Below are 45,433 nucleotides of genomic sequence, written 5' to 3' on the forward strand. Positions count from 1 at the left end.
GGTATCATTGAACAAAACAGCGTACTCGTCATAGTAATCGTAAGCACGGCCATTGTCTCTGCTTGCGGGCAAGGTAGCAATCAGCTTGAACTGGAACTCTTCGTTGATCGCATGGTCAGCGCTGGAATAAAAACCTGCTTCGTTGGTGCCATCCTGATTGTCATAAACTTCCTTCTCAACATAGGGCTTTACAACCTTATGATTAACTAAAACGACATAGGGTGCTTGGGGAACATTCAGCAGGAAGAAGGAATTGTAGGCATGATAGAAATCGCGAAGGTTAAAGTAGGTAGTATCAACGATCAGATAATAACCTGACTCTGGAATGTTGATGCCACCGGTGTGATCTGTAATGACGGGTTTCGGGTTTGCATTGGCATCCGGGTAGAGATAGTGGCATACAACGCGCGCAAAAGCGATGCTGTAATCATCGGAATTATGCCATTTGCTGATAACCGCAAGAACGTCCTGAGCAGTGAAATTAGTTTTAAACTCACCGCCGATGGTAGGATCTGCCGTCAACTGCGCCAGAAACTCGTCAGGCTTAGTGATGCTGCTGCCCCACCCAACGTTGGAAAGCGTCTCATTGTCCTTACTAATAACACCCTTGAAGATCTGGAAAGCGCTGTAACCGTGGAGTTGGTTGAGGTCCTCCTCAGTGTCGTATGCAAACGCCGGGATCGCCATGGCGCACACCATGGCAACTGCCAGCAGAGCAGCCATGAGTTTCTTCATTGCTTTTTTCATGGAAAAGCCCCTTTCTTTTTTTTGCCCCTTGCCTCCCCCTGCATTTTGTGCAGGGGGGAGGGATGTGGTTTATGTTCGGATCATCGCGTAAACTTTGCGCTGGGCGGGCGGGGGCTCAGCCCCGGCACGCCAGCAGAAAAGTGCAGTTTAGTCATCTGCTCTCCCTTCGCGTCTGCGCTTGCGGTGGATAAAACTATATGCCAGCGCAGACAGCATCATTGTGCCGCCCACGGCTGTATACGGGAGTGTACCGGTGCCGCCGGTAGAGGGGAGCTCGTAGCCGGAGCTTTCGGTCTCCTTGTTGGTCGGCGTGAACTGACTGCCAGAAACCGAAATACGATCTTCAAAATTAGTCGTCCACCGCTTCCAATCATTTTCGTTGTTGGAACGGGCACGGTTCTGGAACTCAGAATGACCGGCACCTGTAGCAGTGTTTTTGGTTATCTTAACGCGATAGGTCAGCCGATAACTTTCGCCGGAGTCTAATTTTTTCAGCTCTGTAATATGGAAGCTATCAGCGCTAAAAAAGTTGTTGTAGTCCGTTACCTCGCTCTCAGAGTTGCTTGCATCGATCTTTACCAGCTTAAAGCTGTCGGTTACATATTCGCCGGCGATCGTTTCAGTGTTTTGGAGCTCGTCCAGAATTTCAATGGGCTGAGACCAGCCATCCTTAGAGGAAACGATGACGGTGTAATCAATATAGGTAGTGCCGTCACTATCCACAACGGGGGTAGAGCCCTCCTTTTCAATAGCCAGATCGCGCGGCAGCGTGACGATAAGTTCCAGCCCGGTCGGGAAGCGGATCGTGTTGCTTTCCTGAGTGCCGACTGTGGAAGCTTCTGCCTCAAAATCAAAGTGTCCGGTAAAAAGCTTTGAAGTATCAAACTCTTCATTGAAAGTAAGTTGGACAACACCATTCGTATCAACTACACCGGTACCAACTTCCTGATTGGTGCTTTGGTCGACCAATGGGAACGACTTGTTTTCAGATAGCTCAATCCCAGCGGGAAGCTGATAGGTCAGGTTTTTTGTGGTAAGATCCTTAAGGGCATTTTCAGGGATATTAAAGGTGTAGTTCAGACTAAGCTTATCGCCATCCTTCAACTCGATCTGATCTTCCGGGTTAAGAACTTTTGTACCTTGCTTTACGGTGATATCGGTAATGCCGCCCTTATTCGTGCCCTCAGACGTTTCTACAAAGTAATCAAGATAGGTTCCCCCTGCCGCCGGTGCAGGCACACGGTTCGGGCGGCTGGGGGAGATGGTAGGCAGCTGGCTGGCGTACTGGGCGGCGGCAACATCCACCACGGCCAGAACCTCAGCATCGAAAAGCGTGACCTCAGCCACCTTGCCGTCCACGTCGCCGGAAATAACGGTCAGCGTGCCGGCGTCGCTGTCCACACTGCTCACGATGCCCACGGTCTCCACCGGTTCAGCATCGGTCACGGTGGTGGTCTGCGGCTCGGCAGCGGGGGACACCACGCTGGGGATAAGGGTGTCCGCGCCGGATGCAGAGGTGCCGGTGCTGTCCGCCGGCTTTGCGGCGGGCTGCTCCGGGTTGGCGGTGTCGGGGAGATCAGGGGTGATCACGCTGTCGGCAGCGGGGGCATCCTCAGCGGCGGGGGCTGCATCCAACGAAGCGGCGCCGGATTCCTCAAGCTCTGCGCCGTTCTCACCCTCAGCGTCCATGCTGAACTGGTCGTCCAGATCGTCCGCTGCACCATCGGCGCTGCTGTCCACAGCCACGGTGCGGGTGACATACTTATTATAAATAACGATGTCGCCCACATTGGCGGCGCTGCCGTCCTCGCCGTCCAGCAGCCAGTCCATGTCGCTCATGGAGCTGCGCAGGGAAAGCACGCTGGCCTCCTGCGGGATGGCGCTCTGGGGGATACCGGCGTACTTCAGGCAGTAGGAGAGGAACATCACGTCCCACTCGCCGTAGGGGTTGCCGTAAGACTGGCCGTAGCGGGAGTAGTAGTGCAGGGTCACGCCGTCTGCGGGGTCGATCTCAAAGTTTTTCTCGCTCTACTCGTAGCCCAGCTGGGTCTTTGCCACGCTGAGCAGGTCCTCGTCCCAGTTGCCGGTCATCACGGCCTCGGCGTTGGCGGCCTGCCACTCCTCGGGGGTCTCAACGTCGGCGGAGGTGTCGCTCAGGCAGGCTACGGTGTGGTGATGCTCCGGCAGGGGGCAGGTAAGCACTTCCTCGTAGCAGGCGTCAGTGTGGTGGTGGTAGATGGGCTCCACGGTGTCCACCGTCGGCTCCAGTGCCACAGGCTCGGCCACAGCCATAGCCGCCAGCTCGGCGCTCTGGGTGGGCTCCACCACCTGCTCCACAAGCTCGCCCTCTTCCAGTCCACAGGTCAGCTCGTACTCGGTGGTATAGCAGTTTTCATCGTGGGTATGCTCAAATTTGTCGCAGATCAGGCTGCCATCCTCAGGGTCGAAGCAGTCGTCACCGTGGACGTGCTCTTCTTCCATGCAGGTCAGGGTCTGCACCTCGGTGTAGCAGTCCTCGGTGTGCTCGTGGGGCACAAACTCGATCTGCGGCTCCAGTGCCAGCGGCGCGGGCTCAGCCTCAACGGTGGGCTGGCTGGTGGCAGCAGCGGCGGCCAGCTCGTCCGCATTTTCAAGCTCGCCTTCCTCGTAACCGCAGGTGAGCACCTTGGTGTAGCAATCCGCGGTGTGGGTGTGCTCCTCCTCGCCGCACTGGTACTGCGCGGTCATCGAGATGCCCACGCCATGCAGCTGCCAGTTGACGAACAGGGTGGTGATCATGGCAAGTGCCAGCACAAATGCGGTGTAGCGCCGCAGGGTGTGCCGGTTCTCACGGAACCGCTCCATGTACGTTTTAAGAATGTCGTTCATAACGAAATACCTCCTCCCGGGGTCAATGGATCAACGAGAAGCTGGACAAGGGCCATACCCTTAGAAAAACCCTGCCCACGATCTGGCTTTTTTCAACGCAGCCTATCACGCTGCTGCGGCTGTCGATGGAGGTGGCACGGTGGTCGCCCAGCACGAAGTAGCGGTTTTCCGGCACCTGATAGGGGAACCGGATGTCGCATTCGCCCACGGTCAGCGCGTCCACATAGGGTTCGTCCAGCGCCACGCCGTTTACCGAGACTACGCCATTCACGTCCATATCGATCACATCACCGGGCTGCCCGATGATGCGTTTGAGCAGCAGCTTGTTCTGCCAGTAAAACCCGCACAGCTCGCCGTTTTCAATGTGGTTGGATTTTACCAGCAGGATAATGTCTTTATCATTTAATGTAGGGTACATGCTGTCGCCGGAGACCTGAAGCACCGGCAGAAACAGCGTAGCCAGCAGCACAGCTACTGCGGCTACCACCACCAGAATATAGATCGTACTGCGCAGCACCCGCTGGTAGCGGTTCTGGTACGCAAGACGCTCACGTTCTGCGGCCACTTCCTCGGTGGAAGGGATGGAAGCAAACCGGATATCGCGTTTTTTCATGTTTCCTCCGAAGGCAGACCGTCGGTGCTGCGGTACTGGTCCAGCAGCTCATTGGCCTTGTGGTCAAATGCCTGCCAGCGCTGCTGCACCTCCTGCTCGGCGCGCTCTACCATGGCCTTGCAGTCGGCCTCGGTCTGGGTGCGTTTTTGCGCGGCGGCGACGGTCATGGCGTCGCATTCCTGCTGCGCCTGCGCTTTCAGGCTGTCGGCGTCTGCCTGTGCCTGCTCCAGAATGCGCTTGGCCTCGCTGCGCGCCTGCGAAAGGGTATTGGCGGCGGTGGCGTTGGTGTCCGCAAGACTGGCCTGCACTGAGTGCAGATAGTCATCGGCGGCGGCCTGCGCGGCGGCGAACACGTTGTTCAGCTCCAGCGCGGCCTGCGCGATGGAACCGGCGCTTTCCAGCCGGAGCTGCCGGTCCTGCAGCTGCGCGGTAAGCGCGGCGTTCTGCGCCTTGAGCTGGTCCTCGCTCTGCTTCAGCGCATAGATGATCTCTATCAGTTCAGCGCGGTGCATCCGCCGCAGTTCACGATCTGCCATTTGTGTACAAACTCCCGAATGTAAAGATAACGAAAATTTTTTCGAAAATACCGAAACAACTTAAAGGAAATGCCTGATAATTCACTTGTTGCCACGCAATTTGCGCAGCGGGAGAGACCTTTTATAAACTATCTTAGTTTAGCACATTCCATGTAACAACAATATAACAAATCAGACACAAAATCAAGAGATAAAGCCGAAAAAATATCGCATTTTTTTGCTTTTTATATAGAAAAAGCCCAAAAAACGGCCACTGACCCCCCAAAAGCTTAAAAAGTTTGTTCACAATTCTGGAACGTGAAGTACTGCGCAGTAATGCACTGAATTACAGCGTGTACGAAAAACGGGAGCCGCACTTTTCGAAAAAAGCGCGGCTCCCGGATCTGAACTTTGGGGTGATGCTTTTACTTGCCGAAGCTGCCCAGCAGGCTGTTCAGCGATACAAAGGACTGGTAGATGACGTTAACGTTGTTGATGATGGAGCTTGCACCGGAGAAGATGCGGGCAATGTAGTTGAACACCTTGCCGATGTCCAGGAAGGACTGATAAGCGTTGCTGGCGCCGCCGTCCAGATAGGTCATCTCCTCGGCTTCGATAGCGGAATAGCTGGCGGGCATTTTCATGGTAGAAGTAGTCATGGTAAGATCCCTTTCTTCAATGGTGTCATTGTGTTTACAGCAGTGTTCAGAACATGGTGGCGACCAGCAGGGTAGTAAGCAGGGCACCGGCCACAAGTGCAGGCCCTACATACTTTTGCCACTGGGTGGCGGCAGGCTGGGTGGTGGGCTGCGGCACGGTAGAAGTACCGACCTTGGCAGTCCAGTGGGCGTAGATGGTGGCGTCGGAGGTGAACACGGTGGAGGTGGTCACCTTGCTGCCGCCCACCGGCTCAGTGTACCAGCCGTCAAAGGTGTAGCCCGTCATGGTAGGCTGCTCGGGCGTGCTCTCCAGTTTGCCGGACAGGTTCGTGTAGGTTACCACGGTGGAGCAGATGCCGCCCTGGGCATCCATACCAATGGCGTACACGTTCTCTTCCTTTTTGCTCCCTGAAGTTTTGTCGGCGGCAAATGCAGCCGGCAGTGCGCAGCACAGCAGCGTGAACAGGCAAAGCCCGACCACCAGCGTTTTCAGGAATTTTTTCATGAGATCCCTCGCTTTCCTTCACAAAGATGGAGACACTGCCCCGCCCGGGGACAGCCCGGACATCGGCGTAGTTTCTTCAACTTATTTTTATCACATCCAGTGTACCAGAACCGCAACAAAAAATACAGTCTTTTGAGAAAATAATAAGAAAAATCAGGAAAAAATAAATTTCACCTTTGCAATATGAATCTTGTGCCCCCTGCGGACTGTGTTTTTTGAAAAACGCATCCCGCAAAACTTGCCTTTCGTAAAAACATGGAAGGATATGGAAAACGCAGGACCCCGGCCGCAAAGCCCAAAAACCGACCCAAACCGCCGCAAGTGCGGCAGACAGCGCACAGAAAAAGCTGCAAAAATGCGGCGCACCTCTTGTGGAACAGCGGAAAATATGCTATACTATTTTGCATGATGCGCCATCGCCAAGCGGTAAGGCAGGGGACTTTGACTCCCCCATCGTAGGTTCGACTCCTGCTGGCGCAACCAGAAGAAGGCCGCTGCACAGTTTCCTGTGCAGCGGCCTTCTTTATTTTTTGTTCTCCGGCAGCTTGAAGTAGCCGCGGTATTCGTCGGAGTAGATCTTGCTGCCCATACGGCTCACACCGCCGTACAGGTGGGTGCGCATCAGCGGCTCGATGGCGTCCAGATCCTTCTCACGCAGGATGCGCAGCATCTCGGCGTGCTCGCTGACGACGCTGGACACGTTGCGTGCACCCACGATGTCCAGACGGATAAAGCGGGAGTAGTCTGCCTGCGGACGGGTCATCTGCTCCCAGAGGTACTCCTTGCTGGTCTTGTGGAACCAGTACTCGTGCATGGCAAGGTCGCAGCTGAGGAAGTGGTTGAAATCAAAGTTCTCCGGGTCGCTGCGCCCTGCAGCGGCTTCCAGCAGCATATTATAAAGGTGTTCTACCGCAAGGATCTCCATGGGCGAGCAGCTCTGCACAAAATCCCGGAACACCATGCCCTCCACCGCAACACGCTGGAAGATGAGCTGGTCCACCACGCCGGTGTCGATGGCGGTAACAATGGTGCCCTTGCAGGGAATGATCTGCACAAAGCGGTTCTGCTCCAGCCGCTGCAAAACGCTGCGGATAGGAGTGCGCGAAACGCCGAACCGCTTGCACAGCTGGTTTTCGCTCAGTGCTTCCCCGGGCAGGATCTTCAACGCGCAGATCTCGTCCTCGAGAATATGATAGAGCTCATCAGTGTGCTGTAATGTAGCCATAGTTGTTCTCCATTTATCCGGTAAATGTAATCTTAGTATCATTGTACCGTTACAGCAACTGAATGTCAATGCTGGAATGGAACTTAATTTGAATACTTGTATACAAGAATGCGCACTCGCGCACGGAACTGTTCCTGAAACTGAAAAACTGATATACCACTTTGCAATGCGGGAAAAGTGCTGATAAAATGCTGCAATCAAGTGACTGTTGTACCAAATGCACAAAGAAAACAGGAAACAACTGTCAAATTGCTATAATTGCAAGGCGCTGTGCTTGTTTCGCGGTAACGCTGCGAGATGATATGCTGTATACAGGATTTTACTAAAAAAGCTGCAAGGGCACACACCCCGCAGATACCGGCTCGTCTCCGGCAAATACAACAGGGTGTTTGCCTTTTTTGCGTGCGTGCTTGCTTTGCCGCACAAAAGGCGGTAAACTGGGTACAGACAAAATGCCCGAAAAGGAGAAACGACATGGCATACACAAAGGCTGACCTCAAGCACGACCTTGCCGCGATGGGGCTGACAGGCAACGAGACCATCCTGATCCATTCCTCCATGAAGTCCATTGGCGCGGTGGAGGGCGGCGCAGACACGGTTCTGGACGCATGGATGGAGTTTTTTGCGGAGGGCTTGCTGCTGCTGCCCACCCACACATGGCGGTTCATCAACGAGGAAAACCGAGTGTTCGATGTGCGCCGCAGCCCGTGTTGTGTGGGCATTCTGCCGGAGCTGTTCCGGCAGCGCCCTGGCGTGGTGCGCTCGCTGCACCCCACCCACAGCATGGCAGCTTACGGCAAGGGCGCAGCTGCGTATCTGGAAGGGGAGTTGGACGCCAACACCCCCTGCACTCCCGGCGGCTGCTACGATCGGCTGCGGGCAGCCCACGGCAAGGTGTTGCTGCTGGGGGTCACCCACGCCCGCAACACCTTTATCCATAGTGTGGAGGAGGTGCTGAACGTGCCGAACCGCCTGACCGACAAGCCCATGCAGATGACCGTGGTGGACGAAGCCGGGGCGCAGCACACCGTCTATATGCGCCGTCACTACAACGCACAGCAGCCGCACATCTCGGAGGATTTCGTCAAGCTGGAACAGGCGTATCTGGACTGCGGCGCAGCCCGGAACACGAAATTTGGCGATGCAAGCTGCATTTTGTGCGACGCCGGGGGGCTTTTCCGGGTCACCCGCCATGTTCTTGCCCCGAACCCCGAGGCCTTTGTCACCGAGCCGGTCATCCCGCCGGAGCGCTGGCAAGGGGAAATTTTATAATGCAATGCCGGGCAGCTTGCAGCTGCCCGGCATTTTTTACTTTTTGCTCAGCAGAAGCGGATACGGTACTCCCGGGGGGTGCAGTGCTTGATCTCCCGGAAGGTCTTGATAAAGTAGCTGGCGTCCGAAAAGCCGCATTCCAGCCCCACCTCGCCGGTCTTGAGCCGGGTGGAGCGCAGCAGCTCGGCGGCTTTTTCCACCCGGAACTGCTTGACGTACTGGATGGGTGTGATGCCCAGAAACTGCCGGAAACTGCGCAGACAGGCGCTTTCGCTCAGGGCAACGCAGTCGGCCAGTTTTTCCACGGTCAGCTCCTCGGCGTAGTGCTCCTCTACATAGCGCAGCATCTGCTTCATCCGCTCCGAGGCAATCTGCTCCTGCTCCGATACCTTCACCTTGCCGCTGACGCATTGGGTAATGAGCAGCCGCAGGGCAGCGGTAAGGTGGTAGCGCACCCGGTTCTCGTAGTCAAAGGGCTCGTCCGCCACGCCCTTCCACGCCTCCCGCAGGCAGAGCAGCACCTGCCGCTGCCATGGCACGGCCTCGTCCAGCAAAAAGAAGGGCGGTGTGCCGGGCTGCAAGAGCGGGCGGATGAGTTTTTGCCAGAATACGGTGTCCATGCCGCCGATAAGCCGTGGCTGGAACACGCCGGAGTGCAGCAGCGCCCTGCCCTCGGCAGGCTCTACCGCGTGCAGCGCCCCGGAGTTGATGAACACCCCCTGCCCGGTCTGCAAAGTCAGCCGGGTCTTGTTCACATCTACATGGATGGGCCCCAACGCCGCCAGAATGAACTCAAATTCCTCGTGCCAGTGCCACGCCACCGAAAAACAGGAAAGATCCTCGGCATAGCAGGCGATAGGGAACAGCGGGCTGCCGTGCTGGGCCTGCTCCCGCCCGGCGGCATCGGCCACCACGGCAGTAGCGCTGGACAGCCCCACCCGGCCGCTGGTATAAGAGGCACAGCTTGTCTGATATGCCATATTCACCAAATCCTTTCCGCAATACTTTGAATGTTTTTTGTCAATGCCGGTTTTGTTGCATATACTATGCGGTTTTATTCTATTATTAGCGATTGTTTTGTGGTATTATCCTATCAGAGCTTCCAAGCTCAGTATAGCACCAAGGCAACCGGGACGCAAGCTGTGCAAGCGTTTCCACTGCCGGGCAAAACCGCTATTCTCCCGCCGCCAGTCCAAAGAGGGCCGGACGGCAAGTGTAACATAAACCATTTCATCAAGGAGGTATTCCTATGCTTCGTATCGAGTATTTTGATAAGGAACGTTTCATGCGCCAGCTTTCTGCCAGCCACGGCAGCGTGCTGCTGCATCTGGACAACGGCAAGACCTGCGACCTGAAAAAGGACACTACCGCACGCTCCATGCTGCAGATGATGGACACTGCCCCCAAAAAGGGCTTTGACCTCACCGTGACCGACCCTGCCGACGTGACCGGCTTCCTGCGCTATATGCTGGAGGCAGGCCGCACCGAGCGCGTGGCCGGCTGAGTAATGCCAATCTCTTATCCCAATAAGTGTCACAGCAAAAGCAAAACGCCTGCCCCGGTCATGCCGGGGCGGGCGTTTTGCTCATTTTACCGGAAGGCTTGCGCGGGCGGGCAGTCTGTGGTAAGCTGAAAGCAGAAAAAACAAGATGGAGGGAACGACTATGAACCTGAAGGAAGCATTCCGCTACCAGAACAAGCTCCAGTCTCTGCTGGACGAGGCGCAGGGCATTCTGGACTGCGATGCCAACGTGACCAAGGTGGCCAACACCTATCTGCGCCATAAGGTGATGCCCGAGGCCGAGGACGAGACCGTTATGGACGTGGCACAGACCGAATATGCAGAGCAGATCACCGACGTTGCCCGGTTCATGCTCTATCTGCTGGAGGAAAAAAGCCGCCTGTTTGCCGCCATCCGCAAGGCAAAGGATGCACTGGACATGGATATGGACAGCGAGGTCAGCCTGAATGCCGCGCGGCAGAGCATTGCCCGCACCTTCAAACGGATGAACGACCTGCGCAGTTCTGAGCAGTTGCTCTCCGGCGGGGGCACCGGCTACCGCTTCAACGCTGAGGGCAACCAGATCTCCTACTGCTGCGATGTGAAGCGGGTGACCACCATCAACTACGACCGCAAGGTCATCCATGCGGCGCTGAGCAAGCTGAACCGGCAGGCAGACGAAACCTCCAACCGGCTGGACATCTGCCTTGTGACCTCCAAGGTAGACTACACTGTCCCCTTTGATGTGAACGCCAGCTTTGCCGAGGCATTTGAGACCTATCTGGAAAATGTCCAAAACTAAATAAACGTTCCACCGGCTATTTTGGGTGCGGCAAGCGCCGGGTGCACAGCTGCCGGTTCAGGTGCAGATGAACTATAACGCTGCACATTTCCGCAAGGAAGTTTTGGTACGGCTCACCTTACGAGCCAGCTATTATGAAAAAATCTTGCGTTCGGCTTTTCCGCCACCGCCAGACGCTTTTTCGCCGAAACCGTCCCTTGCTTTTTCCCGCATTCCTGCTTTTGCGCTTACGTCTCCATGGGCAGGCAGGCAAGCCACCCTTCATGAATTTTGCCCGCAGATTTTGCGGGCGCACACCTTCTGCGTGCCGGGCGGGCGCTTTGCGCCCCTGTGCACACAAAAAATGGCAGCCGTCCCTGCGCTTGCCGTATCCAAAATAGCCGGTGGAAAACCAAAACCGGAGGTATGAGCTATGAAAAGGTGTAAGCTGTTTTATCTCATCGGGCTGCTGTTTTTTCTTGCTGCGGCGCTGAACTTTGTTACCGGAGGGGATCACGCTACGGCAGTGGTATGGCGCTGCCTTGGCGCTACCTTTTTGTTGCTAGGGTGTTCGCAGCAGAAAAAATAAAGCAGCAAGCCGGCCCCGGCGGGAAAAGAACTACCGGGGCTGCAATTCTTTGCGGGGCTCGTTCGTATTCCAGATAAAGGAACTGAATTTCGACAAAAGACGAGGTGCGAGTATGTCAACGAAACCAATCAGCCCCACTGCCGCGACCCGCTTTGACCTGAGCGCAGCGGCCCTTCATATCCTTGCCATGGCGCTGATGCTGATGGACCACCTGTGGGCCACTTTGCTGCCCGCGCAGGAATGGCTGACCTGTGCCGGGCGGGTGGCGTTTCCCATCTTTGCGTTTATGGCGGTGGAGGGCTACTTCCACACCCATGACCTGAAAAAATACACCCTGCGTCTGCTGCTGTTTGCCCTGCTTTCGGAAATCCCCTTCGATTTGATGTACGGCGGCACATGGTTCTACCCGGTGCACCAGAACGTCATCTGGACGCTGCTGCTGGGCATTCTGGGCATCCACTTGATGGAAACGGTGCGCAAAAAGCAGAAAACATGGTTGTACCTGCTGGTAGCGGCCCTTGTGGTGGCGGCAGGCGCGGTGCTGGGTACGCTGGGCATGGTGGACTACTACGGCGCCGGTGTGCTGACCGTGTTCATCTTCTACTTTTTTCACGGGCGCAGGTGGTGGTGCCTGCTGGGGCAGCTGGCAGCGCTGTACTGGGTCAACGTGGAACTGCTGGGCGGGCTGATGTACCCCATTCAGCTCTTCGGCATGGACTTTGAGCTTTGCCAGCAGGGGCTGGCGCTGCTGGCACTGGTGCCCATCTGGCTGTACCGCGGTCGGCAGGGCTACCACAGCAAGCCTTTCCAGTATGCCTGCTACGCCTTTTACCCCGTGCACATGCTGCTGCTGGTTCTGGTGCTGAATTTCGTGAATCGGTAAGGAGAATGGAGCACTCCAAAAACATTTTTACGCGTGGGGCGTAGAGAGGAATTTCCGCTGAAAATAGCCAAAGCGTATGCGGAGCCATTCGAAATCGTTCCGCCGGTATAAGGCCGCTGCACAAAGCGCTGTGCGGCGGCTTTTTTTGCGGGAAAACCGACACATGTTCACAAAAAGTTCAGCCTTTTGAGCAAAAAATACTATTTTTTTCGTGTAAAATAGACAACATGGATTGAATGCCGCCCGCGATTGGATTATAATAATAGTGTATGCAAAAACGCATTTGCTGTGTTTTTTATAACGCGTACTGTTTGAAAATGACGTAGATGCGCAATGCGGGAAGCTAAAAAGAAAAAACGCCGTTGCGTGTCTTTGCCGCATAACGGCTGTTTGCCATGGCAGCCGGGACGTTATGTTCCGGTTATTTGTCCTTAGGAGGGAAAACAAGGTGAGAGTAGGTCTTGACATCGGCAGTACCACCATCAAGTGCGTGGTGCTGGGCGAGCATGATGAACTGCTGTATTCTACATACGAACGACATTATAGTCATATTCTGGAAAAGGCGCAGGAGCTGCTGCGGCGCATTGATGCCGAGCATCTGCATGGCCGCAAGGCGCTGCTCAGCATCTCCGGCTCTGCCGGTATGGGCTTAGCCGACAGCTGCGGCGTGCCCTTTGTGCAGGAGGTGTTCTCCACCCGCGTGGCGGTCAAGCGCTTTATGCCAAAGACCGATTGCGTCATTGAGCTGGGCGGCGAGGATGCCAAGATCCTGTTTTTGACCAACGGCACCGAGGTGCGCATGAACGGCAGCTGTGCCGGCGGCACCGGTGCTTTCATCGACCAGATGGCCACTCTGCTGAAGATGAGCGCCGAGGAAATGAACAAGGCTGCCGAGCAGGCGCAGCGTACCTATACCATCGCCAGCCGCTGCGGCGTGTTCGCCAAAAGCGATGTGCAGCCGCTGATCAATCAGGGTGCCCGCACCGAGGATATCGCCGCCAGCATCTATAAGGCAGTGGTCAACCAGACCATTGCCGGTCTGGCACAGGGTCGCCCCATCAAGGGCAATATCCTCTATCTGGGCGGCCCGCTCACCTTCAGCACCGTGCTGCGCAAGAGCTTTGACGAAGCGCTGAACGTGACCGGTACCTGCCCGGAAAACAGTCTGCTGTATGTGGCGCTGGGTGCTGCTCTGTATGCCGACAAGGAGTTTGTGCTCACCGAGGTGGCCGCTGCGCTGGACAAGTACGCCGCCACCGCAACCTATGCCAGCGAGCCGCCGCTGTTCGCCAGCAAGGAGGAGTACGAGGCTTTCCACGCACGGCACATGTCCCACAGTGTGCCCCGCGTGGCTTTTAGTGCCCACTGCGGGCCGGTGCATATCGGCATCGACTCCGGTTCTACCACCGTCAAGCTGGTGGTGGTGGACGAAAAGAGCCAGATTTTGTACACCAACTATCAGCCCAACCTTGGCAACCCGCTGCCTCTGATTCGGGAGCAGCTGCTCAAGATTTACAAGGAGCATCCGGGGCTGCAGGTGGCCAGTGTTACCACCACCGGCTACGGCGAGGAATTGGTGAAAAACGCTTTCCGCTGTGATTACGGTCTGGTGGAAACGGTGGCACATTTTACCGCTGCCAAGTACTTTATGCCGGACGTGGACTTCATCATTGATATCGGCGGGCAGGACATGAAGTGCTTCAAGATCGAGGATGGTGCCATCAGCAACATCTTCTTGAACGAGGCCTGCTCCTCCGGCTGCGGCAGCTTTTTGCAGACCTTTGCGCAGGCGCTGGGCTACGACGTCAAGAAGTTTGCTGCACTGGGTCTGTTCGCAGACCGCCCGGTGGACTTGGGCAGCCGCTGCACTGTGTTCATGAACAGCTCGGTCAAGCAGGCGCAGAAGGACGGCGCCAGCATCGAGAATATTTCCGCAGGCCTGTCCATCAGCGTGGTCAAGAACGCGCTGTACAAGGTGATCCGCGCTTCCAGCCCGGAAGAGCTGGGCCGCAAGATCGTGGTGCAGGGCGGTACCTTTTATAATGAAGCCGTGCTCCGTGCCTTTGAAAAGGAGATGGGCGTGGAGGTCATCCGGCCGGACATTGCCGGTCTGATGGGTGCTTACGGTGCTGCCTTGTACGGCCTGCGCCAGAGCCATAAAAACAACCAGACCACCTCTGCCATGATGGACGAGCAGGAGCTGGAAAAGTTTGCACAGCAGGTGGTCAGCGTCAAGTGCGGCGGCTGCGGCAACCATTGCCAGCTGACCGTCAACACCTTTGCCGATGGCCGCAAGTTCATCTCTGGCAACCGCTGCGATAAGCCCGTTACCGGCAAAAGCGAGGACAACAGCCTGAACCTGTACGCCTACAAGCAGCAGCTGCTGGCCAGCTACAAGCCTGTGCCCGGCAAGCGCGGTTCTATCGGTATCCCGATGTGTCTGGGCTTCTACGAGCTGCTGCCCTTCTGGTACGCCTTCTGGACGAGCCTTGGCTTTGCGGTGCACACCAGCCCGGTGTCCACCCGCGGGCTGTATCTGGCCGGACAGGCTACCATCCCCAGCGATACCGCCTGCTTCCCGGCAAAGCTGAGCCACGGCCACATCAAGGCGCTGAGCCAGATGCAGCTGGACGCCATCTTCTACCCCTGCCTGACCTACAATGTGGACGAGGGCTTGGGAGACAACCATTATAACTGCCCGGTGGTGGCCTACTACCCGGAGGTTTTGGCAGGCAACTGCCCGGAGCTGGAAGGCAAAAAGTTCATCTATGATTATGTGGGCATCCACCGTCCCAAGGATTTTGTGCACAAGATGGCAAAGGAGGTGCTGCCCAAGTACTTTGGCGGCATCTCCGAGCGGGAGGTGCAGGCCGCAGCCGATGCTGCCTACGCGGAGTACGAAGCACACATGGCTAAGATCCGGGTAAAGGGCAGCGAGATCATCGACGAGGCGCGCCGTCAGGGTAAGCGCATCATCGTGCTGGCAGGCCGCCCCTATCATGTAGACCCGGAGGTCAACCACGGCATCGACCATCTGATCACCCGTCACGGGGCTGCGGTGGTTACCGAGGACAGCATCTCCAACCGGGTGCAGAAGTTCCCCACCAGTGTGCTGAACCAGTGGACCTACCACAGCCGCCTGTATGCTGCCGCCAAGTACTGCACCACCCAAAAGGATATGGATCTGGTGCAGCTGGTGTCCTTCGGCTGTGGCGTGGATGCCATTACCACCGACGAGACCCGCGAGATTTTGCAGCGGGGCAACAAGCTGTACACCCAGTTGAAGATCGACGAGATCACGAACCTCGGTGCCGTGAACATCCGTCTGCGCAGCCTGTTTGCCGCACTGGACGAGCGGGACGAGGCCGCCGCAGAAAAGTCAGAATAAAAGAAACCCTGAGATAGGCTGAAGGGCTTCCCCCCGGCGAGGGGAAGCTTTTGCGGGGACTATCTTGTTTAGAGCAACATAGGAGGAACCTATGGAATATCATTATCCCAAATTTACCCCGGAGATGAAAAAGACCCACACCATCCTCATCCCCAACATGGCCGTTACCCAGTTCCGGCTTATGGAGTACGCACTGCGCTGCGAGGGCTACAAGTGTGAGCTGCTGGGCAACTGCGGCAGTGCCGTGGCACAGCTGGGGCTGAAGTATGTCCACAACGATACCTGCTACCCGGCGCTGCTGGTCATCGGCCAGTTTCTGGATGCGCTGAACAGCGGCAAGTATGATCTGGAACATACCGCGCTGCTGATCACCCAGACCGGCGGCGGCTGCCGTGCCTCCAACTACATCCATCTGCTGCGCAAGGCGCTGGTCAAGGCTGGATATCCGCAGATCCCGGTGGCAAGCCTGAACTTTTCCGGCCTGGAAAAGGACAGCGGCTTCCAGATGACCCTCCCGCTGGCGCGCAAGTGTATCGCCTGCATCTTCTACGGCGATATGCTGTGTGCGCTGCGCAATCAGGTGGCCCCCTACGAGAACGAAAAGGGTGCTGCTGACCGCATGATGGACCGCTGGATCGCCCGTCTGGGCCGTGCCTTGCTGGCCGGAAAAGGCTTTACTTCCCGGGAAATGAAGCACACTTTCCCGCTCATCGCAAAGGAATTTGCCACTATCCCGGTCACCCGGGTGCCCAAGGTCAAGGTGGGTGTTGTGGGCGAGATCTACGTCAAGTACAGCCCGCTGGGCAACAACGAACTGCAGAAGTTTCTGGAAAGTCAGGACTGCGAGGTGAACTTCCCCGGTCTGATGGGCTTTGTGCAGTACTGCGCCTTCAACATGGGCGAGGATCATGTGCTGTACGGCGGCAAGCTGGCTGTAAAGGTGGGCACCGACCAGTTCCTCAACTGGTTGGACAGCGTGGAGCGTGTCATGCTCAAGGCAGAGACGGACGCCGGGTTCTATGCGCCGGGCTCCTTCAAGGAACTGGTGGAAAAGCCCAAGGGCGTTATCTCGCTGGGCGCAAAAATGGGTGAGGGCTGGCTGCTGACCGCCGAGATGATCGAGCTGGTGCAGGGCGGCTACGGCAACATCGTGTGTGCACAGCCCTTTGGCTGCCTGCCCAACCATATCGTGGGCAAGGGCATGGTGAACAAGATCCGTGCGCTGTACCCCAGCGCCAACATCACCCCCATCGACTACGACCCCAGCGCCACCCGGGTCAATCAGGAAAACCGCATCAAGCTGATGCTGGCTGTGGCCAAGGAGCGGCTGAACGCCCCCGCAGAAGCCCAGCCGCTTACGGCAGAGCAGCTTGCCGGGGGTGCCCCTCAGGTCGGCGCTACCGTGTAACAAAAGCAAATACGATAAAAACAGGGGAGCCGCTGCACGGCATTTTTACGCAGCAGCTCCCTTTTTGCAGGAAAGGAACCGCTATGGAAAAGCCCGCAGCTGCCTGTTATCATCTGCCCGGCCTGTTCGAGTTTTACGAGCTGTACCGCCGTTTTTTGCCGCTGTACCGGGAGCACCGGGAATATTTTTACGATTGGTGCACCATTGGCTCCATCTACGGCGCACCGGCGGGCTGTATCTGGGGCGGGGGACGCATCTCCTGCGGCGGGGCAGCTCCGCGTGAGGTGCTGGCGCTGCTGCGGGAATACGGCATCTCCGGGCGGCTGACCTTCAGCAATTCCCTGCTGCGGGCTGAGCACCTTGCCGACCCGCAGTGCAACGCCCTGTGTGAACAGTTTGCAAAAAGCGGCAGTGTGCCAAACGGTGTGATCGTCCATTCTGACCTGCTGGCGGACTATCTGCAACAGCGTTGGCCGGAGTTGTATCTGGTGTCCTCCACCACCAAAGTGCTCACCGAGTTTGCGCAGCTGCGGCAGGAATTGGAAAAGCCGCAGTTCCGGTATGTGGTGCCAGATTTCCGGCTGAACCCGGCACTGGAACAGCTGCGCACCCTGCCGCCGGAGCAAAAGGCCAAGGTGGAATTTTTGTGCAACGAGTGCTGCTGGTTCGGCTGCACCGAGCGCAAGCGCTGCTACGAGACGGTCAGCCGCCAGAATCTGGGCGAGGAATGCCCGGACCACCGCTGCACCGCCCCGGATGCCGTCGGGGGCTACCGCTTTTCCAAGGCGATGCGCAGCCCCGGGTTTATCGGGGTAGATGACATCCGGCAGCGGTATCTGCCCGCAGGCTTTTCCCAGTTCAAGATAGAGGGCAGAGGACTTGGCAGCGCATTGGTGCTGGAATTTCTGCTTTACTACATGACAAAGCCGGAATACCAGCTGCAGGTACGGGAGGAAATCTATCTGGACAATATGCTGGACCTTTTTTAAGAAAATTGCACCGGGCAGACCATTTTCTGTCCGGTGCTGTTTTTTGCCTGCGGGATTTGTACCGGAAAACTTTCTTTTCCCTCCAAAGCGTGTTACAATAAACAGGAAATTATTTTTAAAAGCTGTTTTTGGAAATGGTGCGCAGTACTTAGGAAAACGGCTTATAGGAGCAGTGCATGGAAACAACGCAAAAACAGATCGTACTGGGCATTCTGGCCCATGTGGACTCCGGCAAGACCACCCTCTCCGAGGCCATGCTCTACCGCGCCGGTGCTATCCGCAAGCTGGGGCGGGTAGACCACGGAGATGCCTTTCTGGACACCGACAGCTTGGAAAAAGCGCGCGGCATCACCATCTTTTCCAAGCAGGCGCTGCTTACGGCGGGCAATACCGCCATCACCCTGCTGGACACCCCCGGCCATGTGGATTTTTCCACCGAGACCGAGCGCACCTTGCAGGTGCTGGATTACGCCGTGCTGGTGGTCAGCGGAACGGACGGCGTGCAAAGCCACACCGAAACGCTGTGGCGGCTGCTGCGGCGCTACCATGTGCCCACCTTTGTATTCGTGAACAAGATGGACCTGCCCGGCATGACCCGGGAACAGTTACTCAGCCAGCTGAATCACCGCCTTGGCGAGGGTTTTGTGGATTTTGGCGCAGAGCCTGCCGCTCGCAACGAAGCACTGGCGCTGTGCGATGAGCAGCTGATGGAAAAAATGCTGGACGCGGGAACCCTGACCGATGCAGACATTATCCCCGCAGTTGCACGGCGGCACGTTTTTCCGTGCTGGTTCGGGGCGGCGCTGCGGCTGGACGGGGTGGATGCACTTCTGGAGGGGCTTGACCGCTACACCCGCCCCGCCCCGGCGCTGCACGCCTTTGGTGCAAGGGTGTTCAAGGTATCGCAGGACGAGCAGGGCACCCGCCTGACATGGCTGCGGGTCACCGGCGGGGAGCTGAAGGTAAAGGCTCTGCTCTCCGGCGAAACGGACGGCGAGCCGTGGGCAGAAAAGGCGAACCAGCTGCGGCTGTATTCCGGCGCAAAATATACCCTGACCGAGGCCATCGGCCCGGGACAGGTGTGCGCCGTGACCGGCCTGACCCATGCAAAGCCCGGCACCGGGCTTGGGGCAGAGCGGGACAGCGATGTGCCGGTGCTGGAACCGGTGCTCAGCTATCAGGTGCTGCTGCCGGAGGGTGCGGATGTGCACGCCGCGCTGGGTAAGCTGCACCGGCTGGAGGAGGAAGAACCGCAGCTCCATGTGGTGTGGAACGAAACGCTGGGCGAAATTCATGTGCAGCTGATGGGCGAGGTGCAGCTGGAAGTGCTGCGCAGTCTGCTGGCCGAGCGGTTCGGGCTGGAAGTATCCTTTGGTCCGGGCGGCATTTTGTATAAGGAGACCATCACTGAGCCGATGGAAGGTGTGGGACATTACGAGCCGCTGCGCCACTATGCCGAGGTGCATTTGCTGCTGGAGCCGCTGCCCCGGGGCAGCGGGATGCAGTTTGCCGCCGACTGCCGGGAAGAGGTTCTGGACAAAAACTGGCAGCGTCTGGTGCTGACCCATCTGGAAGAAAAGCAGCACCTTGGCGTTTTGATCGGCGCACCGTTGACCGATGTAAAAATTACTCTGCTCACCGGCAGAGCGCACCTCAAGCACACTGAGGGCGGCGATTTCCGGCAGGCTACCTACCGCGCCGTGCGGCAGGGGCTGATGCTGGCCAAAAGCCAGCTGTTAGAGCCGTGGTACGCCTTCCGACTGGAAGTGCCGGTGGAGAACATCGGCCGCGCCATGAGCGATATCCAGCGCATGGAGGGCAGCTTTGACCCGCCGGAAAGCGGCGCGGAGACCGCCACCCTGACCGGCTTTGCGCCGGTATCCACCATGCGCAGCTACCCCATGGAGGTGGTCAGCTACACTCGGGGCAGGGGACATCTGAGCCTGACGCTGGACGGCTACCGCCCCTGTCACAATGCACAGGAGGTCATTGCAGAAACCGGCTACCAGCCGGAGCATGATCTGGACAACCCCGCAGATTCCGTATTCTGCGCCCATGGTGCTGGCTTTGTGGTGCCGTGGAGCGAGGTGCGCAGCCATATGCACGTTGAAAGCGGCTGGGGCAAGGCAAAGTCCGCCCGCCCGGAGGTGCAGGCTGCGCCCCAGCGCCGCGCCATGGCCTACCGCGCCACGCTGGAGGAGGATGCCGAACTGCTCAAAATTTTTGAGCGCACCTACGGCCCCATCAAGCGGGATCCGCTGGCGGCCTTCCGCCCGGTGCAAAAGACCGAACGCCCGGATTTTGACGCAGAGCAGTGGGAAATTGCCCCGGAGTATCTGCTGGTGGACGGCTACAACATCATCTTTGCGTGGGACGAGCTGAACGCGCTGGCGAAGGAAAGCTTGGACGCCGCCCGCCGCAAGCTGATGGATATCCTGTGCAACTATCAGGGCTACCAGAAATGCGTGCTCATTCTGGTGTTCGATGCCTACCGCGTGCCCGGCAGCCCCGGCGCCATCGAGCAGTACCACAATATCCATGTGGTCTATACCAAGGAGGCTGAGACCGCCGATATGTTCATCGAGCGGGTCACCCATGAAATCGGCAAGAGCCGCCGTGTCCGCGTGGCGACCTCGGACGGTATGGAGCAGGTCATCATCCTTGGCCACGGCGCACTGCGCGTGTCCGCCCGGATGTTTCACGAGGAAGTGCAGAACGTGGAAAAGCAGATCCGCGCCCTTGTGCAGGGACAGGCGTAAAGGCTGACCCCAAAAATTTCCTCTCTTGTGAAAAAGTCGGTTTGGAAAATCCGCAGATTTTCCAAACCGACAATCTTAAAATATTTATTCCGCTAGAAATGCCCAGCAACGACGACGACCGCCGCCAGTGGCGGAAACAGGGAGGAGTTGTTGGGGCAGCGGCCAGCAAGACGCAAGTGCTATCCAAGGCACGATGCGGATGCTGGGTGCCGCAACCCGATAAGCGGAGGGCATTCAAATCGTTCTCTGGAGGTGCACCCATGGCTGTGGAAATTACCAAAGAATTTGTCTGGCAGAGCATCCCGCCCCGTGCCCGGGACAGCCATAAGGGTACCTTTGGCAGCGTGCTGGCGGTGGCGGGCAGTGCCTTTTACCGGGGTGCTGCCCTGCTGGCAGCCGAGGGCGCACTGCGCACCGGGGCGGGCATCGTTACCCTTGCCAGCGTGGAACCGGTGGTCAGCGCTGCCGTTACCCGTCTGCCGGAGTGCTGCCTGTGCCCCTGTAAGGAGGGCGCACAGGGCGGCATTGCGCCGGAAAATGTGCCGCTGCTCCGGCGGCAGAAGGCCACCGTGCTGCTGCTGGGCCCCGGCCTTGGCGGCACAGCGCAAAGCGCTGCCCGGGCCGCCGAGACCCGCACGCTGGTGCAGCAGCTTCTGCCCGGCTTTGCCGGGGCTGCGGTGCTGGACGCGGACGGTCTGAACGCCGCCGCGCAGCTGCTGGCAGAGGGCAAACCCTTCCCACACCCGGCGGGGGAGCTGGTAGTCACCCCGCACCCCGGCGAGATGGCGCGCCTGACCGGGCTTTCGGCAGCAGAGTTTGCCGCCGACCGGGAGGGCATCGCCCTGCACTATGCCAAGGCGTGGAACGCCGTGGTGGTGCTCAAAGGGGCACGCACTGTAGTGGCAAGCCCGGACGGGCGGGTGTGCGTGAACCCTACCGGCAACCCGGGGCTTGCCCGGGGCGGCAGCGGGGATGTGCTGGCGGGGATGCTGGCGGCGCTGCTGGCCTGCGGTCTGCCCGCTTACGAAGCCGCTACCTGTGCGGTATACCTGCACGGTGCCGCCGCCGACCGTGCCGCCGCAAAGCGCGGCGAGTACGGGATGCTGCCGCACGATATCCTGCCGGAGCTGGGCGCACTGTTTGCGGAAAGCCAGAGATAAACGAGAAAAGCGGCAGCTGCACAAAACACCGTGCAGCTGCCGCTTTTTGGGGGTGAAACGATTTGGAATGCCCTCCGCTTATCGGGTTGCGGCACCCAGCATCCGCATCGTGCCTTGGACGGCACTTGCGTCTTGCTGGCCGCTGCCCCAACAACTCCTCCCTGTTTCCGCCACTGGCGGCGGTCGTCGTCGTTGCACTTTGGGCATATTCAGCGGAATGATTATTATAAAAAGTGGTTCAGAAACGTCTGCGGACGTTTCTGAACCACTTTTTCACGCTAGGGGGCGTGATGGGAAACGGTTGCGCTGTAATAGAACCATGCAGATTCAACCCGGTGAAAATGGAATGCAGAATGTCCGCCGGATTTAGCGGAACTGGCTGAGATATTCCTCCACCGAGCGGGTCATCTCCTTGGAAAAATCGGAGTTATACTTGCGGTTGCAAAAGGCGGTGCACCACTGCTCAAAGGGCGCGTTGCCAGCCTTGTAGCCAAAGGCGTCCCGCAGCTCCGCGCCGTCCATGGTGCGGTAGCCGTTTTCGTGCACGATGTGCTCCATGGCGCAGCGCTGGGGCTTTACGCGGTCTTTCTGCTGCTGGGTGGGCCAGCCGAACACCAACATCACCGCCGGGAACACATAATCCGGCAGGTGCAGCAGACTGCGCTGGGTTTCGCAGTTCTCCATGATATCCCCGATGTAGCACGAGCCGATGCCAAAGCTTTCGGCGGCGACCACGGCGTTTTGTGCGGCAATGGCGGCGTCCGTGACTGCCAGCATCAGATCACCCACACCCGGGGTGCGGGGCGTGCAGCCAACTTCTAAGTAGGCGTCGTACCACTTTTTGCAGTCGGCGCAGAACACCAGCACCAGCGGTGCTTTGGCAATAAAGGGCTGATGGTCGCAGCTTTCAGCCAGCGCTTCTTTCAGCGCCGGGTCGGTGATGTCTAAAATGGTGTACAGCTGCTGACAGCCTGCAGAGGGTGCCTGTGCGGCAGCTTCTAAAATGGCCTGCTTCATCTCGGCAGAAATGGGCTTTTCTTCATACACCCGCACCGACTTGCGGTCGAACAGGCTTTGCAGGATAGGGTTGCGCTCGGTCATGGGAACACCTCCGTGTTGTGTTTATTCATAGTCGATGGGCAGGGTGGGCAGGCCGTTCAGTTCCAGCCCGGCGGTGTGCCCGGCAATGTACTGGTAGTAGCCCTGTGCCGCGATCATCGCGCCGTTGTCGCCGCAGAACTTCAGTTCCGGCAGGTAGACCTTTGCACCCAGCTTCTGGGCACCGTCATTCACCAGCTGACGCAGACGGCCGTTGGCAGCTACGCCGCCGGCAAGACACACCTGCTTTGCCCCGGTATCGGCAGCGGCAAGCAGCAGTTTTTCGGCCAGAATGCCCGCAATGCGCTCCTGAAAGCTGGCAGCAAGGTCGGGTACGTTCACTTCCTCGCCCTTCATCTGCGCCTTGTTCACCTCGTTGAGTACGGCGGTCTTTAAACCGGAAAAGCTCACGTTATATTTGCCCTCCACATGGGGCACCGGCAGACGGTAGGCCTTGGGGTCGCCGGTCTTGGCGGCAGCGGCTACGCTGGGGCCGCCGGGGTAGGGCAGACCCAGCGTGCGGGCTACCTTGTCAAAGGCTTCGCCCGCAGCATCGTCTACGGTATGACCCAGAATGTGGTAGTGGGTGTAGTCCTGCACTTCTACGATATGACTGTGCCCGCCGGAAGCCACCAGACACAAAAAGGGCGGCTTGAGCTCCGGGTGGGTCAGGTAGAGCGCAGCGATGTGTCCCCGCAGATGGTGCACCGGCACCAGCGGCTTGCCCGCCGAGTAGGCCAGCCCTTTGGCAAAATTTACGCCCACCAGCACCGCGCCGATAAGCCCCGGCGCAAAGGTGACGGCCACGGCGTCCACATCGTCTATGGTCTTGCCGGCGTCCAGCAGGGCTTTTTTGACCGTAGCACTGATAAATTCGCAGTGGCGGCGGCTGGCGATTTCCGGCACAACACCGCCGTACAGCGCCTGCTCCTTGACGCTGGTGGAGATGACGTTGCTCAGCAGATGCCGCCCGTCCTCCACCAGTGCAGCGGCAGTTTCGTCACAGGTAGACTCAATTCCGAGAATGATCATTTTAGTGTGCCTCCAGCCAGTTTTTGCCTGCGTGCACATCGGTGCTCAGGGGCACCGCGTACTGCACGCAGCCTTCCATTTCCTCCCGCAGGATGCGGGCGGCCTGCTCGGCCTCCGCCTCCGGGGCCTCCACGATCAGTTCATCGTGGACGGTCAGGATCAGGCGGCTGGCCATCTTTTCGTCCCGCAGGCGCTTCCACACCCGCACCATGGCCAGCTTGATCACGTCCGCAGCGGTGCCCTGAATGGGGGTGTTGCGGGCCATACGCTCGCCGCTGGCGCGCACATTGAAGTTGGTGCTGGCCAACTCCGGCAGGGTGCGGCGGCGGCCGAACAGGGTGGACACATAGCCGTTTGCCTTGGCATCCGCGATGGTCTTGTCCATATAGCCGCTCACGCTGGGGAAAGCCGCCAGATAGTTCTTGAGGAAGGCGTCTGCCTCCTTCACAGTCACGCCGATATCCTTGGAAAGGCTGTACGCGCCCTTGCCGTACATGATGCCAAAGTTGATGGCCTTGGCAGAGGAGCGCAGCCGGGGCGTTACCTCGCTCTGCGGGATGCCGTAGATCTTGGCGGCGGTGCTGCGGTGGATATCCTCACCGTTCAAAAAGGCCTGCTGCATATGCGCGTCCCCGGTGATATGCGCCAGAATGCGCAGTTCGATCTGGCTGTAATCCGCGTCCACCAGCACGCAGCCCGGCTTTGCAACAAAGTAGGCGCGCAGTTGGCTGCCCAGCTCGGTGCGGATGGGGATGTTCTGCAGGTTGGGGTTATCGGAGGAGAGCCGTCCGGTGCGGGCTTCGGTCTGGTTGAAGGTGGAGTGGATGCGCCCGTCCTCGCCAATGACCTTGAGCAGACCCTCCACATAGGTGGAGTTCAGCTTCTGGTAGGCGCGGTACTGCAAAACGTCCTCCACCAGCGGGTACTCGCGCAGGCTTTCCAGCGTTTCGGCGTCGGTGGACCAGCCGCGCTGGGTCTTTTTGCCGTGGGGCAGACCCATGGTGTCGAACAGCATCTCGCCCAGCTGCTTGGGGCTGTTGGGGTTGAAGGTGGCGCTGCCGGTCTCCATGTGGATGCGGGTCAGCACCTGCTCCAGCTCCTCCCGCAGCTTTACGCCGAACTGCTCGATGCCGTCCTTATCCACCAGCACGCCGGTGCGGGTCATATCGGCCAGCACCTGTGCCAGCGGGAACTCGATCTCGTTGTACAGCGCATCCTCGCCGCAGGCGGTGATCTCGGCCTTCATCCGGGCAAACAGGTCGGCCAGCCGCCCGGCGTCCGGGTAATCGGTGCAGGTAAAGGCGGCAGCGGCCTTGTAGGCGGGGATCAGCTCGCTGATCTGGTACTTGGAGGCAGACGCATCCAGCAGATAGGCGGCCAGCTTGCCGTCCCAGACGATGCTGCTGCCCCAGCCGCCGGCAGCCATGGCTTTGGCGTAGAGGGGCGCGGAGTTGAACACATCCAGCGTCACATCGGCGTTGTCCAGCAGCCGCAGCAGGTCGGCGTCCTCCAGCGGGTAGACGGTGGTGTCCTGCACGGCGTACCAGCTTTCCGGCTGCAATACCACGTTGCGGGTGCCCTGCTTGCCGGTAACGGCGGGGCGGGCAGCCACCAGATAATGTCCGGCGGGGGTCAGGGGCAGGGGAGCAAGTTCGGCTTCCGGCAGCTCCACGGCCTGCTCCTCGGCGGCGGCTTCCGGCGCTACGCCGTCCAGCCCGAACCGCGGGATCAGGGAGTGGATCTCCAATTCCTGCAAAAGCCGCACGGCGGCAGGCTTGTTGCCCTCGCCCACGGTGTAGGACCCCTCGGCGGTGTCGATGGGGGCATCGGTGCGGATGGTGCCCAGCGTGTGGCTCAGCTCGGCCATGGACTTGTCCTCTAACAAGTGCTCCCGCTGCTTGGGCTTGATGCGCTTGTCGTCAATGTTCTGGTATACGCCCTCCAGCGAGCCGAAAGTCTGCACCAGCGAGAGGGCGGTCTTTTCGCCGATGCCCTTCACGCCGGGGATGTTATCCGAGGTGTCGCCCATCAGGCTCTTCACCTCAATGAGTTGCTTGGGCGCAAGGCCGTATTTTTCCTGAATGGCGTCCTCGTCCATCACCACGGTCTTGCTGCGCCCCATTACGGTGGCAGCCAGCAGTACGGTGGTGCTCTCGCTCACCAGCTGCAGACTGTCGCGGTCTCCGGTGGCAAGGAAACAGTCGTCCTTCCGGGCGGCGCAGGCAGCAGCCAGTGTACCCAGAATATCGTCCGCCTCCCAGCCCTCGGCGGTAACGGTGCGGTAGCCAAGGTCTGCCAGCAGCTGTTTGAGCACCGGCATCTGCTGCGCCAGCTCCTCGGGCATGGCGTGGCGGGTGGCCTTGTAGCCATCGTACATTTTATGCCGGAAGGTGGGGACTTTCAGGTCAAAAGCCACGGCCACCTCATCCGGCTGGCACTCCTTGAGCAGGGAGAGCAGAATGTTCAAAAAGCCATAGATGGCGTTGGTATAACGTCCGTCCTTGGTGGTCAGCAGCTTGATGCCGTAAAAAGCGCGGTTGGCAATGCTGTTGCCGTCAATGACCAGTAAACGCATAATGCAGTTCCTCCGTTGCGTAATCTCACATCTTATAGTATAGCACAAAACTGCACCGCGCGGGAGCTTTTTGCGTAAAAAAGAGAAGTGGCTGCTTTTCGTGATGCCGTCTCTCGTAAAAATGCGATTGTCACGGCTCGTAAGCCGTGACAATCGCATCATTTATAATGTTCTTCCGCTGCCTATGCCCAGAGCAAAGCGGAGGGCATTTCAAATCGTCCTGCCGCAAAAAAAGCTGCCGCACAAGCTGTGCAGCAGCCTTACCGATGCCGGGCTTATTCCTCAATGCGGATGGCGCTTACCGGGCAGCTCTGGGCTGCGGTGACGGCCTGCGGCACCTCCTCCGGCGGGATGGGGCCGGGCTCTGCCACAGCCAGAACTCCCTCCATGCGGAACACTGCGGGGCACAGTCCGGCACACTGGGTACAGCCGATGCACAGTTCAGGGTCTACGAATGCGTTCATGCAAACACCTCCTTGCGGAAAGCATTGCCCGTTTTGCCGCAAATTATGCCTATGCAAGCGGTTTGCGGTGTGGTACAATAAGACCGCCGGAAACCGGCAGGAGGAGAGAAGATGAATATCCAGATCTTTGGCACGAGCAAGTGCTTTGATACCAAAAAGGCGCAGCGCTATTTCAAGGAGCGCGGCATAAAGTTCCAGATGATCGACCTGAAGGAAAAGGGTATGAGCCGGGGCGAGTTTGATAACGTGGCACGCGCCTTGGGCGGCTGGGAAGCGCTGGTAAATCCGGCAGCAAAGGACAAGCAGACCCTTGCGCTGCTGGATGCACTGGTGGACTGGCAGAAAGAGGATAAGCTGTTTGAAAATCAGCAGCTGTTCAAGACCCCCATCGTGCGCAACGGACGCAAGGCCACTGTGGGCTACCAGCCCGAAATATGGAAGGACTGGGAATAAAAAACCTGCTTTCACAAAAAAACCACCGGTACAGGTTTTGCACTCTGCGGCCGGATGTGGTATACTGTTGGGTAGACTAAAAACTTTGGGAGACTCAGACCAATGAAAAATACGATCACCCCGGAAGAACACGCCCGGATCAAGCGCCGCCGCTGGCGGCAGACCTTGGGTCTGCTGATCACGGTGCTGGTGCTCATCGGGTTTATCACGGTGCTGCGGGCCGGTGTAGGCCTTGTGGCAAACCTGTTTGACGATACCGCACAAAAGCAGGAATACGAGGACAAGCTGGAAGGCTTGGTATTGTTTGACCCCATGCCCTTTGACGGCATTGAGAACATCGATGACCTGACCCTGCGGGAGGCAGCTGTGTGGGGCTGTGTGTACAGCATTCAGGAGACGCAGGGCGGCTTTGAGAATTACAATACCGACCCCGAGACCGAGCAGCTGCTGCTGCCCTCGGTGGAGGTGGACGCCTATCTGGCAAAGCTGCTGGGCCCCGGCTTCAAGCTGACCCACCGCAGCTTTGATATGGAGGATATGACCGTCGAGTTTGACGAGACCACCCAGTGCTACAAGATCCCCATCACCGGTACGGTGGGCTACTACCGCGCCACTGTGGTCAAGCTGTTCAAGCGCAGCGGCAAGCTGCATGTTACCGTGGGCTATATCCCCACCGCCAGCGCGGATGACAGCATCATCAATCCCTCCTCGGACACCCCCACCAAATATATGGACTACCTGTTCGAGCGCCAGAGCGGCAGCTGGTATCTGACCGGCCTGACCGAGAGCGAGACGAAACCCGAAAGCGCCGCAAGCTCCGCTGCCGCGCAGTCGGAGCCCATGGCGGAAAGCGATGTGCAGGACGCCATTCTGGCCACTGCCGGAGACTCTGCTGCGGCAGATTCGGCTGCTGCCTCGGCTGTGCAGCCGGAAGCGCAGGCAGAAACGGGTGCCGACAGCGCCGTGGCAGAAGCCCCCGCTGCTGAGGATGCCGCCAGCACCGCAGCGTAAAATGTAAATGAAAACACCCGACTGTGCGTTTGCTTTCACAGTCGGGTGTTTTTTGTACGTTTTATTTTAAATCAAACCTGACCACCACCAGCCGATACCACAGGTATGGCACCATGTTCCAGATCATCCACAGTTCCATCAGGATGTAGTTGGGCAGGTCTTTCAGGCGGAAGGGGCGCTTGCCCAGTTTGCCCGCTTTGAGCAGGGCGAAGGCCTCGTGCATGCCCTTGTCCCAGGCCTCGCCAAAGCCCTGCTTGTGGAACTTGTAGCACTTGAGCAGATAGCCCAGCGCCAGCGGGATAAAGTTGAGCACCAGCATCAGCAGCGGCTCGTTTTTGAGCGGCAGCAGAATGCTGTTGCGGCCGCTCTGCTGGCTTTTAAAGGCGTTGTAGCGCACTGCGCCGGTGCTGGCACCGCAGATGTGGTAGCACTTGGCGGCGGGGCAGAGCACGTTTTTGTAACCGGCATTGTTGGCGCGCCAGCTCAGGTCTACGTCCTCAAAGTAGGCAAAAAAATTCTCGTCAAAACCGCCGATCTCGTCCAGAATGCTTTTGCGGTACAGCGCTGCGCCGCCGCAGGCCGAGAAGATACGCTTTTGCTTTGTGTAGCGGCTGGCGCGGCGGCCATCGCCGGTCTTGCAGGCAAAGCCCATCCATGTCACATAGTCCCCGGCGTCATCGGCCAGTTCCCGCTCAAAGTGTCGGATCATCAAACTCTGCACCGCAAAGATCTTGGGGTCCGCATCGGCGGTGCGCAAAAGCTCGGCCAGCCACTGCGGCTCGGCAAAGGCGTCGTTGTTGAACAGCACCACATATTTGCTCTGCGCCCGGGCAATGCCCTGATTCACTGCGTAGGAAAAGCCGGTGTTGCGCCCGTTTTCGATCAGGGTAAAGTTGGGGCGGGTGCAGTAGTTGCGGGCTTGTTCCAGACTTTCATCGGTGGAACCGTTGTCCACCACGATCAGGTCAAAATCCTGTTCGGTCTGGGCGTAGATGGACTCGATGGAGTCCTTCAGCCAGCCCTTGCCGTTGATATTTGGGATGACGATGGTTGCTTTGCTCATAGTTTTTCTCCTGCGGATGTATGGATCCAAGGGGTATTATAGCATAACCCGCCGCAAAAAGAAACCGCACCCTGTACAGAGTGCGGTTTCAAAAAGCTTTTTATGCGGCCAAAGCCTTTTCGATGTTGGCCAGAATAGTGTCGTGGTCCTCGGCGCAGACCAGAACCACCTCGCCGGTGGGAGCCACGGTGACGGTGGCAGCCTTAGCCACGAGGTACTGATCCTCCAGATAATGCTCCATGGACTGCTGTTCGCTGGCAACATAGGCCTCCAGTGCGGCCTTCACCTCATTGGTCTTGCCCTCGGCGGGTTTCACGATGGCAACGGCGTAGCTGCGTACCATCATGCTGGAAATGCTGGCAGCAAAGGCGGTGTACTGGCCGTCCTCCAGATTCAGCAGGGGCATCAGGATGTCCCGGATCTCTTCGTTCAGCTGGTCGGGCTCGTACTCGGCGCTGTAACCGTCAATGGCGGTAAACTTGCCGTCCTCGCCCTTGGTGAAGATCATATCGTACTCGTTGTCCTCGTCGCTGCGGGCGTCGTGGATGATCTGGGCGTAGTCCTTGGGGGTGGAGCTGTCGGCCTTGCTGCCGCCAGAGCAGCCCACCAAAGTAAACAGGGTCAGCCCTGCCAGCAGGGCGGCGATGAATTTTTTCATAGTATTGCATTTCCTTTCATAGTGCTGTGTGTGGAAGGCGCAGCCGGGCGCACACGTTACAGGTAGTGTGTGCCGGTTTTGGGCTGCTATTCTGGATACGAACCACCGCACCGCAAAATTGCAGGGAAAAAGTAACAGTTTTATGAACAGCGCCTGCTTACAGCATCAAGGCGTCCAGATCGCCATGGTTCACCGGGGTGGACAGGATGATCTGGGTGCTGGTGGTGCCCAGCTTCTGGAACTGTAAGATCAGATGCTCCAGCTGTGCCATGCTGCCGCAGCTGACCTTGACCAGAAAGGTATACGCACCGGTAACGTGGTAGCACTGCAGCACCTCGCGGCTGTTCTGCAGCAGTTCCAGAAAAGCATCCTGCTTGGAGGGGGCCACTGAAAGGCTGATGAGCGCATCCACATACATCCGGTCTGCCGGACGGTTCAGCGTGACAGTGTAGCCGCTGATGATGCCGTCCGTTTCCAGCTTATGGATACGGCTGGAGACTGCCGGGCTGGTCAGGGATACCTGTTCCGCAATTTCTTTGACGGGCATCCGTGCGTTTTTTGCCAGAAGAGTGAGGATTTTGCGGTCAAGATCGTCCATGAGAAGAGCCTCCTTCAAAAATATGTTGGATTGTATAAAATTTTCTGAAAGTAAAGTTTTTATGTTGTGCAAACCCACGGAAATGGAATAAAATTTCGTTTCTGAAATTCTATGTTAATTATATAAAGTTTTTGCAAAAAAGTAAAGTATTATTTTAAAGTAAAATCCGAAAATCCTGTTTGACAAGAAAAGAAAAACGGGTATAATACATCATGCAAGGCAGCGCAACACACAAAAACCTGCCAATGATATTGAGATTCACCACTTTATATACTTTCCCACCCCTCTATACACAAAAACCCGCTGCCAGGCGGGTTTTTGTGTTTGTTGGGGCTTTTTATTTATGAAAAAAGCAGTGGTAGACAACGTACTTGACCCATAGAGCAGCTGTTTCCGGTCACGACTCTACCCGTGAAAATGCAAGCCCAGAAAGTCCGCAGACTTTCCGGGTTTGCTCTATATCAAAATATTATTCCGCTGATGATAGCCAGAGCGCAGCGGAGGCTATTTAAATTGGATGCGCCTATCAGACCAGATAGCCCTCAAAGCAGTGCAGGTCCTCGGTTTTGACGATGCCTTCCAGATACAGCCCGTCCTCCCGGTATTCCTCCACCTGTACGCTGCCGCGCTCCCGCATGGGGGCGGCAAGCCCAAGCTTGTCGTAGGGCAGCAGCACCCGGATGGTGTGCACCCGGTCGCTGAGCACCTCGTCCAGCTTTTGCAGCAGCTTGTCCAGCCCGTAGCCGGTTTTGGCGCTGGTCAGCAGAATGTCGGGGTCAAAGCTCAGGGTGTTGGGTTTGTCGCACTTGTTGTACACGGTCAGGCGGGGAATGTCGGTACAGTCCAGCCCATCCAGAACCTCGTCAGTGACGGCAAGCTGCTCCTCGCGCTGCTCATCCCCGGCGTCTGCCACCCGGATGATCACATCAGACCATGCGGCTTCCTCCAAGGTGGACTTGAAGGCCTCCACCAGATTGTGGGGTAGGCGGGACACAAAGCCTACTGTGTCCACCAGCAGCACTGCCATGCCGCTGGGCAGCACCAGCTTGCGGCTGGTGGGGTCCAGTGTGGCAAACAACATATCGGCTTCGGCTACGCTGGGGCCGCACAGGGCGTTCATCAGGCTGGATTTGCCCACGTTGGTGTAGCCCACAAGGCTTACCACCGGCATCCCGGTCTTGGCGCGGGCCTTGCGGCTCTCGCCCCGGCGCTTTTCCATCTCGGCCAGCTTTTCGGCCAGTGCATCAATGCGGGCGTGCACATGGCGGCGGTCCAGTTCCAGCTTGGTCTCACCGGCACCGCGGCGGGCACCGCCGCCACCGCCGCCGCCGCCGCCCTGACGGCTCAACGCCTCGCCCATGCCCTGCAGGCGGGGCAGACGGTAGCGCAGCAGCGCCAGTTCGGTCTGCAATTTGCCCTCGTTGGTCACGGCGCGGCTGCGGAAAATCTCCAAGATCAGCATGGTACGGTCGATGACCTCCAAGCCGCCCAGCGCGTTGGAGATGTTGCGGATCTGGCTGCCAGTCAGCTCGCCGTCAAACACAGCGCATTCCGCGCCCAGCGTCTGGGCGGCAAGGGAAGCTTCTTCCAGCTTGCCGCTGCCCAGCACGATGCCGGTTTCCGGGGTCTGGCGCTTCTGGGTGATCTGCGCCACGGCCTCCATGTGGTTGGCCTCGCACAGGGCAGAAAGCTCTGCCAGACTGCGCTCACAGTCCCACAGCCCCTGATCCAGTGCCAGCAGCACCACCTTTGTGGGAGGGGTCTCGGTCAGAATATCATAAAGCTCGCTCAAAGTAAGTCCTTTCTGTTATCGTAGCGTTCTTTTGTCAGCAGATAGCACCGGCATTCCACCGGTGTGCCGTCAAATTTGTGGTAAACGTCGTTGTGATGGTACACAAAGCCGGCCTTTTCCATCACCCGGCCGCTGGCGGGGTTGTGCACCGCGTGGCAGCAGGTGAGAAAGGTGCCGCCCACCTGTCTGAACCAGAAATCCACCACAGCTTGCAGCGCTTCGGTGGTAAGGCCCTTGCCCCACCACTTCTGCCCGATGCAGTAGCCCGGCTCCCAGATGCCGCCGGAGAGTTCCAGCCCCGGCCACTTGGCCTTTTGCTGCGGCTCACCCAGCAGGGCGTTGTATACGGAGATGGAGCCAAACACCTGTCCGGTGGCCTTTTCTACCATGGCCCACTGGTAATAATCCGGGTTCGGATACAACTCTGCCCACGCCGAAAGCAGTTCCCGGGTCTCGGCGGGGCTTTTGTGCGGTTCCCAGCGCAAAAACCGGGTCACAGCCGGGTCATTTGCCCAGTTTTCGTACATCTGCGGGGCGTCCTGCGGCAGCAGACGGCGCAGCAGCAGACGGTCGGTCTCCAGTTCAGGTGTGCCGGTGTGGCGCATGATCCATCCTCTCCCTTTTCTCAAAAGTTATCCCTAAGATAGCACAAAAACGGCCACGCTGCAAGCGAAATCAAGAAAACCGCTTGACCGGATGGGTGAACTACGATAAACTGAAAGATGAAGTCTTTTTATAGGAAAGGGAAAGTATCGATGTTAGATGTGCGCAAACTGTTAGCCCAGCGGCCGCTGCTGTTCGATGGCGGTATGGGTACCTATTATAAAGCAAAGCCGGGGCAGGAGTGCGAGCAGGCAAACCTGACCGACCCCGAGGGCATTCTGGCGGTGCACCGGGCGTATCTTGCCGCCGGAGCGGACGCCATCAAGACCAATACCTTCAGCCTGCCGCGTCTGGCGGCGGCGCAGCAGCTCGGCTGGGAGCAGCTGGCAGATGCAGGCTGGCAGCAAAGGCCGCCGGGGAGACCGGCGCGGCAGTGTTTGCCGACCTTGGCCCCGCACCGGATACCGAAAATCTCCCGGCGGAGCAGGTGTATCTTGCTGTGGCAAAGCGCTTTGCGCTGCTGGGTGCACGGAATTTTCTGTTTGAGACCCTGAGCGCCGAGGACGGTGTGCTGGAAGCGATTCGTGCGCTGAAGCAGACCGTGCCGGAGGCCTTTGTACTGGTATCCTTTGCGGTGCTGCCGGACGGCTACACCCGCGAGGGCCGTTACTGCGCCGAACTTGTGCGCCGCGTGGCGCAGAGCGGCGTGGTGGATGCCGTGGGCCTGAACTGTGTATCTGCCCCGGGCGCGATGCGGGCACTGGTGCAGCAGCTGGGGGATGCGGGACTGCCCCTTTCGGTCATGCCCAATGCGGGCTACCCGGTGGTGGCGCGGGCACAGGTGCGCTATCAGGGCAAGCCGGAGTATTTTGCCCGGGAGCTGAGCCGCCTTGCCGCCGAGGGCGTGCGCATTCTGGGCGGCTGCTGCGGTACAACGCCGCAGCACATTGCTGCCCTGCGCACCGCGCTGGATGCTCTGCCGGAAGCGCTGCCCGCCGCCCCGGCGGCAAAGCCCGCTGCAGCGGCAAAGCCTGCAGTGGAAACGGACGATGCCTTTTTGCGCAAGCTGCGCACCGGGCAGCGGGTCATTGCGGTGGAGCTGGACTCCCCCAAGGACGCCGACCTGACCGCCTATCTCGAGGGGGCCCGCCGTTTGCAGACTGCCGGTGCCGACCTGCTGACCATTGCAGACTGCCCTATTGCCCGGGCACGGATGGATTCCTCGCTGGTGGCCTGCCGGGTGCACCGGGAGCTGGGCATGAACGTGCTGCCCCACATGACCTGCAGGGACCGCAACCTGAATGCCACCAAGGCGCTGCTGCTGGGACTGTACGCCGAGGGTGTGCGGGAGGTACTGGCTATTACCGGCGACCCCATTCCCACCGCCGAGCGGGACGAGGTGAAAAATGTGTACCAGTTCAACTCCCGCAAGCTGGCACAGTATATCGTGTCGCTGGCCGGAGAGGGACGGGAGATGCCCGCACCCATCACGGTTTTTGGTGCGCTGAACCTGAACGCCCGCAATTTTGAGGTGGAGCTGCGCCGCGCCGCTGAAAAGCTGGAAAACGGCATGAGCGGCTTCCTTACCCAGCCGGTGCTGTCGGCACAGGCGGTGGAAAACCTGAAAAAAGCCCGGGAGACGCTGGGCGAGCGGGCAAAAATTCTGGCCGGCATCCTGCCGGTGGTCAGCCAGCGCAACGCCATCTTTATGGAAAACGAGGTCAACGGCATCCATGTGGATGAAGTCATCATCCAAAGGTTTGAGGGTCTGGACCGCGCCGCAGGCGAGGAACTGGGCTTGGAAGTCTCGGTGCAGGCTGCCAAGGCGGCTGCGCCCTATGCGGACGGCTTTTACCTGATGACCCCCTTCAACCGGGTGGCGCTGATGGAACGGCTCATTGCCCGCCTGCGCACCGAGGTGACGGGCTGAAAAGATAAAACGGGAGGAACACGCTGTGCCCTGCGAAAAACCATTGCTCAGCATCATTGTGCCGGTGTACAAGGTGGAAAACTATCTGCAAAAATGCATCGATTCCATTCTGGCGCAGACCTTTACGGACTTTGAGCTGATCCTTGTGGAGGACGGTTCGCTGGACGGTTGCCCTGCGCTGTGTGATGCCGCTGCCGCGAAAGATGCCCGCATCCGGGTGCTTCACCAGAAAAACGGCGGGCTTTCTGCTGCCCGCAATGCCGGGCTGGATGTGGCAAGGGGCGAGTGGATCGGCTTTGTGGATTCCGACGACTATATTGCACCGGAAATGTACGAAACACTGTACAAGGCCGTGCAAAGCACCGGGGCAGACCTTGCCCTGTGCGATTACGCTGCGGTGGACGAGGCAGGCATACCCTGCCTGCCGCCGTACACCGGGCTTGCACAGCGGATCCTTACCGGGCGGGAACTGCTGAAAAAAGCCACGAATACGATGGCGCAGCCTGCGTGGAACAAGCTGTACCGCCGCGTTATCTTTGCGCAGCTGCGCTACCCGGAGGGCAAGCTGAACGAGGATATTTTTGTGCTCCCAGAAATCTGTCTGAACACCAAAAAGGCCGTGGTGGTGCCAAAGGAGCTGTATTATTATGTGCAGCGCGGCAGCAGCATTATGAACGGAAGCAAAACGCTGCGCCATTTCGATGCTGCCGAGGCCGCACAGCGGTATTGGAACTGCCTCGTGGAAAACGAGGTATACGATGCGCTGGCAAATGCGGCAAAGTTTACGATGGGCAGCGTGAGCCGGGTGTACCGGCAGCTGCCCCCGGCGCTGCGCAAGGCACCCCGCAGCCGGGAAATGCTGCGGATGCAGTTTGATGTGGTGGACCGGACGCGGCAGTATTGTACCGTTCCGGCGGGACTCTGGCTGCAAAGCCTGCTGTTGCGGCTATTTCCGCGGGAATATATGTGGCTGCGGAACATCAAAGGCAGGGGAGAATTAAAAATCGCATGAGAACACGTTATTCGATCATCAATATGCTGTTTAACATCGGCGGGCAGTTTTTGACGATGCTGCTGTCCTTCATCAACCGGATGGTGTTCATCCGCCGCCTTTCAGCGGAATATCTGGGGGTCAACGGCCTGTTTACCGATGTGCTCAGCATCCTTAATTTTGCGGAGCTGGGCATCGGTACGGCTATGGTGTTCAGCATGTATGAACCGGCAGCCCGGGATGACGAGCAGAAACTGGCGCGGCTGATGAACCTGTACAAGTGGATGTACCGGGCGGTGGCAGTCTCGGTGTTGCTGTTCGGGTTGGTGCTGCTGCCGTTTCTGCCCTACCTCATCAAGGGCGGCGAGGGCATTGAACATATCACCCTGATCTATATGATATATGTGCTCGGTTCAGCAAGTTCCTATCTGCTGAGTTATAAAAATTCCATCTATCAGGCCTACCAGAAAGGCTATATCTGCGCAGGATGGAGTATGGCGTGCGAGTGCATCAAGACTGTTTCGCAGATCACAGTGCTGCTGTTGACCCGGAACTTCATCTTGTATCTGGCGGTTCAGCAGGCGATACAGTTTTTACCCAACATTATGGTTTCCCGCATGGTGGACAAGGAGTTTCCATACCTGAAGGAATGCCATGAGCTGCCAGAAAGGGAGGAACGGAACGGCATCCTGAAAAACATCGGCGCAATGAGTATGCACAAGCTGGCCACCGTCATCGTGCGTAACACGGACAGCCTGCTGATGTCCTCCTTCATCGGTCTGGCAACGGTGGGGCTTTACTCCAATTACCGGTTGGTACTCAACGCGCTGAACAACCTGCTGAACAAGTTTGCCACGGCTTTTTCCGGCAGCGTGGGCAATTTTGCGGCGCTGGAAAACTCTGACCGGCTGTACCAAGTATATAAAGAGATGGACTTTCTCTTTTTTGTGCAGTCTGCCTATCTGACTAGCGGGCTGATGATGCTGTTCAACCCCTTGATCGAGCTGCTGTTTGGCAGGGAATACTGTTTCCCGATGACGACCGTGGCGATCATTGTGACAGAGTTCTATATCTCGCGGATGCGGCAGACGAACCTGTTGTTCCGGGAGGTCATGGGGCTGTTCTGGAACGACCGCTATAAGGCTGTGGCGGAGTCCATCATCAATCTGGTGGTCTCTCTGGCGCTGGTGCAGCGGTATGGCGTGGTCGGCATTATCGGGGGTACCATCATCAGCAGCCTGTGCACCTGTGTCTGGGTGGAGCCCTATATCTTTTTGAAGTATGGCGTTCAGGATGCATGGCAGAAGAAGCTCTGGGCTTATTTTGCAGAGTACCTGAAGCGTGCAATGATCGTGGCGGCGGTCTCGGCGGCAGCCATGCTCTGGGTAAAGCGCTTTCCGGTGGGCAATTTCGGCGTTTTTGTTTTGGACGGGCTGCTTTATACGGCGGTGTTTGCAGGAGTGATCGTATTGCTCTACCGGCGCAGCGTGGAGTACACGGAGCTGAAGCGGCGTGGGTTGGAAATTTTAAAAAGGAGAGCCGGATGAATACAGAAAAAAGCCCCCTGATCTCGGTGATCGTGCCAGTTTATAAGGTGGAAAAGTATCTGCCTGCATGTCTGGACAGCTTGTTGGCGCAGACGTATCAGAATTTTGAACTGCTCCTTGTGGATGACGGTTCGCCGGATAAATGCTGGGAAATTTTGCAGCAGTATGCGGCACAGGATGCCCGGGTGTGTATTTTCCGCAAGGAAAACGGCGGGGTGTCCTCGGCACGCAATTTTGGGCTGGAGCAGGCAAGGGGCGAGTATATCTGCTTTGTGGATTCCGACGACCTTGTGCTGCCGCAGTATCTGGAATGGCTGTACGATGCTTTGTGCAGCTGCGGTACCCGCATTGCCATGTGCCGCTACCGCAGCATACGGGAAAACGAGACTCTGTGGATGGTGACGGAGTGCCCGGCACCGCAGAAAATCACGACGGAAAACTACTCGTGGATGCAGGAATGGAGCGGCGGGCACTGCTGGCGGATGCTGACCCACCGGGAGGTGCTGCAGGATGTTCGCTTTGACCCGGCGCTGTTCTACGGGGAGGATGCCCTGTTCTTTGTAACGGAATTCCTCAAGGCAGGCAGTCTGGCATTTTTGAACTGCCCGCTGTATGCTTACCTTGAACGTCCAAGCTCTGCCGTGCGGCAGGAGCCGAGCCTGCGCTTTTACACGGCGGCACTGGCGTGGGAACAGATCTGGCAGCTGGTAAAGGGGCAGCCGGACCCCTTCCGCAGCACTACGGAACAGCGCTGCGTCATGTCCTGCGCCGAGGTATATTTCCGGCTGGTCAACCAGCCGGAGCGGGATTCCGAGAAGGAAAAAACGCTGCTGAAAACAGCAAAGCTGCACCGTCATGCTGCGTGGGAGATTCCGCCGGGAAATCAAAGCCAGAAGCTGCAGGCGCTGATGGTAAGCTACTGCCCGCATCTGGGCGCAAAGGCATGGAAGCTGGTGCGGTGGGTGAAAGGTTTGAAAAACTGATTGACAAATCCCACAAAAAACGTTATATTCTTTTTATAAATGCGTTGAAAAAGAGTGTGCATCGTCTGGGACCGCACAGAGAGCCGGGGGCAGCTGAAAACCCGGCGGGATACCGGCGGGGCACTGTCACTTTGGAGCAGGAGCGGTGAGCCTTGCCGGTAAGCCGCTTTCGGGTCTGCCCTACGTTACAGGGGCATCAAGGGGCGCGGAACCTTCCGCGCAATTTGGGTGGTACCGCGGTCATGTATTTACAGCCGTCCCATGGAACGCTCCGTGGGGCGGCTTTTTGCGTCCCACTTCATCAAATTTTTGGGAGGACACTATGAAAGAGCTTGCAAAGCAGTACGATCCCAGTCAGGTGGAAGATCGTATCTACCAGTTCTGGCTGGACGGCGGCTACTTCCACACGAAGGCCGATCCGGACAAGAAACCTTATACCATCGTGATGCCGCCACCGAACGTTACCGGTCAGCTGCACATGGGCCATGCGGTGGATAACACCATGCAGGATATCCTCATCCGCACCAAGCGGATGCAGGGCTATGCCGCCCTGTGGGTGCCCGGCACCGACCACGCCTCCATTGCTACCGAAGCCAAGGTGGTGGAAGCTATGCGCGCCGAGGGCTTGACCAAGGAGATGGTCGGCCGCGATGGTTTTCTGGAGCGCGCCTGGGCATGGAAGACCAAGTACGGCAACCGCATCGTCAGCCAGCTGAAGAAGCTGGGCAGCAGCTGCGACTGGGAGCGCGAGCGCTTTACCATGGACGAAGGCTGCTCTGAGGCTGTCAAGGAAGTGTTCGTGCGCCTGTACGACAAGGGACTGATCTACCGCGGCAACCGCATGGTCAACTGGTGCCCCCACTGCAACACCTCCATTTCCGACGCCGAGGTGGAGTACGAGGAGAAGGACGGCAGCTTCTGGCATCTGCTGTACCCGGTCAAGGAGACCGGTGAGATGCTGGAACTGGCCACCACCCGCCCCGAGACCATGCTGGGCGATACCGCCGTGGCCATCAACGGCGAGGATCCCCGCTACGCCCATCTGCACGGCTGCCATGTGGTGCTGCCCCTGCTGAACAAGGAAATCCCCATCGTCTGCGATGAGCACGCCGATATGACCAAGGGCACCGGTGTCGTGAAGATCACCCCCGCTCACGACCCCAACGACTTTGAAGTCGGTCTGCGCCACGACCTGCCCATCGTGCGCGTGTTCACTTACGACGGCCACATGACCGGCGCTGCCGACAAGGCTGCAGCCGATGCCCTGTTTGCCGCCGGTAAGAACACCGTCAACGAGCCCCATGTGCTGGACTGCGGCAAGTACGCCGGCATGACTACGCTGGAGGCACGCAAGGCCATTCTGGCCGACCTGAAGGAGGGCGGTTTCCTGAAGGAGATCGAGCCCCTGAAGCACGAGGTGGGCACCTGCTACCGCTGCCACTCCACCATCGAGCCCATGATCTCCAAGCAGTGGTTCGTCAAGATGGAGCCGCTGGCAAAGCCTGCCATCGAGAGCGTGGAGAAGGGCGAGATCAAGTTCGTGCCCGAGCGCTTTACCAAGAACTATATGAACTGGATGAAGAACACCCGCGACTGGTGCATCAGCCGTCAGCTGTGGTGGGGTCACCAGATCCCGGCTTGGTACTGCGACGACTGCGGCGAGACCGTAGTGGCAAAGTCCGCTCCCTGCACCTGCCCCAAGTGCGGCAGCGCAAAGCTGACGCGGGACCCCGATACGCTGGATACCTGGTTCTCCTCTGCCCTGTGGCCCTTCAGCACGCTGGGCTGGCCCAACGAGGACAGCGCCGACCTCAAGTATTTCTACCCCACCAATACGCTGGTCACCGGCTACGACATCATCGGCTTCTGGGTCAGCCGTATGATCTTCTCCGGTCTGGCTTACACCGGCAAGGCTCCGTTTGACACCGTCTGCATCCACGGCATCGTCCGCGACAGTCAGGGCCGCAAGATGTCCAAGAGCCTTGGCAACGGCATCGATCCGCTGGAGGTCATTGCCCAGTACGGCGCGGATGCCCTGCGCTTTATGCTGGTGGACGGCTCTACTCCGGGCAACGATATGCGCTATATCGAAAAGAAGGTGGAGGCTGCCCGCAACTTTGCCAATAAGCTGTGGAACGCCACCCGCTTTGTGCTGATGAACCTGCCCGAGGACTTTGAACCGGGTCTGCCCTGTGAAGAGCTGCTGGACATGAGCGACAAGTGGGTGCTGACCAAGCTGAATCAGGTGGCCGGTGCCATGACCGACAATCTGGAGCACTATGAGATGGGTCTGGCTGCTGCCAAGATCAACAGCTTTATCTGGGATGTCTACTGCGACTGGTTCATCGAGATCGCAAAGCCCCGCCTGAACTCCGGCGACGCACAGCAGGCCGATACCGCCCGCCGCGTGCTGGTGTATGTGCTGGATAAGGCGCTCAAGCTGCTGCATCCCTTCATGCCCTTCATCACCGAGGAACTGTATCAGGCTCTGCCCGGCTCTGCCGAGACCATCATGACGCAGGCTTGGCCCACCTTTGACGCCGCTCACAACTGGGCCGCTGAAGAGGAAGCCTTTGAAAAGGTGATGGATTATATCAAGGCTGTGCGTACCATGCGCACCGAGATGAACGTGCACCCCGCTAAAAAGACCAGCATGATCATTGAAACTGCCGATGCAGCCCCCTTCCAGAACGCACAGGTCTATCTGGCCAAGTTCGCCTTTGCCACCGATGTGACCTTTACCGAAAAGTACGAGGGCAGCACCGATGGCATGGTGCAGGTGTCCACCCACGCTGCCCGCGGCTTCATCCCCATGATGGAGCTCATCGACCGCGAGAAAGAATTGGCTCGCCTGAACAAGGAAAAGGCCAAGGCCGAAAAGGAAATGGCCATGTTCGGCAACCAGCTGAACAATCCCAAGTTCGTGGAACGTGCCCCGGCGGCTCTGGTGGAGGAGATCCGCGCAAAGTTCGCCAAGAGTCAGGACAAGCTGGCCAACATTGAGCAGAGCATCAAGGCTCTGGGTTGAGACTGTGGAACGCTATAACGATACGGAACGCACCTCGCTGTGGGTCATTGCGGGACGTGTGGTCTTTACCGTTGCACTCATCGCCTGTATCTGGTTCATCTTTTCCAACTCCATGGCGGTGGCAACGGTCTCCACCGACTCCAGCGGCCGGGTGCTGGCGTGGATGCGCATCATCCTGCGCCGCTTGGGACAGCCGGGGCTGGCAGAGCATCTGACCATGCATATCGTGCGCAAGCTGGCACACTTTTGCGAGTATACGCTGGAGGGCTTTCTGCTCATGCTCTGTATGCGGGTGTACAGCCGTCACCCGCTGCGGCATATCACCGTGCCCATGCTGGGCGGTGTGCTGACGGCGCTGACCGATGAGACCATTCAGCTCTTCTCGGAGGGACGCAGCAGTCAGGTCACCGATGTGTGGCTGGACTCTGCCGGTGTTCTGGCCGGCATCCTTGTTGCCATCGTACTGCTGTTGGCCTGCGAGGGACTGTATTATCACATAAAAAGGAGACACGAATGACCATCCAACAGGCAAATCAGTATTTTGCAGCTCTGCCGGACGGCTTTGCCGACCCGGCGCAGCTGGGTGCGCTGTTGCCCGCCTCGGTGCAGCAGGTGCAGTTCGTGGGCGTAGCAGGCACTGCCGGTAAAACGGCGGTGGCGCGTCTGCTGACGGCCATCCTGCACGCGCAGGGGATCCGTGCCGGTGTCTACCATGCCGGGTGCGAGCCGCTTGCTGCCCGCATCCGTGTGGATGGCAAGCCGGTGGACGAAGCACTGCTGTGCCGCGCCGCCGATGCCCTTGCTGCCCATGAGGAGCTGCCTTTGCAGGCGGCAGAGCTTGTTGCCGCTGCGTACTGCTTTGGCGAAGCCGGCTGCACGCTGGCGGTAGTAGAGCTGCCGGACGCAGGCCTGGCTGCGGTGCTGCCCAAAATGCCGGTGTGCGCCGTCACAGCGGTGGGACCGGATGGCGTGAGCCGCTCGGTGGAGCGTCTGGCTGCGCTGGCGGGCGGCGTGATGCGCAAGGACAGCATCTGCGTCACCGCGCCGGAGCAGCCCAAGGCGGTGCTCAGTGAGCTGATCGTGGCTGCGGGCAAGTGCGGCTGTGAGCTGGTAGTGCCCGACCCGGAGGATATCACCTTTCTGGAAGCAGAACAGTTTGCCAGCCGGGTGGACTACGGCGGCTACACAGTGCCGCTGGCCTTTCTGGGGCGTCACGCTGCGGGCAACGCCGCCATGGCGGTGGAGTTGGCGCTGGCGCTCTGCCGCAAAGAGGTGGACATCTCCGATGAAGCCATTCTGGATGGCATTGCCGCCGTGGACAACCGTTGCAGCATCCGGGTGCTTTCCCAGCGCCCGCTGGTCATTCTGGATGCCTGCCGCACTCCGCAGCAGGCTGCCGCGCTGCTGCGCGTGTTGAACATGGCCAAGGTGCGCCATATGAGCGCTATCATCGGCCTGACCGAGGAGGAGGGCGCCGAAGCCTTCTTCTCCGCGCTGGAGACCGGCCTGAGCCCTGAGGAACAGAAAAAGGATAAATCCACCATGCCCGGCATGAGCGAGAGCCCCTTTGATAAGGTGTATCTCGTCACGCCCGCCGGTGTGGAGGAGCAGCTGACCCGGCGTCTGACCGAGAAGGCAAAGTATCACTTTGACGCCCAGCTCTGCACCAGTCTGGACGAGGCGGTGCAGCTGGCGCACGCCAACACCCGCCGTGGGCTGCTGGTCTGCGGCAGCGAGGCGGCAGCGCTGGAAGCTGCCGAGCTGCTGGCAAAGGCGTAAGCTGCCGACAGCTTTTTCTAAAAAATAACCCGAAGATCCCGTACACTGAAGTTATGTGTACGGGATCTTTTATTTTGCAAAAAAGGAGATGGACAAGCAATGGCAACGGTGACTTTCAGCGCGGCAGGGGAGACCCTGTACGCCTATCTGGCGGGCGAGATCGACCACGATGCCGCCCAGAGCCTGCGGATGCAGCTGGACGATGCACTGGTCAGCCGCAGTCCCCGCACCCTAATTATCGACCTTGGCGGGGTAGGGTTCATGGATTCCTCCGGGATCGGACTTATTCTGGGGCGGCAGCGCTGTGCCCGCGTTCTGGGCACGACCCTGCGGCTGCAACACGCCCCCGCACAGCTGCAAAAAGTCCTGCGGCTGGCGGGCATCCCCTGTACGGAGAACATAGAAAAGGAGAATGCGCAATGAAAGCAGAGAACAGTACCCGCATCCAGTTCGATTCCCTTAGCAGCAACGAGGCCTACGCCCGCGGCGTTACGGCAGCCTTTCTGGCGCGATACGATCCAACCGTGCCCCAACTGGCCGACCTGAAAACGGCAGTGTCCGAGGCGGTGACCAACTGCATCGTCCATGCTTACCCGGAGCATATCGGGCCGGTGTGCATGACCATAGCGGTCTACCCCGACCGGGAGGTGCACATCACCATTACAGATAAGGGCATCGGCATCCCCAATGTGGAGCAGGCCATGCAGCCATTGTTCACCACCGGCAACCCGGAAGAACGCTCCGGTCTGGGCTTTGCGGTGATGCAAAGTTTTATGGACAGGGTAAAAGTTACCTCAAAGCCCGGCAAAGGCACAAGGGTGCTGCTGGTCAAGCGTCTGTCTCGACGGGAGCCTACATAAAAAGGAAAGGCGGTCCGGTATATGGTAACGGATAAGACCCGGCGGGAAGCATTCATCACGCAGAATCTGGGGCTGGTGCACGCCTGTGCGGGCAGATTCCGTGGGCGAGGCATGGAGTATGACGACCTGTACAGCGCGGGCTGCGTGGGGCTCATCAAAGCCTATGATAATTTTGACGAGAGCCGGGGCGTGTGTTTTTCCACCTATGCCGTGCCGGTGATCCTTGGTGAAATCAAAAAGCTGTTCCGGGATGGGGGTACGGTCAAGGTGAGCCGCTCCCTGAAGGAACTGGGAATGCGGGTGCAAGCTGCACGGGAGCATACTATGAAGCTGTGCGGCGCAGAGCCTACCTTGCAGCAGCTGGCTGAGCAGCTGGACGAGCCGATAGAGAATGTAGCCCTTGCCATACAGGCCGCGCAGCCCGCCATGAGCCTGACCCCGGAGGGCGGCGAGGATGGAGACCGGCAGCTGGATATCCCGGTGGAATCTCCGGAGGAGGAACTGGCAGACCGGATCAGTCTGGCGGAGGTGATCGAAGCGCTGCCAGAGCAGGACAAGCAGCTGATTCGTCTGCGCTTTTATGGCAACCGCACCCAGAGCGAGACTGCAAAAGCACTGAATACTACACAGGTACAGATCTCCCGGCGGGAACGCAAGATCCTGATCCGGCTGCGCGCCCGGCTTTTGGAGGAATAAGGGAGGAAGTGTCTATAAAAAATGTAAAAAACTGGGCAAAAAGTCAAAAGAATGATTTTGGCGTAAAATTTGTAAAAAACGCTTGCTTTTTGAAGGATGCTGTGCTAAAATACATTACTGTCAGGCGGACGTCCGACAGAATGAAATACTTCAAAAACGACGTCAAACGGAGAGATTCGACAGAATCAAAAATGAATCTCAAAAATCTTTCAAAAAAGCGCTTGACAATTTATCACGAAAGTGATAAAATAAGTAAGCTGTCAGCCGCAAGGCTGCGGCGCACAGGACCTTGAAAATTGAACAATATCGAAAGAACTTGTAACGGAACCTATATTCGTGTTGGAAAAACACGGTAAACAATTCCAAACAAAAGTAATTCACACAGGACGCAAGCGATTGCGTGCTGAGCG

General features: G+C 58.3%; 40 protein-coding genes, 1 tRNA gene and 1 pseudogene (1 of these 42 cut by a window edge). 24 read left to right on the top strand and 18 right to left on the bottom strand.

Annotated elements, in window-relative coordinates; all coding sequences use genetic code 11:
• From C7J97_RS09445 to C7J97_RS15500, 7 genes are all read right to left on the bottom strand, one after another.
• Positions 1 to 747: the start of an isopeptide-forming domain-containing fimbrial protein gene (locus C7J97_RS09445; RefSeq protein ID WP_113992872.1), read on the bottom strand. It extends 852 nt beyond the left edge of the window; only the first 747 of its 1,599 coding nucleotides appear in the window; it begins with the start codon at positions 745 to 747; its stop codon lies beyond the left edge, outside the window.
• A 147-nt stretch (positions 748 to 894) separates the two neighbouring features.
• Positions 895 to 2,739: an LPXTG cell wall anchor domain-containing protein gene (locus tag C7J97_RS15390; RefSeq protein WP_242983487.1), complete on the bottom strand. Its 1,845-nt coding sequence runs from the start codon at positions 2,737 to 2,739 to the stop codon at positions 895 to 897.
• Between the two features lie 36 nt (positions 2,740 to 2,775).
• Positions 2,776 to 3,615 (bottom strand): hypothetical protein, encoded by an 840-nt coding sequence (locus tag C7J97_RS15395; RefSeq protein ID WP_242983488.1) that lies wholly within the window; start codon positions 3,613 to 3,615, stop codon positions 2,776 to 2,778.
• Positions 3,616 to 3,637: 22 nt separating this feature from the next.
• On the bottom strand, positions 3,638 to 4,228 hold the full coding sequence (lepB, locus tag C7J97_RS09455; RefSeq protein WP_113992873.1) for a signal peptidase I: 591 nt from the start codon (positions 4,226 to 4,228) through the stop codon (positions 3,638 to 3,640).
• Positions 4,225 to 4,764: a hypothetical protein gene (locus C7J97_RS09460; RefSeq protein WP_113992874.1), complete on the bottom strand. Its 540-nt coding sequence runs from the start codon at positions 4,762 to 4,764 to the stop codon at positions 4,225 to 4,227. The genes lepB and C7J97_RS09460 overlap by 4 nt, the downstream gene beginning before the upstream one ends.
• A gap of 404 nt (positions 4,765 to 5,168) precedes the next feature.
• Entirely contained in the window at positions 5,169 to 5,402 is a 234-nt protein-coding gene (locus C7J97_RS09465; protein WP_223451920.1) for a hypothetical protein, read from the bottom strand.
• Between the two features lie 46 nt (positions 5,403 to 5,448).
• Complete coding sequence (locus C7J97_RS15500; protein ID WP_113992875.1) at positions 5,449 to 5,907, bottom strand: InlB B-repeat-containing protein; 459 nt, start codon at positions 5,905 to 5,907, stop codon at positions 5,449 to 5,451.
• A gap of 409 nt (positions 5,908 to 6,316) precedes the next feature.
• On the opposite strand from C7J97_RS15500, the gene C7J97_RS09475 reads away from it, so the two are divergent.
• Positions 6,317 to 6,390: transfer RNA gene (locus C7J97_RS09475), tRNA-Gln, on the top strand.
• A 40-nt stretch (positions 6,391 to 6,430) separates the two neighbouring features.
• On the opposite strand, the gene C7J97_RS09480 is transcribed toward C7J97_RS09475, so the two are convergent.
• Complete coding sequence (locus C7J97_RS09480) at positions 6,431 to 7,132, bottom strand: GntR family transcriptional regulator (protein ID WP_005925075.1); 702 nt, start codon at positions 7,130 to 7,132, stop codon at positions 6,431 to 6,433.
• Positions 7,133 to 7,606: 474 nt separating this feature from the next.
• On the opposite strand from C7J97_RS09480, the gene C7J97_RS09485 reads away from it, so the two are divergent.
• On the top strand, positions 7,607 to 8,404 hold the full coding sequence (locus C7J97_RS09485; protein ID WP_113992876.1) for an AAC(3) family N-acetyltransferase: 798 nt from the start codon (positions 7,607 to 7,609) through the stop codon (positions 8,402 to 8,404).
• A 47-nt stretch (positions 8,405 to 8,451) separates the two neighbouring features.
• On the opposite strand, the gene C7J97_RS09490 is transcribed toward C7J97_RS09485, so the two are convergent.
• Positions 8,452 to 9,384 carry an AraC family transcriptional regulator gene (locus C7J97_RS09490; protein ID WP_113992877.1) on the bottom strand — a complete coding sequence of 311 codons (933 nt, stop codon included), beginning with the start codon at positions 9,382 to 9,384 and terminating at the stop codon, positions 8,452 to 8,454.
• Between the two features lie 269 nt (positions 9,385 to 9,653).
• Between C7J97_RS09490 and C7J97_RS09495 the strand changes: the two genes are divergently transcribed.
• From C7J97_RS09495 to C7J97_RS09530, 9 genes are all read left to right on the top strand, one after another.
• Positions 9,654 to 9,908 carry a hypothetical protein gene (locus C7J97_RS09495; RefSeq protein ID WP_055186070.1) on the top strand — a complete coding sequence of 85 codons (255 nt, stop codon included), beginning with the start codon at positions 9,654 to 9,656 and terminating at the stop codon, positions 9,906 to 9,908.
• Between the two features lie 145 nt (positions 9,909 to 10,053).
• Complete coding sequence (locus C7J97_RS09500; protein WP_242983489.1) at positions 10,054 to 10,707, top strand: hypothetical protein; 654 nt, start codon at positions 10,054 to 10,056, stop codon at positions 10,705 to 10,707.
• 67 nt (positions 10,708 to 10,774) lie between these two features.
• A complete protein-coding gene (locus tag C7J97_RS14865) occupies positions 10,775 to 11,116 on the top strand; it encodes a hypothetical protein (protein ID WP_147232762.1) in 342 nt (113 codons plus the stop codon).
• A 271-nt stretch (positions 11,117 to 11,387) separates the two neighbouring features.
• Positions 11,388 to 12,158 (top strand): TraX family protein, encoded by a 771-nt coding sequence (locus tag C7J97_RS09505; protein WP_113992879.1) that lies wholly within the window; start codon positions 11,388 to 11,390, stop codon positions 12,156 to 12,158.
• 412 nt (positions 12,159 to 12,570) lie between these two features.
• The gene (locus C7J97_RS09510) at positions 12,571 to 15,546 is read left to right on the top strand and encodes an acyl-CoA dehydratase activase (protein ID WP_113992880.1); all 2,976 of its coding nucleotides are present in this window, start codon (positions 12,571 to 12,573) and stop codon (positions 15,544 to 15,546) included.
• Between the two features lie 91 nt (positions 15,547 to 15,637).
• Entirely contained in the window at positions 15,638 to 16,954 is a 1,317-nt protein-coding gene (locus C7J97_RS09515) for a 2-hydroxyacyl-CoA dehydratase (protein WP_113992881.1), read from the top strand.
• An 83-nt stretch (positions 16,955 to 17,037) separates the two neighbouring features.
• On the top strand, positions 17,038 to 17,943 hold the full coding sequence (locus tag C7J97_RS09520; RefSeq protein WP_113992882.1) for a hypothetical protein: 906 nt from the start codon (positions 17,038 to 17,040) through the stop codon (positions 17,941 to 17,943).
• A 176-nt stretch (positions 17,944 to 18,119) separates the two neighbouring features.
• On the top strand, positions 18,120 to 20,702 hold the full coding sequence (locus C7J97_RS09525; protein ID WP_113992883.1) for a translation factor GTPase family protein: 2,583 nt from the start codon (positions 18,120 to 18,122) through the stop codon (positions 20,700 to 20,702).
• Positions 20,703 to 20,962: 260 nt separating this feature from the next.
• Positions 20,963 to 21,862 carry an NAD(P)H-hydrate dehydratase gene (locus C7J97_RS09530; RefSeq protein WP_113992884.1) on the top strand — a complete coding sequence of 300 codons (900 nt, stop codon included), beginning with the start codon at positions 20,963 to 20,965 and terminating at the stop codon, positions 21,860 to 21,862.
• Between the two features lie 366 nt (positions 21,863 to 22,228).
• Here the strand turns inward: C7J97_RS09530 and C7J97_RS09535 are convergent, their stop codons facing one another.
• From C7J97_RS09535 to C7J97_RS09550, 4 genes are all read right to left on the bottom strand, one after another.
• Entirely contained in the window at positions 22,229 to 22,963 is a 735-nt protein-coding gene (locus tag C7J97_RS09535) for a nitroreductase family protein (protein ID WP_113992885.1), read from the bottom strand.
• A gap of 21 nt (positions 22,964 to 22,984) precedes the next feature.
• Positions 22,985 to 23,992, bottom strand: a complete 1,008-nt coding sequence (gene tsaD, locus C7J97_RS09540) for a tRNA (adenosine(37)-N6)-threonylcarbamoyltransferase complex transferase subunit TsaD (protein ID WP_055186061.1) — start codon at positions 23,990 to 23,992, stop codon at positions 22,985 to 22,987.
• A 1-nt stretch (position 23,993) separates the two neighbouring features.
• Positions 23,994 to 26,567, bottom strand: coding sequence for a DNA polymerase I (gene polA, locus C7J97_RS09545; protein WP_113992886.1), 2,574 nt, complete (start codon positions 26,565 to 26,567; stop codon positions 23,994 to 23,996).
• Between the two features lie 275 nt (positions 26,568 to 26,842).
• Entirely contained in the window at positions 26,843 to 27,031 is a 189-nt protein-coding gene (locus C7J97_RS09550) for a ferredoxin (RefSeq protein ID WP_005925145.1), read from the bottom strand.
• Positions 27,032 to 27,142: 111 nt separating this feature from the next.
• Here C7J97_RS09550 and C7J97_RS09555 point away from each other — a divergent pair, with 111 nt between their 5' ends.
• Together C7J97_RS09555 and C7J97_RS09560 are read left to right on the top strand one after the other, a co-directional pair.
• Complete coding sequence (locus tag C7J97_RS09555; RefSeq protein ID WP_005925148.1) at positions 27,143 to 27,484, top strand: arsenate reductase family protein; 342 nt, start codon at positions 27,143 to 27,145, stop codon at positions 27,482 to 27,484.
• Between the two features lie 102 nt (positions 27,485 to 27,586).
• Entirely contained in the window at positions 27,587 to 28,495 is a 909-nt protein-coding gene (locus C7J97_RS09560) for an Ice-structuring protein (RefSeq protein WP_113992887.1), read from the top strand.
• A 61-nt stretch (positions 28,496 to 28,556) separates the two neighbouring features.
• Here the strand turns inward: C7J97_RS09560 and C7J97_RS09565 are convergent, their stop codons facing one another.
• The 5 genes from C7J97_RS09565 to C7J97_RS09585 all read right to left on the bottom strand — a co-directional run bounded on the left by C7J97_RS09565 (position 28,557) and on the right by C7J97_RS09585 (position 33,211).
• The gene (locus C7J97_RS09565; RefSeq protein ID WP_113992888.1) at positions 28,557 to 29,558 is read right to left on the bottom strand and encodes a glycosyltransferase family 2 protein; all 1,002 of its coding nucleotides are present in this window, start codon (positions 29,556 to 29,558) and stop codon (positions 28,557 to 28,559) included.
• Between the two features lie 100 nt (positions 29,559 to 29,658).
• Positions 29,659 to 30,216 carry a DUF4358 domain-containing protein gene (locus C7J97_RS09570; RefSeq protein WP_113992889.1) on the bottom strand — a complete coding sequence of 186 codons (558 nt, stop codon included), beginning with the start codon at positions 30,214 to 30,216 and terminating at the stop codon, positions 29,659 to 29,661.
• Between the two features lie 157 nt (positions 30,217 to 30,373).
• Complete coding sequence (locus C7J97_RS09575) at positions 30,374 to 30,814, bottom strand: Lrp/AsnC family transcriptional regulator (protein WP_015536797.1); 441 nt, start codon at positions 30,812 to 30,814, stop codon at positions 30,374 to 30,376.
• Between the two features lie 526 nt (positions 30,815 to 31,340).
• The gene (gene hflX / locus C7J97_RS09580; protein WP_113992890.1) at positions 31,341 to 32,606 is read right to left on the bottom strand and encodes a GTPase HflX; all 1,266 of its coding nucleotides are present in this window, start codon (positions 32,604 to 32,606) and stop codon (positions 31,341 to 31,343) included.
• Positions 32,603 to 33,211, bottom strand: coding sequence for a GNAT family N-acetyltransferase (locus tag C7J97_RS09585; RefSeq protein WP_005925168.1), 609 nt, complete (start codon positions 33,209 to 33,211; stop codon positions 32,603 to 32,605). The genes hflX and C7J97_RS09585 overlap by 4 nt, the downstream gene beginning before the upstream one ends.
• Positions 33,212 to 33,415: 204 nt before the next feature.
• On the opposite strand from C7J97_RS09585, the pseudogene C7J97_RS15505 reads away from it, so the two are divergent.
• The 11 genes and pseudogenes from C7J97_RS15505 to C7J97_RS09635 all read left to right on the top strand — a co-directional run.
• A pseudogene (locus tag C7J97_RS15505) lies at positions 33,416 to 33,511 on the top strand (hypothetical protein); the annotation flags it as partial.
• 131 nt (positions 33,512 to 33,642) lie between these two features.
• A complete protein-coding gene (locus C7J97_RS09590) occupies positions 33,643 to 35,139 on the top strand; it encodes a bifunctional homocysteine S-methyltransferase/methylenetetrahydrofolate reductase (protein WP_278320577.1) in 1,497 nt (498 codons plus the stop codon).
• Between the two features lie 25 nt (positions 35,140 to 35,164).
• On the top strand, positions 35,165 to 36,151 hold the full coding sequence (locus C7J97_RS09595) for a glycosyltransferase family 2 protein (RefSeq protein WP_170126656.1): 987 nt from the start codon (positions 35,165 to 35,167) through the stop codon (positions 36,149 to 36,151).
• Positions 36,148 to 37,677 (top strand): oligosaccharide flippase family protein, encoded by a 1,530-nt coding sequence (locus C7J97_RS09600; protein ID WP_113992892.1) that lies wholly within the window; start codon positions 36,148 to 36,150, stop codon positions 37,675 to 37,677. The genes C7J97_RS09595 and C7J97_RS09600 overlap by 4 nt, the downstream gene beginning before the upstream one ends.
• Complete coding sequence (locus tag C7J97_RS09605) at positions 37,674 to 38,660, top strand: glycosyltransferase family 2 protein (protein ID WP_113992893.1); 987 nt, start codon at positions 37,674 to 37,676, stop codon at positions 38,658 to 38,660. The genes C7J97_RS09600 and C7J97_RS09605 overlap by 4 nt, the downstream gene beginning before the upstream one ends.
• A gap of 322 nt (positions 38,661 to 38,982) precedes the next feature.
• The gene (locus C7J97_RS09610; RefSeq protein WP_113992894.1) at positions 38,983 to 41,688 is read left to right on the top strand and encodes a valine--tRNA ligase; all 2,706 of its coding nucleotides are present in this window, start codon (positions 38,983 to 38,985) and stop codon (positions 41,686 to 41,688) included.
• Positions 41,689 to 41,692: 4 nt separating this feature from the next.
• Positions 41,693 to 42,205: a VanZ family protein gene (locus tag C7J97_RS09615; RefSeq protein WP_005925200.1), complete on the top strand. Its 513-nt coding sequence runs from the start codon at positions 41,693 to 41,695 to the stop codon at positions 42,203 to 42,205.
• Positions 42,202 to 43,467: a folylpolyglutamate synthase/dihydrofolate synthase family protein gene (locus C7J97_RS09620; RefSeq protein WP_113992895.1), complete on the top strand. Its 1,266-nt coding sequence runs from the start codon at positions 42,202 to 42,204 to the stop codon at positions 43,465 to 43,467. The genes C7J97_RS09615 and C7J97_RS09620 overlap by 4 nt, the downstream gene beginning before the upstream one ends.
• A 99-nt stretch (positions 43,468 to 43,566) precedes the next feature.
• On the top strand, positions 43,567 to 43,890 hold the full coding sequence (locus tag C7J97_RS09625; RefSeq protein ID WP_097778752.1) for an STAS domain-containing protein: 324 nt from the start codon (positions 43,567 to 43,569) through the stop codon (positions 43,888 to 43,890).
• Entirely contained in the window at positions 43,887 to 44,327 is a 441-nt protein-coding gene (gene spoIIAB / locus C7J97_RS09630) for an anti-sigma F factor (protein ID WP_113992896.1), read from the top strand. Before C7J97_RS09625 ends, spoIIAB begins: the two co-directional genes overlap by 4 nt.
• Positions 44,328 to 44,348: 21 nt before the next feature.
• Positions 44,349 to 45,023 (top strand): sigma-70 family RNA polymerase sigma factor, encoded by a 675-nt coding sequence (locus C7J97_RS09635; RefSeq protein ID WP_113992897.1) that lies wholly within the window; start codon positions 44,349 to 44,351, stop codon positions 45,021 to 45,023.
• The last annotated feature ends 410 nt before the right edge of the window (positions 45,024 to 45,433 follow it).

The organism is Faecalibacterium prausnitzii (assembly GCF_003324185.1).
GTDB lineage: Bacteria > Bacillota > Clostridia > Oscillospirales > Ruminococcaceae > Faecalibacterium > Faecalibacterium prausnitzii.

What these genes read in the sequence shown, in the direction of transcription:
- tsaD (WP_055186061.1), bottom strand. Translation starts at nt 23,992, where the DNA reads ATGATCATTCTCGGAATTGAGTCTACCTGTGACGAAACTGCCGCTGCA.
- C7J97_RS14865 (WP_147232762.1), top strand. Translation starts at nt 10,775, where the DNA reads ATGAACTATAACGCTGCACATTTCCGCAAGGAAGTTTTGGTACGGCTC.
- C7J97_RS09625 (WP_097778752.1), top strand. Translation starts at nt 43,567, where the DNA reads ATGGCAACGGTGACTTTCAGCGCGGCAGGGGAGACCCTGTACGCCTAT.
- C7J97_RS09535 (WP_113992885.1), bottom strand. Translation starts at nt 22,963, where the DNA reads ATGACCGAGCGCAACCCTATCCTGCAAAGCCTGTTCGACCGCAAGTCG.
- C7J97_RS09510 (WP_113992880.1), top strand. Translation starts at nt 12,571, where the DNA reads ATGTTCCGGTTATTTGTCCTTAGGAGGGAAAACAAGGTGAGAGTAGGT.
- C7J97_RS09575 (WP_015536797.1), bottom strand. Translation starts at nt 30,814, where the DNA reads ATGGACGATCTTGACCGCAAAATCCTCACTCTTCTGGCAAAAAACGCA.
- C7J97_RS09585 (WP_005925168.1), bottom strand. Translation starts at nt 33,211, where the DNA reads ATGCGCCACACCGGCACACCTGAACTGGAGACCGACCGTCTGCTGCTG.
- C7J97_RS09635 (WP_113992897.1), top strand. Translation starts at nt 44,349, where the DNA reads ATGGTAACGGATAAGACCCGGCGGGAAGCATTCATCACGCAGAATCTG.
- C7J97_RS09525 (WP_113992883.1), top strand. Translation starts at nt 18,120, where the DNA reads ATGGAAACAACGCAAAAACAGATCGTACTGGGCATTCTGGCCCATGTG.
- C7J97_RS09555 (WP_005925148.1), top strand. Translation starts at nt 27,143, where the DNA reads ATGAATATCCAGATCTTTGGCACGAGCAAGTGCTTTGATACCAAAAAG.
- C7J97_RS15500 (WP_113992875.1), bottom strand. Translation starts at nt 5,907, where the DNA reads ATGAAAAAATTCCTGAAAACGCTGGTGGTCGGGCTTTGCCTGTTCACG.
- C7J97_RS09490 (WP_113992877.1), bottom strand. Translation starts at nt 9,384, where the DNA reads ATGGCATATCAGACAAGCTGTGCCTCTTATACCAGCGGCCGGGTGGGG.
- C7J97_RS09465 (WP_223451920.1), bottom strand. Translation starts at nt 5,402, where the DNA reads ATGACTACTTCTACCATGAAAATGCCCGCCAGCTATTCCGCTATCGAA.
- lepB (WP_113992873.1), bottom strand. Translation starts at nt 4,228, where the DNA reads ATGAAAAAACGCGATATCCGGTTTGCTTCCATCCCTTCCACCGAGGAA.
- C7J97_RS09520 (WP_113992882.1), top strand. Translation starts at nt 17,038, where the DNA reads ATGGAAAAGCCCGCAGCTGCCTGTTATCATCTGCCCGGCCTGTTCGAG.
- C7J97_RS09530 (WP_113992884.1), top strand. Translation starts at nt 20,963, where the DNA reads ATGGCTGTGGAAATTACCAAAGAATTTGTCTGGCAGAGCATCCCGCCC.
- C7J97_RS09515 (WP_113992881.1), top strand. Translation starts at nt 15,638, where the DNA reads ATGGAATATCATTATCCCAAATTTACCCCGGAGATGAAAAAGACCCAC.
- C7J97_RS09560 (WP_113992887.1), top strand. Translation starts at nt 27,587, where the DNA reads ATGAAAAATACGATCACCCCGGAAGAACACGCCCGGATCAAGCGCCGC.
- C7J97_RS09550 (WP_005925145.1), bottom strand. Translation starts at nt 27,031, where the DNA reads ATGAACGCATTCGTAGACCCTGAACTGTGCATCGGCTGTACCCAGTGT.
- spoIIAB (WP_113992896.1), top strand. Translation starts at nt 43,887, where the DNA reads ATGAAAGCAGAGAACAGTACCCGCATCCAGTTCGATTCCCTTAGCAGC.
- polA (WP_113992886.1), bottom strand. Translation starts at nt 26,567, where the DNA reads ATGCGTTTACTGGTCATTGACGGCAACAGCATTGCCAACCGCGCTTTT.
- C7J97_RS09620 (WP_113992895.1), top strand. Translation starts at nt 42,202, where the DNA reads ATGACCATCCAACAGGCAAATCAGTATTTTGCAGCTCTGCCGGACGGC.
- C7J97_RS09610 (WP_113992894.1), top strand. Translation starts at nt 38,983, where the DNA reads ATGAAAGAGCTTGCAAAGCAGTACGATCCCAGTCAGGTGGAAGATCGT.
- C7J97_RS09485 (WP_113992876.1), top strand. Translation starts at nt 7,607, where the DNA reads ATGGCATACACAAAGGCTGACCTCAAGCACGACCTTGCCGCGATGGGG.
- C7J97_RS09600 (WP_113992892.1), top strand. Translation starts at nt 36,148, where the DNA reads ATGAGAACACGTTATTCGATCATCAATATGCTGTTTAACATCGGCGGG.
- C7J97_RS15395 (WP_242983488.1), bottom strand. Translation starts at nt 3,615, where the DNA reads ATGAACGACATTCTTAAAACGTACATGGAGCGGTTCCGTGAGAACCGG.
- C7J97_RS09565 (WP_113992888.1), bottom strand. Translation starts at nt 29,558, where the DNA reads ATGAGCAAAGCAACCATCGTCATCCCAAATATCAACGGCAAGGGCTGG.
- C7J97_RS09505 (WP_113992879.1), top strand. Translation starts at nt 11,388, where the DNA reads ATGTCAACGAAACCAATCAGCCCCACTGCCGCGACCCGCTTTGACCTG.
- C7J97_RS09605 (WP_113992893.1), top strand. Translation starts at nt 37,674, where the DNA reads ATGAATACAGAAAAAAGCCCCCTGATCTCGGTGATCGTGCCAGTTTAT.
- C7J97_RS09495 (WP_055186070.1), top strand. Translation starts at nt 9,654, where the DNA reads ATGCTTCGTATCGAGTATTTTGATAAGGAACGTTTCATGCGCCAGCTT.
- C7J97_RS09570 (WP_113992889.1), bottom strand. Translation starts at nt 30,216, where the DNA reads ATGAAAAAATTCATCGCCGCCCTGCTGGCAGGGCTGACCCTGTTTACT.
- C7J97_RS09480 (WP_005925075.1), bottom strand. Translation starts at nt 7,132, where the DNA reads ATGGCTACATTACAGCACACTGATGAGCTCTATCATATTCTCGAGGAC.
- C7J97_RS09500 (WP_242983489.1), top strand. Translation starts at nt 10,054, where the DNA reads ATGGAGGGAACGACTATGAACCTGAAGGAAGCATTCCGCTACCAGAAC.
- C7J97_RS09460 (WP_113992874.1), bottom strand. Translation starts at nt 4,764, where the DNA reads ATGGCAGATCGTGAACTGCGGCGGATGCACCGCGCTGAACTGATAGAG.